Raw genomic sequence first — 57,671 nt, 5'->3', positions numbered from 1 at the left:
GCAGTGTGCGGCTCTGGAACCAAAATCTACGATCAGCAAGAAGCCTGCGTTAAAAGCTGGACCATTCCCCTTGCTGTGGCGAAGGAAATTCTGAATGTGGCTGAACGTAATGACATCATGATGATCTGCTCGTTGCCGGACAAAAATTTATTTAATCAGGTACGTCCTGACTGGGAAGACAAAATCCGACCTGGCATTGACATCCTCGTTCCCAATCTGGTTCAAGAATTGACGCAAGCTCCCACTCAGCTCTTTGTCAAAGGAGAACGAGAAGTTCACATTCTCCAGGAGGCCTTGTCCACCAGCCATCCAGATTACGCGGTGCATACCCTGTTGTATCAAGACGGTATTCCAGAGATGATGATCATTCACCCCAACGCCAACAAAGCGAGCGGAATTGCGTGGGTATGTGAGCAGCGCGGCATAGACCAAAGCGAAGTCATGGCGATTGGTGACAGCGCCAATGACCTATCGATGATCTCTTGGGCTGGGACAGGTGTCGCTATGGGATGGGCACCCGAACATGTAAAAGCCGCTGCCAACTTTAGTACCCACCCGGAAGATTTGGATGGAGTGGCAACGGCGATTCAACAATACATTTTGGATTAAATCAAACTAACCTGCAAGCGGCATCTGCTTATTGACCCTCTTCTGATGCTTCTTGAGAGGAACGCCACCCAAGAGATCAATAAGCGGCACATAACGCAATATATAAGTTGCCACGACAGTTATGATGGTCGTCACCAGATACATGGCGATCATCCCGAAGCTGCCTTGCCACATTGCAGAAAGCCCCAGCTTTTGGGTCGTGGCTAACATTAGGCTTAAGAGCAATGGATGAAGCAAGAAGATCATAAACGAGTTGGTGGCAAGCCAGTCCATCGCCTTGCCCACTCGGCTGGTCGTCTGTTTCATTTTGAGAGCAGCTACATAGAACAAAAAGTAACTACTGAAACAATACAGCATAACCGTTGGCTTAATGGACGAGGCATGCGTCTTGGTGATTTTGCTGTCGAGTAAGAGCAAACCAAAACTGACAAGCCACATCACGGTAAGCGGGAGTAGTTTGCCTTGCAGCTTCTCTTCCCAGTTTGCCTTTTTTTGTGCGGCTAACATCCCGAACGTAAAATAAAACAACCAAATAGGAAACAGACTGACGTATGGGATGGCCAGACTCGGCAGTACCAACACATGCAGCTGGTGCAAATAAATCATTGTCTGAGAAAACAGGGTGATGAGAAATGATACAGCCACTAAAGAGCCCGCATGTCGTTCAATCCAACGCTTCAATAACGGATAAACGAGATATAATTGCACGGTAATGAGTAGAAAATACAAATGCACATGACCTGTTCCGGTTATCAAATGCTTCAAGTAGATGATGAGTGGTTTGACTGGTTCATTTTGAATCCACCCACTCAGATGATGTCTTGAGTTATAGAGAAAATAAATGAGCGTCCAAAGCACGTAGGGGATGATCACCTTCTTGAAACGCACTCGAATGAAATGTCCGTACGTAACAGGCGCTCTTCCCTGATCGACATAGAATAGAAGAAACCCCGACAGCATGATGAATAACGGAACGGCATACCGCATGAGTTGATTCCACACATAACCAAACTGGTTGGTTGCGACGTATCCTGCCGTTACATGGATGGCGATCACCGACAGCGCGGCAAAAGCTCTGACTAAATCAAACTCTCGTAATCGATTTTCCATTGACCAATCTCCTATTATGAATTCCGGAACATCACCAATTCTTAATTATACCTCTCTTTTCTCTTCCGCAAAAGACAAATTAAAACCCCTTAAACCGCCGAAACGGTCAAGGGGAAAGTGTGTTAGAATGTGGGAGCTTCCATGCCATATTGGCCCCATTCTTCACGGGATGGACCAAATACACCTGGCACGGGCAGACCAGCTTGGCGCATCAACACCGTCATCTGTCCACGATGGTGAATCTCGTGCTCAATCAAAATGGTTAACGTCAAACCTTTTGGCCATTGTTCTCCATACATATCATCCGTTTCCTTCAAGGTTGCATCTGTCCAATTTGTCTCAATCGCTTTGAGCATTCCTTCGCTTGCCTGACGGTAGCCTTCAGCGATTTCTTTTGCGGTAGCGGGAACAGGCGCATCATGTTCAGGAGCTTCAAACGTAAGACCTGTTCGGCCCAACATCTCAGGAATTGATGCGACAATATGCCATGCCATTCTTCCAAGGGTTCTGTCTTGAGGGGTCACCGCTTGAGAAAGTGACTCATCGGTTAAGGTATCCAGGATGCGCTGAGTTCCTTTCGCATTGTTTTTCCAGGCTTCAACAAAATCTTGAATGGTAACAAACATGTGAGTTCCTCCCTAAAACTGGATTCAACCGCAACAATTGGTATTTCGCTTTTGTTCTTAAGATTTCCTACTGGAGATCTCCATGATACGCAAATTCAAACACTTTTTCCAATTCTATCTCGTCACGAATCGGAATTCCGTCATTTCCGACCAGTGGGATTTGTGGCTTAATCCGGCGTGCGGCCTCGACAGCGTTGCGATGAATGGATACCAGATGATAGCCCCGCTTTTGATAGAAGCGTAAGGCATGCAGGTTGTCGTTCGTGGTAATCAACCAGATTCGATTGCTTTGATTGGACAAGGCGGTTTCTTCAACAGCTTCTATGAGGGCAGTTCCGATTCCCTTCCCCTCTGCCAGACTATCGAGCGAAACGATCTCGCAGCCCTGTGCGCTCAATTGGTAGGTAATTAATCCAACAGGCTTGTTTTCCATAAAAGCCGCATAGGCGGGCAGTTCATCACATTGATGGATTCCTTGACTGTAAACCATCTGGGTGCTTCCCCAATGCTGGATCAAGAACACTCTCATCCATTCCCTTTCCTGCTCGGTGACTTCGCGAATCTCTACATTCATTTGAATAACTCCTTCGTTCAGAATCTTTACTCTTACTCAGTTGCCCATCCTGTGTTCACTGGTTGTTCTTCGAAGTTATTGATGTAGAAGCGTATGTTTTTTTGATCTACTTCGTTGGCGAATGAGATGGCCTCCCTGCATTGGGATGAGGTCTCTTGGCTTTGATCTTCGTCATAATATACGTGGACGATTCCCTGTTTCGCTATCACCCGTATGTTTTCACTCGGTTTGTATCCAACAAAGATGATCTGATGAACGTTTCCTCTTCGGTGAGTATCTGCGGTAAACACATTAATTCCGGGCTTTAATTCCATTCCTCCACCGGAAAAGAAAGTCTTGTATGGTGAGATTCTTTCAAAAGAAATGGATGAACTCGTCAGATACCAAATACAGGCTACTATACACAAAGCGCCAAACAATCCCCAAATGATTTTTTTCAAGCACATACCTCCCTTTTGAAATAATTATCCACCTAAATTTACCCATTTTTTTGTTATAATGAAACATGCAAAATACTTTATAAGCAGGTGATTTTCTTGTATTCCTTAGGCGGAAATGATACTAACTTTTTTATGATTCTACCTCTTCTCATCATCTTTTTTCTAAACCTGATCAACATTTTAATTAGTATTTGGGCCTATCGTGACTCACGCAGAAGAGGTAATAGCAAGGAATTCTCCATCATTGTACTAATCGCTTTATTGATCGTCCCCATTATAGGATTGATCGTCTATTTCGCAATTCGAAAGGATAAGTTTTAATCCTTCTAAATACAAAAAAGAGATGAAAGATCGGGCAGAACAAACCCGCTAAATTTGAATGTACTTGTAAATAACATCTCTTCTTTTGCGCTGCTGATAGGCTGATTTTTAAGGGCGGAGACCAACCGTCCTTTTTTTGTTTCTCGCAGCTTTTATAGCCCATAAAAAATTCTATAAGTTTTCTATATTGTTTTCTCAAGTTTTCCATCAGTTATTAATTGAAAAGGAGTATATTGAGAGCACTTCTTCAATAAAAGGTGGTTTGTATGTCTAGTAAAATCATTGCATTTGTCACAGCATTCACGATGTTGTTTTTGCCTATTACGGCATCCGCAAAAGGTTTTGGAGGCGGTCACTCTACCAGAAGTTCTGGAAGTACCTATTCAAGCCATTCTAGCGGTTTCAATAGTTACCATTCTGGAGTTTCCAACAGTCAGACTTACCATTCTGGCTATCGATCCCCCTCCTCTAATGTGAGTGGAAGTCGTTCCTACGGTTCAAATGCACCAAGCTATTCAACTCCAAAAAGCTCTGGCGGCTTCTTGTCCCACGCGGTTTCCTTTGGAGCTGGCGCGCTGTTAGGCAGCATGTTCCATCCTTTTGGCGGAGGGTATGGAGGTTACGGAGGCTACAATGGTTTTGGAACTCACTCCATTTCCATCTTTGGTCTACTCATGGACTTGCTGCTAATCTTTATCGCCTATAAAATCATCCGCCGTTTATTTTTCAGATAAAAAAGGAGAAACAAGATGAACATTCATTTTTGCGAACAAGACGTCGTTGATTCAGTCTGTGTTTATTTCGCTCATGAGAACCGCTGTGCTCCAGAGGATGTGGATGTTGATTTGCAATTCAATCCGTCCTTTGGATTTGCGGCCGAAGTAAAAAGAGGATTCCACCAATCACGGATCAGTGAACAACAAATCATTGACTCGATCGCGTTTTATTTAGCCGATTACCATTCCTTTATCCCTGACCGCTTAAAAATCGACTTGCAATTTCATGAACATGCAGGAATTGAAGCTGATATTATCGTCGAGTAATGGTTCTTGAAAGAGATGAATAAAGATATCCCCCCAAAAGCCAATAATTCTCTAAAAGTAGAATTATTGGCTTTTATTTTTAACCTTTACGTTGAGGAAAATCACTGCAAAGAAAGGAATTTATGAATGGAAACAAACCAAACGAAATTAAAAATCTTACTGAACAAGGTGCCGGAAGTTACGATTTTCTTCTGGATAATCAAGGTTTTATGTACCACTGTCGGTGAAACATTTGCTGATTTCCTAAACTTCAATCTTGGATTTGGTTTAACGCTCACTACAATTATTATGGGATTAGCGTTTTTCATCGTTTTGTTTTTTCAATTCAGAGCAACCAAATATGTTCCAAGCATATATTGGCTAACAGTTGTTCTTATTAGCGTCTTTGGAACGTTGGTAACTGATAATTTGACAGACAGTATGGGAGTGCCTCTTGAACTTAGTACAGTCGTTTTCTCCGTGCTGCTAGGACTCACTTTTCTTTTTTGGTATCTTAGTGAAAAAACACTCTCGATACACTCGATATATACAAGAAAAAGAGAAGTATTCTATTGGCTGACCATTCTTTTCACATTTGCGCTTGGAACAGCAGTCGGCGATTTATTTTCCGAACAACTCGGTCTTGGTTATCTTCACACAGGAATAACAGTCGTTATAATAATCGCTTGCGTATTTATGGCATGGAGACTTCTGAAACTTGATGGAGTATTAGCGTTTTGGATTGTGTATATTCTTACTCGTCCACTCGGAGCATCATTAGGAGATTACCTATCTCAACCGGTAAATAATGGTGGGTTAGGTTTGGGGACAACAGTTACTAGTGTAATTTTCCTTATCGCTATTTTTGCGATAATCGTTTTTCTTGCAGTTACAAAGATTGATATAACGGCAAAAAGTGAAACAGCAGAAACAAACCAAGCCAATGGAAGCAAAAAAAATGTTTTAACGCAAACCGTTGTGGTACTGTGTATTTTCTTAGTTGTTGGTATAGGTGGTTATTTTCAGTTAAGCAATAATATAGCAACGCAACCCGATTCTCCACAAACTACATTAGTTGGGCAATTAACAGATTTTATTAAAACCGAAAATGATATACTAAACAATGTAAATTCAAATGATTTTGCTTCAGCGAAAAATGCGGCAGACAATTTGGAGCATCAATGGGACACAGCTGAACCTAAGCTTCGAAAAATAGATAGCACTACATGGACCCAAATCGATGGAACAATTGACGTGGTATTGGCAGCCGTTCGTTCAGGAAAACCTGATGCCAGCCAGTGCAAATCTGCCCTTGACCATTCGCTTAGTGTCTTAAACGGAGCAAATAAATTAGCAACGCAACCCGATTCTCCTCAAACTACATTAGTTGGAAAATCGCAACCCGATTCTTCCAAAAATAAAATAGCTGGGCAATTAACAGATTTTATTAAAACCGAAAGTGATATGCTAAACAATGTAAACTCAAATGACTTTGCTTCAGCGAAAAATGCGGCAGACAATTTGGAGCATCAATGGGACACAGCTGAACCTAAGCTTCGAAAAATAGATAGCACTACATGGACCCAAATAGATGGAACGATTGACGTTGTATTGGCAGCCGTTCGTTCAGGAAAACCTGATGCCAGCCAGTGCAAATCTGCCCTTAACCAATCGCTTAGTGTCTTAATCGGAGCAAATCAATAGAAATTAGACGTAAAAACCGCCAATTTCTTGGCGGTTTTTAGATTAATTCATTAACTCGTCCATCAACTGAGCGAGCTGACGCGCCTGCTCCTTGCGTTCATATGGTTTAACCCGATCGGCAAACTCCGCTTCTTTTTGCGGCCCGGATTGCTCGTCTACTTGTTTGCCCGCTTTCCATTCTTGATACAGCTTCAGATAGGCTTGCTTGATCGCTTCTTTATCGAGTGGATTGGCTACCTGACCTAATCGGAATTCCTGGATGATCTCGGTCGCTTCACCTGGCATGTTCAACGCCAAAACAGGATTACCAATCCCCATGTACTCATACAATTTACCAGGGATGTACGCTCCGGCATCCGGTGTCACGTCTCCGATCAAAAGAAGTGCGTCTCCGCCTTTCATTAGACCGAGTGCTTCTTTATGTTTCAGATTGCCAAGGACATGCACAACATCGCCTAATCCTAACTCCCTGACGCAATCCGCGTTCTCCGTATAGCCTGGATAATCGAACACACCCGCAAAAGACAGAGCAATCTGTGAGCGATCCACCAATCCTTCGTCAATCAGTTCTTTGATCGCAGCCAACAGCAAGCGCGGGTTTCGTTTCTGATAGAGAATACCGGCATATACGGCGTGGAACTTATCGGGTTGTTCCAGATACGGCTCCAGATTCACGAAATCCTCTCGGTCAAAACCGTTGTAAATCAGTTCCAGTCTCTTAATCGTGTCACCGTATTTCTTGCGGAAGTTCTTGGCGAAAGTAGCGGTTACCGTCGTGACTGCATCCGCCGCCTTCATTACCTTGGCTTCCATTCTCTCTTCTAGACGATCCCGCCAGGCTATTCCCGAGCGGTGCATGTTTTGGGTCCAGGGATCACGGAAATCAATGACCCATTTGCAAGGGAATTCTTGCGCCAGCTTTTGCCCGATCAAGTGGTTGGTCACAGGACCTGATGTCGAGAAAATCACGTCGATTTGCTCGCGGTGCATAATCTCTCTGCCTTTTTTGACAGCCTCAGGGTACCAGAGGATTTGATCGTCCGGGATAAGCAGGTAAGGCTTTACTTTTTTCAAAAGATTAATAACGCCCCTCTTCACTTGCGAGACAGCGGAAGGCTTAGCTGGTACAGTCGAAGCTTCTCCTTGTGGCTTGCTTGTCTGCTGCACATTGGGACGGGGGAGAAAATTCTTTTCTTTCGCTCTATGAATCGTCACGCTCGCTGGTAATTGGGCAAGCAGTGACGGGTCTGATGTGACATGATATGTTGGGTCAACGGTCAAAATGTGCACCCGCCAGCCAAACTCTCCGAGATACTTGGCCATCTTCAGCGGTCGAGGCACACCTCCTCCACCAATCGGAGGGAAGTTATAGCATATGATGAGTACCGATTTTTTCTGAGACATTCTCTACCATCCTTCATACGTACCCACTTGACTTGGGACATCGTCAGTGTCTTATGGGTTCCAGTTGCCCTGAATTCTATAAAAAACTTCAAGTTTAACCATACCATAAGTCCGGGCTTATTGCGAATCCATTCGCCTTTTGATATAGTGAAAATGGTTTGTTTGGAAAGGTTCGGGTGGATTACATGAAAACGAAAATGAGAATCCTCCACGTCATCGGTGGAGGAGAATTCGGTGGAGCCGAACAGCATATCCTTCATCTTCTCAAATCCTTTCCGCAAGATGAAGTTGAAGCAACTGTCGTATGCTTTTATGACTCCCTGTTTGCCGAAAAACTACGTGAAGCGAATATACCGGTGATCCCGTTAACCAAGTTTGGGCGTTTTGATATACGAGTGATGCGCAGTTTACGCCAGATTATCAAGGATTGGAAGCCTGATGTGGTCCATTCCCATGGAATTAAGGCGAATTTTCTTGCCCGCTTGGCGGCCTACGGACTACCTCCATTCGTTTTAACGACCGTACATAGCAGTTTGCGCTACGATTACGAGAATCCGCTCGTTTACCGGATTGTTTCTCTAATGGAACGAAGCACCCGCGCTCTCAACCAACATTATATTGTCGTCAGTAAGGCAATTGGGGAGATTTTGCAACAGGATGGCGTAGCTTCGAACCAGATCAGCTTGATTTATAATGGGATTAATCTCGCTCCTTTTCAGCAGTCAGACAACCGTGAACAGGACCGTGCGCGATTGCTTCGTGAATGGGGCGTTCCAGAGCAAGCTTTTATTTTCGGATCGGTGGCTCGACTCGTACCTGTTAAGGGATTTCATTATCTGCTGGAAGGCTTTGCCCTGTTTTTGCAACAGCAAACCTCTCATGATTACCACTTGATTTTGGTGGGAGATGGAACTGAACGCTCTTCCTTGGAAAAATTAGCCGTACAATTACAGATCGACCAACATGTCCACTTTGCCGGATTTCGTCAAGATGTTCCGAACTGCCTTCATACCTTTGATGTGTTTGTCCATTCTTCCATCTATGAAGGATTGGGATATACGCTCATTGAAGCAATGGCAGCAGATGTTCCGGTGATTGCCTCAAGCGTGGGCGGTGTAACAGAATTCGTCTTCCCTGAGGAGACAGGGTTGTTGATTCCGCCCGAGAATCCGCAGAGCATCGCCAACGCCATGCAACGTCTGGCCGAAAGCTCATCTCTTAGAGAAGAACTTGTGAGCCGCGCTGATCAGCTCGTCCAATCTACGTTTACGATCGAGCAAATGGCGGCCCAAACACTTGAGTTGTATCGCTTAAACATCAAGAAGGTATAAGGATTGTCTTATACCTTCTTTTTTATGGGGCTCTGTTTCAAAAACAAAAGCAAATCAGAAATATTCAATTTATTGCACCCATTCTCTTGCAAGTTGATCGTTTTAAAGGATAACATTGAGTTTGAAAGACATTTTAGCCACTGGAAGAAATAAATGCTACATACAGAAAGGGTGCTTCAGAGTGAAATTATTTATCTCGTGTGACATGGAAGGCATCTCCGGCATTACGGACCCCTCGTACATCAATCCAGGGCACAACAATTACGAGCGCGGGCGACAATTTATGACTCAAGATGTGAATGCGGTTATCGAAGCGGCGGTAGAAGCTGGCGTCACTGAAATTCTCGTCGCAGACAGCCATAACACGTTCAACAACATTCTATTGGAGCAGCTTCATCCCAAAGCCAAGTTGTTATGCGGAACCCCTCGCAATGACTCGATGATGGAAGGATTGGACTCCAGCTACGATGCCGCTTTCTTCATTGGCTACCATGCTCGTCACGGAGTTCCGGGTGTGCTCAGCCATACCATGTCCGGTGTCATCAAGAACCTCTATGTGAACGATCTGGTAGTAGGAGAATTTGGCTTTAATGCGATTTACGCTGGTTTGTGCGGTGTACCGGTTACTTTCGTCTCTGGCGATGATCAGATTGCGCAGGAAGCTAAGTCTCTTATTCCTAATATTTCAACAGCGATTGTCAAAGAAGCGGTTTCCAGAACATCCGCTGTATGTCTCTCGCTTGCCCTAAGCCATAAAGAGCTTCAACAAAAAACAAAAGAAGCCCTAGCCAACGCAAAAAACATCTCTCCTCTGCTCGCACAGCTTCCGCTGCAATGCAAGATTGAGTTCGCCCATGCCGGACAAGCGGAGATGGCTTCCATTGTGCCAGGAACATCTTATGAGGTTGGCAGTACGGAGGTTGTTTATCAGGCGGCCAATCAATACGAGATGTATCGAACCATGCGCGCCATGATGAATCTGGCATCTAGCGTACCATTTTGTTAGGCGCTAAGCGTGAGCTCATTACAAGTATTCCAGAAATTCAAGACGATTTCCAAATGGGTCGTTTAGATAGAATCGTTTAACACCTTCATCAGCTCGTGCTTCATCATCAATCACTTGGATGTTTCTCTGAAGTAAATATTCACGTAATGACTCTATATTCTGAACCTGAAATGCGGGATGAGCTTTCGTGGCAGGGACAAAATCCTTTTGAACTCCGATGTGCACTTGATGAGTGCCACATTGAAACCATACGCCACCCCGCTTTTGAAGGCTTTCGGGCTTGGGGATTTCGCTCCAACCTAATACGTCAGCAAAAAAGCTTCTAGCCTCAGCTTCGCAACCTTCAGGAGCTGCCAGTTGAACATGGTCTATCCCAGAGAATTTGTATACCATAAAAAACCTCCCTCTCGTTTCACTAGACGAAACACTGTTTCATTTTACACTTTTTAGTGTATCGTGAAATAATTAGAATATCCAGCATTTTTTGATTCAGCTTACATAAATGAAAAGAAGCTTCAACTCCTTTACTCATTGAAAGGAATTGAAGCTTCTTCACTTTTATTTTATACGCGAACGACTTTCACTTGGGCATCCACGTCGCGCGGAATGCGGTTTTTGGTATCAAACAAAACAGGAGATTGGTTCATTAATGCTGCTACTTCATTCCAATTCACTTCGGCAAACTCTTGTTGAAGCGCAGTTAAGAATAGAGCATCCGCACCTTTAACCGCTGCCTCGAGGGAATCAACCTTGTGCGTGTATATGCTTGGCACGGCTGGATCGTAGGAGACAACCTCTACTCCGCGTCCTTGCAAGATCTTGATCAAATCATGCACAGGGCTTACGCGATCGTCGTTGGAGAAGTCTTTCATCGCCAAGCCAAGTACGGCTACACGGGAGCCAACCAGGCTTTTGCCAGATGCCTTCAACGCCTCTTCCAACATATCCGTCAGGACATTTGGCACATCATCATTGATACGACGCGCGGTTTGCAACAGGCTTAACGAAACACCCAGTTCGTTTGCTTTAGGCTGGAGGTAGTACAGCGCGTTTGGCAAACAGAAACCGCCTACACCAGGACCCGGAGTCAACAGATTCACACGTTTGTGAGTGTTGGCTACTTTGATCAATTCAAAGGTATCAATGCCAAACGTTTCGGCAAAACGAGCAAACTCCTGCACCATTGCAATGTTGACGTCACGCTGGATATTCTCGATCACCTTGGAGGTTTCCACCACGCGAATATCGGAGATGGTAATATCCGTTTCACTGATGAACGAGAGCAATTCTTTCCCTTTCATCGCGCTAGCTTCATTTACTCCACCCAATACAAGCGGCATGTGAATAAACTCTTCAAAAGCTCGTCCTTCCGCAATACGCTCAGAACAGTAGGTCAGATAGAAATCTTCTCCGGCTTTCAGTCCGCTTACTTCTTCCAAAATCGGTTGGATCACTTCCTGTGTTGTGCCAGGAACAACTGTGCTGCGAATCATCACAGTGTCGCCTTTTTTCAGTACTGAACCAAGTGTATGCGCGCAGTTTTTTAACGGCTGCAGAATCGGATCTCCATTAGACACAGGGAGTCCCACTGTCACGATGTAGTTGTTCACTACCTGTGCCGCTTCCTCGTAGGAGGTGGTTCCCTTGAAACGGCCTGCTTCGATCTGTTCTTTCAGAATTTGCGCAAGCATTTTGCCTTGGTAGCTTTCCAGGTGATGAGAATGAGCCGCGTTAATTTCATCTATAAGACTTGGCAATGCATCAATCCCGATAACTTGCGCACCCTTCATCGCATAGGTAAGCGCGAGAGGCAAGCCTACAAAGCCAAGACCGATAACAGCTACACGAACTGGTTGAGTCATATTTATCTCCTCTTTTCACAAGAACTAATCTATATCTTACTCATTGGCAGATAGCTCGTTGAATGTGGCGTTGTCGCTGGTGTTGATGGAGCCTGAGGCAAAAAGTACATTACATACACCAAACCGGCCGCAACAAACAAGATACCTGCTGCAAAAAGCACCTTGTAAAGTGTTTCCAAGGTACGTCCTCCTTACGGCAACACAATGGATTGTCCCCAAATGGACCAATTCAAAGCATTATTATACTCGTCTTTGTACAAAAAAGGTAGGGGAGAATCGTTCACAATTTTCATTTGCCTTTTAGCAGCTGAATCCCTTCCTTGCATACCCCTTGAGCTAGCCACGAACACCCTTGGCACAAGTGGTCGAGATCATCGGGAGCAACTTTTTGGCGGGTCAAGGATACCAGATAGGATTTGGGATATTCTTCTCCAGCTTGAAGCCCTAAGTGTGTGATGACATTCTGGTCCAAAAACTGAACGTGTTCCTCCGATTGAGGATCAGCCTCGCATCTTGTCTCTCCCTGATTAGGGCACACCCAACACGTATCATCAAAGCCGCGAACGACCTGAATGGTGAAATCCTTCTTGGGATTGCGAATGTTCTCGACAATTTCAGCCATTTTTACTACGAACTCGGGACTGTAGCCCATCCCTTTAAACCCGTGCACACAAAGTAAATGATGCCCTCGTAAAATGACTTTTTCCAACAGAATCACCCTTCTATGGTTTGTATATATCTGATTTTTCGTTAACCTGATTATATACTTAAGTTAACACATAATAAAATAAAAGCGCCATGAACCGGCGCTTCTTCCATTTATTAATTCATTCTTCAATACTGACCAACTATTTCCGATTGCTTCTTCTCATCAACTCTACTATTTCATCATCCAAAGAACGGGATAGTTCAGCTTGGGCTTCTGACAAAAATACCTCTTGCTTCACCTTTTCTACTGATTCACAATCTTGTTCTATCTTGCTTAACGCCTTATTCATGTCTCGTTGGATGATGGCGTTTTTCCCTCTTGTGATGAGGTCTTGTTGTCTCTCTTTCGCTAAATCCAGCTTGGCCTTCTTGAATTGAAATTCCTCTTTCAACTTCCTTAGCGTTTCTTCTTCTGTTGAAGAATTCCTTTTCTGTTCCTCGAGTTGTTGCGTGAATTCGGCAGCTTGCTCCAGCAGTTTTCTCGCCTTCTCTTGATCCTTCTGCATGGCAGCTTGCTCTGCATCCTGGCGTAAACGCTCGATTTGATACTGCATTCCATTCATTCGCTCTTTATTCGATAGACATTTGGATTCGCTTTGGTTCACGATGACCATAAATTCACGCAACCGTTCAGAAGCTTCCTCCATGTAAAGATTCAAAGCTCGTTCTGGATCCGTCACGTTATTTGAACTTCCTCCCAATAGATGCTTTAACATCTGGATTAGCCCCATCTTATAAACCTGCCTTTAGTCATCGCAGTATTTTCGCTCGTCGGCGGTTCCAAATTCCTTGTTGGTGATGAAGCGTGCAGGGGCACCATCGTCACCATACTCATACACAAAATAATGATGCAATGGAATCTCTTGACCCAAAATTACCACAGGAGTTTTGATCACCTGATAAACCGATGGAAAAGGACAACAATACCAATAAGAAGTTTCTTTTATTTTTCCTGCTTGGAGTAATTCTTCCACAGTCGTTTCGTATGTACGGTCATCTTCCCTCATGATGTACTGTTCCCAATGTTCGGTCAAGTCCTCCTCCGCCTGCTCCCATTCTCCTGCACGCTTAACTTCCGATTTAGCTATTTGCGAGGTTACTTTCCAGATATTCTTGGAATCCAGCTTACAGGTTTTTCGGTTTAGCGTATTCTCCTTCTTTAATATGTCAGACCCTTTTAACCCTTGTGCCACTAACATATAGCTGGAGAGCGCCTTCCAATATTGCTGTTCCGCATCCTCATGCGTCTCCTCCGAAACTCGTCGTCCTTCAGAGAGTATCCCTACGATCGCGTCACCGGATTGTTTCCGAGTTCTCGCTTCTTCATAAAGCAAAATGGCGGCCTTATATTCTTCACCTTTTGTTCGAGCGATTTGGATATCAACCTGAACCATTTCTTCCATCCCTGCCGCTGCACGTCGAAGTCCTGCCAAATGCTCTACAGGACAAGGACTCGGTCCCTCCATTTGGGTTCCCAGCTGAATGGGCAAAGCTAAATTGGATGATCCTTGAAAAGAAGCTTCTTGTCTTGCCGCAATGATTAAATCCGGAATGAGACCGTACCATACATCCGCTTGATCATGAGTGATGATGGGAACTGCATTCGGTTTTCCATCGATTCCGGAAAAAGCATCGCCAAGCAAGGCATCCGCCATGGTTTGAAGACTTTTGGCTGCTTGTAAAAAGGCTAAAGCTCGTGGATTCTCACATTCGGTAAGCTCCACGTGAAGCTCATACACCTGTTCTCCCAGACGCTTATAGCTTTGAAGGTGCTCGATCGGACAAATTTTCTGCCCTGTTACATTTTCCCGAAACCAATTGAATAATCCCAAAACTATACACCCCTTACTTTTTTTACTAATCATATATTACGTCATACAGAATGTTTAGTTTCGTTTTGGAAATTTTATTTGAGACATAAGAAAAAACCCTTCTCCACACTGGAAAAGGGTGTCTCTATACGAACGTCTCTCCTCTTACAAAGTCAAACTAGCTCCCACCACGTACGAAAACCCAATGGAAATCATCATGGCCGTAAGTCCAACCGCCCGATTATCTTTGGCGATCTCTTCATCTACGTTAATACTGGGCGTCAAGAATTCAAATATAAAATAGCTGGTGAGAAGCAAGGCAAACCCAAGCGTCCCCCAGATCAGCGCTTGACCGATCTTGTCGTGCTGCTCAATGGAGAAGCGAAAGATGTTGGCAATCCCAAAGATTTTACCACCAGTCGCCATCGCCACTGCCATATTGCCGCGCTTTACTTCTTCCCACACACGATATCTGGTCACCAGTTCAAAAATGGTCAGAAATAAAAGCATCGCCAGACCCGTTACGGCAAAATAAGCCGTTGTGGCAAAATAGGGGTTACTTAATAATTGTTCCATGCTAACTCCCCTCCTCTATCGCAGTTCGACAATGGTCGCTCCGACGCCACCTTCTCCTTGTCCGCCCAGTCGGAATGACTTGACGTTTCGATGCCCACGCAAAAATTCATGAACCCCTTTGCGCAGCACTCCCGTCCCGTGTCCGTGGATAATGGAGACAGAATGGAATCCCGCGAGCAGCACTTCATCCAGATAACGGTCGATCTCGGCAATCCCGTCCTCTACGTTGTAGCCTCGCAAATCAAGCTCCAGCTTGACGTTGTTCTGTCTCGTTTTGACCGCTGTGTATTGGACAGCAGGTTTTGGGGGCGCGGAAGCCTTCACGACATTCATATCGTCGCGTTTGACCTTCATCTTCATAATTCCGATTTGGACCAGGAATTCTTTGTCTGTGATCATCTCCAGAACTGTTCCCTTCTGCCCGAAGCTGTTGACCATCACTTCGTCTCCCACTTTGATCTGTGTCGCGCGAACGGCTTTGGCTGGCTTCTTCACTTTTTCCTTATCCAGTTCCAGTACGGCGTCTCCCAGGCGCTTTTTGGCGTCGATCAAACGGTGTTCCTTGATTTCGACTCCTTCGGCGCGCATCTTGCGCAACTCGCGAATAATTGTGTCCGCTTCTTCCTTCGCTAACTGGACTGCAATCCGCGCTTCTTCTTCTGCCTTTTCAATCAGACTGTTCTTCTCCAAGGCAAACTGGTTGCGCTCTTCTTCCAGCAGACGGCGAAGTTCATCCGCTTCCTTGCGCAATTGCTCCGCCTCTTGACGCGCGTTCTCGGCGGATTTGGTATTGCGTTCCAACGAAGCAATCATGGTCTCCACCTGGTTTTCTTCCTCAGAGATTGAGCCTTTGGCCACCTGAATAATCTCTTGCGGCAAACCAAGACGAGCGGCAATCGCAAACGCGTTGGAGCGTCCCGGTACGCCAATTAACAAGCGATAGGTCGGTCTCAAGGTTTGCACGTCAAACTCTACGCTGGCGTTGATGACATCTGGACGATCATAAGCATATGCCTTTAATTCACTGTAGTGGGTGGTTGCGACCAATCGCGCTCCACGGGAGATGACATGATCAAGAATCGACATCGCCAGTGCGGCGCCTTCCGTCGGGTCAGTACCCGCTCCGAGCTCGTCGAACAGAACGAGACTTTGCTCATCCATGCTTTTCAAAATGCCGATGATATTGGTTAAATGGCTGGAGAAAGTGGATAGGCTTTGCTCAATGGATTGCTCGTCGCCGATATCGGCAAAGACGCTGGAGAATACTGCAAGTTCGCTCTCCTCTTCAGCGGGAACGTGCAATCCCGACATCGCCATGAGCGAGAGCAATCCAATTGTCTTGATGGTTACGGTTTTACCACCTGTGTTCGGGCCTGTAATCACAATCGCCGTATAATTGGCGCCTAGCTCTACATCAATTGGTACAACGACATCGAGAGAAATTAATGGATGACGGGCTTTCTTCATCCGAATATATCCACGGTCGTTGAGGATCGGTCGGGTTGCTTTCATACTATAGGCCAATTGCGCTTTGGCAAAAAGAAAATCTAGCTCAGCCAGCTGTTCTACGTTCAAAAGCAGCGGCTCCACATTCTGGGCGACACCCTCCGTCAGCTGATACAGGATTTTCTCTACTTCCCGCTCTTCCTTCAAGCGGACTTCACGCAGCTTATTGTTCATGGAGACGATCACTTCCGGTTCAATAAACAGCGTCGCTCCAGACGCGGATTGATCGTGGACAATCCCTCCAAATACGTGACGATACTCCTGCTTCACCGGAATGACGTACCGATCAGAGCGAATGGTGATAATGTTTTCCATCAGCATCTTTTGGTAGGAGCTTGAGCGAGTCATCTGCTCCAGTTTCTCACGGATTCGGGATTCCAGACTTCGGATTTCCTGACGAATTTGTCGAAGCTCCAGACTAGCGCTATCCATGATCTCCCCATTCTCATCAATACAGCGCTTGATTTCGCTTTCTAAATCACGCAAACCTTCTATTTGATCACAGTGGCTCTGAAGAATCGTCAAGCCGTGCTCTTCTGTTAGCTCCGATAAAAATGTCTTTAGTCGTCTCCCAGCAAAGGTCGTGCTCGCAATATCCAGTAATTCCATCGGACCCAGCATCGAGCCTAATCGGGCCCGTTGAATTGCGCTTTGGATATCACGAATTCCGCCTAGAGGAGCGCTTCCTTTTAAACGAAGGACTGTACTGGCTTCTTCTGTACCACGTTGCGCATAGCGTACCTCTTCCAAGGTAGTGTGCGGGGTAAGCTCACGAGCCTTTATCTTGCCAGCGGTTGAAGTTGCTTTATCCGTTAAGAGATCAATGATCTTGTAGTACTCTAATGTTTTCAAAACCCGTTGCTCCACTAAAAGAAGCCTCCTTCTGAAGTTCATTTCCTTATTATAACACGATGTATACTCTCATGCAGAGTTAGGCACAATGAAACCAAGCTACCTCAATGAAAGGAGAATTTCAACATGACAATTGTAAGACACGTCATTCGCTTTGTTGTAGCTGCGATTGTATTAATGGTAGTTGGGTGGTTAGTTCCCGGCTTTTCGGTAAGCAGTTTCTGGACGGCCTTATTCGCGGCTGTTGTAATCGCGGTGATTGGATGGGCAATTGAAGCCATGCTTGGACACCGCCTCTCTCCTTATAACCGCGGAATTGTCGGATTCCTGGTTAGTGCCTTGGTCATCTACCTAACACAATTTATTGTCTCCGGGTTCCGCGTAACCGTTCTTGGCGCCTTGCTCGCTTCTTTAGTGATTGGGATCGTTGACTTGTTCATTCCAATCAAAACTCATATGGACATCCGTAATGGAGATGCTGGAAACAGACAGGAAACTTAATGACTAAATTGAACAAAAACCAGTCTATAACACTTAAGAGATCTGAAGTGACCTCGAAAGTGTTCGACTGGTTTTTGTTTAGGCTTGTGATTCAATTTGGCGGTGAATGAGGCCTGCCATATAGCCGGCTCCAAATCCGTTATCAATATTTACAACGGCAATTCCATTTGCGCAAGAGTTCAGCATGGTTAAAAGGGCGGATACTCCCTTGAAATTGGCTCCATAACCGACACTGGTTGGAACTGCAATGACAGGTTTATCAACCAAGCCGGCGACCACACTCGCAAGCGCACCCTCCATACCGGCAACCGTAATGATGACGGCGGCAGCCCTGATCTCCTCCAGTCGGCTAAACAATCGATGAATTCCCGCTACCCCCACATCCACAATGACGCGAGCTTCACTTCCCATGCAACGAACAGTCCAGGCAGCTTCCTGAGCCACCTGCCAATCAGAAGTACCAGCTGCTACAATTGCCACGTAGCCTTGGCGCACAGGTTGGAGCGGCTCCTTGCTCCATATGGCGACTCTCGCGTCTTCATGATACGTAAAATCGATCCCCTCTTGGAGTAAAGCCTCTGCTTGTTCCTTGGACACTCTGGTGGCGAGTACAGTGGTTTGCCGCATTTGCAGGGCGCGAAATATGCCAAGCAACTGTTCCGTTGACTTGCCCTCTGCATAGATCACTTCAGGAAAACCTGTTCGCCTCTCCCGATCAAAATCTAGATGTGCATAATCCAGACACGCCGAAGAGCCCAATATTCTTTGTGCCTGTTCTACGCTGATCGTTCCAGCTTGCACTTGTTCAAGAATGGTCTTAAGCTCCACCGTATGTCTCCTTCTCAGCAGCACCCAGCACCGCATTCATACTGCCTGTTTGATATCCGCCGAGGTCAAGCGTGACATAGGTAAAGCCAATCTCTTGCAAGGCCTGGGCAATCTTGCTGTGATTCTCCAAAACCCGAGAGAAGTCATCCGGCATGACCTCGATTCGGGCGATCTGATCATGATGACGGACGCGAATTTGATAGAAGCCTAAACTCATCAGGAAGCCTTCCGCTTTGTCGACTTGATCAATTTTCTCCAAGGTAATCGGTGATCCATACGGGATTCTGGAAGAGAGACAGGCAAAGGAAGGCTTATTCCACGTTGGCAGCCCAAGTTCTTTGGACAGCTGGCGAAGCTCCTCCTTAAAGAGCCCCGCTTCTTGCAAAGGACTGCGTACACCACGCTCCTGAGCAGCCATACGTCCCGGGCGATAATCTCCTAAATCATCCATGTTAGCTCCATCACAGAGGACAGCATTCCAGTCATTATGCAGAGCCATTTCTCCTAAGTGTTCATATAATCCGTCTTTACAGTAAAAGCATCGGTTCGTCGGATTGGAAACAAAGTTGGGGTTCTCCATCTCGCGAATCTCTGTCGCAAACCATTTCGCCTTGATCTGCTTCGCCAGATGCTTCGCTGCTTCAAATTCCCGCGTTGGGAACGTCTCTGATGCCGCCGTTACGGCAATCGCCCGATCTCCCAGCTCTTGAACCGCTCTCGCCAAGAGAAACGTACTATCCACACCGCCTGAAAAGGCAATCAAAACTCTATCCATTTCGCGTAAAATCCGCCCTAATTTTTGATCCTTTTCAGGTAGCGTTAAGCTTCTGGCCGCTTCTATTTGTTGATCTCTGGTTGTTGCAGTCATACCCTCACGTCCCCCTTTATGTGCACGATGATCTCATATCTTCCCATTATACTGACTTCGGGTTGAAGACGCACGCTTCAAACCTGTAATGAGAAAATAAAAAAGCCTTCACATCCGTTACGATGGAAGACTTTTGTATGTCGTATCAATTCACGCTTTGGTTTTGGCATCCTCTTGTAAAATCTTCAGTAATTCCTCATATTCTTGACGCAGTCGAAAATACTCGTCGGTAATGTTCACCGCAGCAAGTACGGCAATCTTGGCTGTATCCAATCGAGTGTTTCCTTGACCGATCTCATTCATTTTATCGTCTACGTAACCTGCCACCATGCGCATGTGGTTGACGCTTGCTTTACCACTAAGCCGATACTGTTGGCCGTATATATCAACTACGAGGCGATTCTTCCCGTCACCTTGCACTATGGCTTCCTCCTTGATACTTTGTTGCTTAAGTATTCTTTTTTAGGTTACTTAAAATGACATCATACGTCAAGAATTTCCTATTCAAAACTTTGACGAAACTAAGAAAAGACTTCGTCCCTTTCACTCTGTTTAAGCTCGCTTGTAGCATCTGCTGTCCGCTTAAAATGAGATTCAAGCGGACGAAATCTTTTCTTTAGGGGGCTTACGCAAACGAAAGGAAAATTTAATCACTTTACAATGGTAAAGTAATTAAACTTTCCTAGATGTAAACAAAGACCCCCAGAAACTCGGAGGCCTTTGTTGTGTTAAGTCTTTATTTCAAGCGAAATCTTACATCGAACGAAGCCTTATCCGCGCAGCTCAGCGCCTGTCTGTTCAGCAAGTGCTTGCACCACACGAGCCGTAGCTTGCTGCACTTCTTCGTCTTGCAAGGTGCGCTCCTGGTTGCGGAACACGAGGGAGAAGGCCATGCTCTTCTTGTCGGAAGCAATTCGCTCACCCATATACACATCGAACAAGGTCAGGGATTCCAATAACTCTCCAGCTTGCTCGCGGATCAAGGTGGTCAAGGTAGAAGCCGGTACAGAGCGGTCTACCACGAACGCCAGGTCACGCGTGATCGCTGGGAACTTCGGCAATGGGGAGTACAATTCGAGATCAGCCGCGTACGCGTAGAGCTTGGATGCATCCAACTGGAATACAAAGGTTTCATCCAGATCATAGCTGCTCTCAACGGTTGGATGTAATTGACCGATGTAGCCAATCACTTCGCCATTCACAAGCACATTGGCGGTACGCCCTGGGTGCATTCCTACGCGCTCCGTTGTTGCCTCAAACGATCCGGCACCCACTCCCAAGCGGTTCAGCAGCGCTTCAAGAATTCCCTTCAAAAGATAGAAATCAACTGGTTGTTTCACGCCCATCCAGTTCTGATGCGCCCAGTTTCCGCTGATCAACGCAGCCAGATAGTATTTCTCTTCCGGCAGCTTAGTCAGCTTCTCTTCTTCGCTCAGGAATACATTCCCTACTTCGAACAGAGCCAGGTCATGGTTTTGGCGATTTTTGTTATAAGTCGCCACATTCAACAGACTTGGCAGCAGGTTGGTTCTAAGCACGCTGTGTTCTTCACTCATCGGCATGGCGAGAGCAATCTCACGCATATTCCCTTGGTGCAGTCCAGCTACATCGTTGGTGTGAGCAGGATCAACCAGTGAGTAAGAAACCGCTTCTTGCAATCCCAAACCAATCAAGAAGTGACGAATCGAACGACGGATGGATTGATCACGGGTAAGGCTGCCTTGTGTGGTTTCCCCACCTGGGAGAGTCGTTGGAATATTATCATAGCCATACAAGCGGGCCACTTCTTCAATCAAATCTTCTGGCAACGTAATATCTCCACGACGAGTCGGAACGGTTACATGCCATGTGTTGTTATCCAACTGATACGCAAAACCCAAACGGTCAAAGATTGAAGAAATTTCCTGAACAGTAAGCGCGGTACCCAGATGCAAGTTGCATTTCTCTATGCTTAAATTGACGGTCACAGGTTGTTTTTCCTGAACTTTGGCGCTGGCAATTCCTTTGGATACAGTCGCCCCTGCTAATTGTTGGATCAGTGCGGCCGCGCGTTCACCTGCCGGCGTAACACGGGATTGGTCCACACCTTTTTCCCAACGAGCGCAGCCTTCCGTACGCATTTGCAGATTACGAGCAGAACGACGAATGGATTGAGGAGTGAAATAAGCGGACTCCAGAATGATTTCAGAAGTGCCATCTGTAATCTCGGAATTAGCGCCTCCCATGATCCCAGCAATCGCTAGACCTTTGGCTGGGTCAGCAATCACAAGCGTTTGAGCATCCAATTCACGTTCCTGATCATCAAGCGTAACCAGCTTCTCACCGTCAGAAGCCAAACGAACGACAATCGAACGATCTTGAACCTTCGTCGCATCAAAAGCGTGCAACGGTTGACCATACTCAAGCATCACGTAGTTGGTGATGTCCACCACATTGTTAATCGGACGTACGCCAGCAGCCATCAGTCGGTTCTTCAGCCATTGCGGAGAAGTGCCGATTTTCACATTGGTAAAATGACGACCCGCATACTGATAGCAGTGTTCTGGCGCTTCGATGGTGACTTGAACCGGATTTGCTTCCCCGTTCTCTACAAGCTCCACTTTTGGAAAAATGACTTCTCGGCCAAGAATCGCCGCAACTTCATACGCCACACCCAACATGCTCAAGCAATCCGAACGGTTCGGGGTAAGACCCAGTTCCAGCACATAGTCATCCATACCCAGATACGCTACGGCGTCCATACCAATTTCAGCGTCTTCCGGCAAAACGAGAATGCCTTCCTGTTGGTCTTTGCCGAGCAGCTTATCATTAAGACCCAATTCCTTTGCTGAGCAAATCATCCCTTGGGACTCTACGCCACGAAGCTTGGAGCGCTTGATGTTGAAATCGCCTGGAAGCTTCGCTCCGATCATCGCGACTGGCACCTTTTGGCCTTGAGCCACGTTTTGCGCGCCACAGACGATTTGCAGGTCTTCTTCTTGACCTGCGTCAATGATACATACGCTAAGACGATCCGCGTCAGGGTGTTTGGAACGTTCCTTGACATATCCCACCACTATTTTGGAGACACCCGCATTGCGAGATTCAACGGTCTCCACTTCAATTCCTGATCGGGTCAACTTCTCCGCTAACTCATGCGGGGTAATCCCTGTTAAATCAACGTACTCCGAAAGCCAATGATATGAAACCTTCATCTGTATGACTCCTCCTTATCTCCGATTGAATTGGCGTAAGAAACGCACATCGTTGGTGTAGAAATGACGAATATCTTCAATTCCGTACTTCAGCATGGCAATCCGCTCGACTCCCATACCAAAAGCGAATCCGCTCACTTCATTTGGATCATAGCCGGCCATCTCCAGTACGCGAGGGTGAACCATTCCGGAACCCAGAATCTCGATCCAGCCTGTTTGCTTACAGGTACGGCAGCCTTCTCCATGACACATGACACACTGAATATCTACCTCTGCGCTTGGCTCGGTGAATGGGAAGAAGCTTGGGCGCAGACGAATTTGTTGGTTTTCGCCGAACATTTGACGGGCAAATGTAAGCAAAGTCCCTTTCAGATCGCTCATGCCGATGCCTTTGCCGATGACAAGACCCTCAATTTGGGTGAACTGGTGGGAGTGAGTCGCATCGTCATCATCGCGACGGTACACTTTTCCAGGGCAGATGATTTTAACTGGGGTTTCGCCTTGTTTAGCCAGCATGGTACGCGCTTGCACAGGAGATGTATGGGTACGCATCAGAATTTCATCGGTTACGTAAAAGGAATCCTGCATGTCGCGGGCAGGGTGATCCTTCGGCAGGTTCAGCATTTCGAAGTTGAAGTAATCCATCTCCACTTCTGGTCCCTCGGCAACCTCGAAGCCCATTCCGATAAAAATATCTTCCAGTTCTTCAATAATGCGAGTCAACGGGTGCATGGTTCCAGTTGGCACATGACGTCCTGGCAGGGTCACATCAATTTGTTGAGACGCCAGTTTACGCGCTACTTCCGCTTTCTCGAATTCCCCTTGCTTCGCGCCAAACGCTTCTTCAATCGCAGCGCGCACTTCATTGACGATTTGACCCACAACTGGTCGCTCTTCCGGTGTAAGGCTGCCCATTCCGCGGAGAATCTCGGTCAATTCCCCTTTTTTCCCGAGGTATTTTACTTTGAGATCTTGAAGCTGCTGCGCGTCGTTTACATCTGTAAGCTGCGAAAGTGCCGCTTCTTTCATTTCTTGTAGCCTTTTTTGCACATGAATCGCTCCTTTTTTTAGATTGGAAACCTGTTAACTGTAAGCTTCACTCTCATGAAGACAAATAAAAAAACCCGTCCACAAAGGGACGAGTTATTCTCGCGGTACCACCCTGATTAGGCAAAAGACAGACGTCTAGCCTCACTTGTATCATCTGTAACGGGATGAACCGGCACTCTCCTACTTCATTCCTAAAAAAAGGTTTCAGAGGTCTGCTCAAGAGGGAATTCCATAAGTGTACGGCTAGAATTGCTTTCAGTCGGTGGCAATTCCTCCCTGCAAGCTTACGCGCTTATGTACTGGTCTCTATCATCGCATTCACGCAATATTGATCTATTCAAAAATTATACCGCAAACCGCAAATTGTTGCAAATTTGTTCCGTACAATTGGACTATTTTCTGGTATTCTAGGACTGGAGGCTGATACATACATGATACATTTAGACTACTTATATGATAAAAACTGCGAGTGCCAATTCTGCCATGCCACCTTCACTAGTAAAAAAGTTCGTCGAAATTCGCAAAGCACCGTCAAGCGCGACAGTGATTTCTGTACATATTATAAACAAACCTTAAGCAACCCTATCCTGTATACCGTCCAAGTTTGCCCGTCTTGCGGGTATGCCTTCACTGACCAATTCTTGCCGGTATTCTCACAACTGACGAGTAAACGTATCAAAGAAAATATCCACGATAAATGGACCGCCAAAGAGTTTGGTCATCCCCGCAACATGATCGAGGCCATCGCTTGTTACAAGCTTGCCATCTATACGGCCGAGTTGAAACAGGAAGCCCATAGCGTCAAAGCGGGTCTATACCTGCGTCTGGCCTGGCTGTACCGTTTTCAGGAACGCCATGACGAGGAATTGCGGTTTATGCGCATTGCTGCGAAAGAGTACGAAGAATCCTTTATTCACAGCGATTATGTAAAAGGCGAAAAAGAAATGACCGAAACCCGCATTCTGTACTTGATTGGAGAGCTGAATCGCCGCATTGGCGAGTTTGATACGGCAGTCCGTTACTTTGGCAAGTGCGTCGACACCAAGAATCGAACCATTGAACAAGGAACGATTCAAATGGCCCGTGAACAATGGCAGCTGTCTCGTGAAGAGTATAAGCAACAGCAAAATACGGAACATGAAGCTGTAGAAATCGGAACCATCTAAAGCGAAAAGGCTCTCGTCCACTCATGACGAAAGCCTTTTTTTCATTTCCGCTGTCTTCTCGCTTCGTACAACATAATCCCCGTTGCGACCGCAGCATTGAGCGATTCGGCCTGTCCATACAACGGAATATGTACGGTTTCGGTTGCTTGACGCAAAATTTCTGGAGATACGCCTCGACCTTCATTGCCGATGACGATCGCAGTCCGTCCCTGATAAATGGGCTCATCGTATGCTTTGCTGGATTCGCCAAGAGAGGTGACCAGCAATCTCCCGTTGGATCTCTTCACCTGCTCCATCAGACTGGATCGTTCCACCGAGAAAACAGGAACTCGGAACAAAGAACCCATTGTGGAACGAACTACTTTGCCATTGTATAGATCGACATTGCCTCCGCACAATATGACTCCATCTGCACCAGCGGCGTCCGCGGTACGCAGGATTGTCCCTAGATTGCCCGGATCTTGGATCTCGTCCAGAACGACCACCAGATATTCTTGACGAGACACATCTGACCACCATGCGTTCCAGTCGTGTGATGGTTTCTTTAGCTCAGCCACAATTCCCTGGGGGGATTTCGTCTCGGACAATTTCTCGATGATTGCAGAAGAAGTCGCAATCATCCGAGGCTCATGCCCGTTCAAAGCGCTGTATTGTTCAAGAAGCGATGTCACCTGACGATCGAGACCTGCTTCACCGTCAAACAGTAGGGTTTCCACCTTTTGAGAAGATTTGCACGCCTCTTCGACAAGATGGATTCCCTCCACGAGATAGGAACCTTGTTCATCACGCGATTTTTTCGAATGAAGCTGATGCAGTCGTTTGATCAACGGATTTTGTACAGAAGTGATTGTTTCCCAAAGCATTATTTAGTCCTCATCTTCGAATTCTTTTAAGCCCATATTATGTCCAATAACCACGAGAATATCTTTTTCCTTGATCAATTCATCCGGGCCTGGTGCGATGTTGAATTTCTCATTGCTTTTAATCGCGATGACGTTCACGCCGTATTTGGCTCGGACGTCAATTTGACGAAGTGTTTTGCCAATCATCCGCTTTGATGCAAAGACCTCAGCGACACTATAATCTTCCGCCAACTCAATAAAATCGAGGACGTTGGACGAAATCAGGTTATGCGCTACACGTATCGCCATGTCGCGTTCTGGGAAGATAACACGGTCCGCTCCCACTTTTATCAATACTTGACCATGGCGTTCGTTTTGCGCTTTGGCCACAATCTTCTTGACTCCCATTTCTTTCAGGATCAAGACGGTTAAGATACTGGCTTGGATGTCGGCGCCAATGGCTACAACCACTACATCAAAATTGCGTATGCCGATCTCCCTAAGCGCACTCTCTTCCGTTGAATCCGCTACAACCGCGTGTGTTACATATTGAATAATTTCGTTAATGCGATCCTCATTTTCATCAATTCCCATGACCTCATGGCCCATCTCATACAAAGTACGCGCCACGCTGGATCCAAATCGGCCTAATCCAATTACCGCGAATTGTTTCGCCATATCTTTCCACCCCTCTTGAATTCAACGGAAATTATAACATAACTGTTTCCTCTACTCAAAAAGTATTACAGAAACGTAAAGGACAAATACTAAGACATATTCAATGCATGCAGCTTCAATTCGAAAGGAGACGTCTCATGAATATTAACATGTTAAACCTCCGACAAGCGATTATGTACAAAATGCAGGGCTCCGACGCACACGCCGTTGAAGATACGATTTCTGACGCCATCACCAGCGGGCAGGAAAAAACCCTTCCAGGTCTTGGAGTATTATTCGAAGTGTTGTGGCAAAACAGCAACGAAGCAAGCCGCCAGCAAATGGTTAGCACGATCGCATCGCATATTCCTAAGGATGTTGGTTCTCCAGTGTGAGAATAGACCTCGTCCCTCTATGCTCTGTTTAAGCTCGCGTGTAGCATCAACTGTACGCTCCGTTCACTACGGAAGGGAGTCGACAAGAAAATCACTACGCTTCTCACACTGGTGTAAAGAATGCCGACTCTTTTCCTTCCTTCGTTCTCTACGCTTAGTTTCGCTTAAAATGAGCTACGAGCGGACGAAGTCTATTCTTTAGTTGGCTTGCGCAGATGGAAGGAATGTTTAATAACTTTACATCTGTAAAGCAATTGAACATTCCAATATTACTAGGAAAAGATAGCCGGGCCGAGTGGAAACACGGCAAATGCTCAGACCATATCAAACAAAAAAGAAGGCACGGATGTTATTCGTGCCCTCTTGCTTTCCTCTTACAAATACGTTCTCAACGCATCCACTTGCTTCTGATCCAAACGTTCCATCAACGCCACAATCAGCTTCACCAGATTCTCAAAATCATCGTAATGCAGAATGGAAGCGTGACTGTGAATATAGCGAGTAGGGACACTCAAGCAAACGGATGGGATTCCACTTCCCACGGTATGCATCGGACCAGCGTCCGTACCGCCGCCTGGCACAATGCTCAGCTGATACGGGATTTTCTCTTCTTCCGCAACCGAGATGATGAATTCACGCAGGCCTACGTGCCCGATCATCGTCGCATCGTACAGGCAAATCTCTGGACCCGCACCCATTTTGGAAAGGGCCTGGCTTCGATTGATTCCTGGTGTGTCACCGGCGATTCCCACGTCCACAGCGATCCCAATGTCTGGTTGAAGCTTTTGGGCAACCGTCCGTCCGCCACGAGAGCCAACTTCTTCTTGCACGGTTCCTACCGCATACAGCGTATTCGGGTGGTTCCGTTCTTTTAGACGCTTCGCTACTTCAATCGCAACCGCGCAGCCCAAACGATTGTCCCACGCTTTGGCTACCATCAGCTTTGGATTTTTCATAACAGAGAATGGACAGATCGGGATGATCGCATCCCCAGGTCGAACTCCGAATTCTTCCGCTTCTTTCTTGCCGGAAGCGCCGATATCGATGAACATGTCCTTGATTTCAACAACTTTTTTGCGAGACTCAGCCGTCATCAAGTGTGGCGGAACAGAACCCACAATCCCTTCAATCAGACCTTGAGCAGTCTGGATATGTACTCGTTGGGCAAGCATGACCTGAGACCACCAACCACCCAGTGTTTGAAACTTCAGAAAGCCGTCCTCGGTGATTTGAGTGACCATAAAGCCAACCTCATCCAGATGACCAGCCAACATGATTTTGGGACCGTTGGCATCTCCCACCTTTGTTCCAATCAAACTGCCCAAACCATCATAACTAACTTCATCCACATGTGGTTCTAAGTACTTTTTCATTACATTACGGGCTTCCTTCTCATTTCCTGGAACACCCGGTGCTTCTGTCAATTCACGAAACATCTCTAACAGAGTCTCTTGCATGAGCTTCACTCCCTTTAATTACAAGATGCGCTACTCTTAATCATACTAAGTTCAAGCTGTTTAGAAAACCATGAATTGCTAAATTGAGAAAAGACTTCGTCCCTTTTCCCCTCTCATCGGGGGACTGAAACGTCGTTCTGTGGAAGTTTACAATGAAGTAGGAAAGTCCGCTCTTTCACTACGAAAGGGAGTCGCCAAACGCTTCGCGCCCCTAAAGGGGTTGGGTGGCGACTCTTATCCCTTTCTCCGTTCTTCCCCCTCTCACCGGGGGGCTGAAACGTCGCTTGGTATCACTTCCAAGGAGTCTTCAAGTGGACGAAATCTTTTCTTGGTGGGCTTACGCGAATGGATAAGTTCAATTACTTTACCACTGTAAAGTAATTGAACTTTCCGATACAACAGCGGAAAGCGCCAACCTTTATTATTCCAATAGTTCCTTCCGATAGCCGGTAATCCCCTTGGAGTCCATCCAGCGTCTCTTATTCTCCATTAACTCACGAAGATCGGAATCGACGGAGCCATTTAGTTGAATCAAGTAAAGTTGCGTCTGCCATAAATCGTTGTAGGTAAGGTACGGATAATCAGGCAATCCCATTTGCCCGCTTGGCAGGTAAGCGTAATGCAGATCACCGTTTGGTTTACACCAGAGGTCCCCGATATTTTTTATTCCCAATAACATCTTGTTTGCCAAATCCAGAAAACGCTTGTCTTTGGTAGAGAAATACATCTCATACAGATAATTTATTTCCTGTAATTGATGATTTAAACTTGTATGACTTTCTAGATGCTGTGGCTTCTCATAATTAGCATAATCCGCAACTAACCACCCTTCTTGTTTCCCTTCAACGACTGTATGATGTTTCTGACTATGCATGAGAAGGAATTCGGCGTAGCGTTGATTGGCTTGCTGGAAACTAGAGTCTTGATACAGGAGGGTCGCCTTTAACAGAATCGATCCCATATCCGTATTGAACCGCGTATCATAAAACCCCGCTTCAATCCCATAATCCTCCTTCAGCCATTGAGATTCCGGCAGACTGGGCCAGAACCCGTATTGATTCTGCTCAGGCAGGATGGTTTTGAGCATGACCCATCCCAAGTCATATGCGGCTCGTGAGCCTCCCGTCATGACAAACGAACGGGCGATATAGTTCTCAGGAATACGCCAAAACAACCGCTGTCCCGTCGGATAATAATTGGATGGACTTAACACATAAAAACCGTCCCATGACCATTTCTGATCATCGTGCAGGTCCAGCAGCAACCAAATTTTCTCCAAATCTTGATGTTGCCACTCCACTAAATGTTCGGATGATTGAAGCGCCCATATTTCCCCGATTGTCCCTGCCTCCTGAGAGAATTCAACGGTGAACTTATAACCGCCCGGCACCGTTTTTACCGAAATCGGATGTGCCAGGTGGGCTGTCTCTTGCAACGTATTGTGGAGAGATTGTTTGTAAACGTCCGGAAAACTGATTAACATTTGTTTCTGATCGGTCTCAATAAACCCGTAGGTACGTGGCAGCTCGCCTGTAAGCGGAACCTGTTTCCATACGCGATCGACATTTCCGTTCGGTAAGGCAATGGGCTCCACATAGCGAAAATGTCCATCCTTCCCTGGAAGCGTGAAGGAGAAAGAGTAGTTGAGAGGATTGCTTTTTTGAAATTCAAATCGTTTCATCCAATACAGATCCCCATTAGCAAACTGAACCGTCTTATTCCAAAAAACTCCGCCATTAAAGGTATTCTGTTGGACTTTTTCTTGTGGCAGCGGCAGGCTGTTGGGTTTGGTTTGTTCTGCAAAAACCAAGGTGTTAGAGGTAACGAATACTAATAGGGTCAAAATGATCATTCGTATCCATCTGCTTTTCATACGGTTAGCCTCCAATCCTAAGACCACTTAAAAAACCACAACAAAAACAAGTGAACGGCCAAAAATAAAGGAATCAGCACGACAAACCGCGGATGCTTGGTCTTATGATGAAAGCAAACCATTCCCACGGCAGCGCCTAACGAACCTCCCAATCCGGCTGTGACAAGCAGGCTGTTCTCCGGGATACGAAAAGCATGCTCTCTGGCCGCATGTTTGTCATGCGCCATTAGATAGCAGGCATATGCGTTGATTAGCGCAAGACCACCCCAAAAGATTGTCGTTCCTCCGCTGTATACACCATAAAAAACAAGTACCCATGCAACAACAAGCAAAGTATTACGATTTCGTTTATGACGACTAAGCTTCTTACCCAAGTGTTTCACTCGCTCCTCTATCGGTTACTTTCTTTTCGATAAACTGGTCGGTTAACTAATCTCTAAATAAGACGGAAGCATTCGGAAAAAGGTTTCACGAGATGTAAAACATTCAAAATCTTCAGAGTACTTATACCTTACGATAAACAGTTTCAATTAAATAATTTAGCTTCCATTATACCAAAAAAGCAAGTGATCTTTCTAAAAAGAAGGATCACCTGCTTATCTGTTTGACTCCATTTATTTTATTCAATCCACTTAGATAATCGGATGCTCCGCGATCTCTTTTTTCACTACCGTGAAGGCATTCTCTTGCCCCTCCTGATAAGGGTAATAGACAACGAGCGCGTATTCCCCTTCGATCACTTCGCCAGTTTCGTAATAACGCTTAAGATCAAAGGATACATCCGTCATCATGGTATGCTTGTAATATTCCTTCTCGACAGCGGCATGACGGGCGAAGTCTTCACGCAGCGAGCTCAACTGGTCTTGCAATTGGAGAAAGACCTGATGCGCTTGTGTTTTATCCAGCTTGTCCTCCCACCAGATTTTACGTGGGCGGTGCTTTTGATTTTGCAGATAATCAAACTTCATCAGGCTGATGACATGCTCTAAGCCGTCGATTTGTTGATTTCCTAGGAAATTTTTTAACCGGGTAAACAGATCCTCCAATTGGTGACCGATACGATTCCAGCCTCTCTCTTCCCAGTAGTCTCCGAATGCCTGGAAGAAGTCGAACGGTGTCTCAAAAAGACGCGAAATCACCCATTCCATCGTATGATCCATCCGATGGGAATTCCAGAATTTCTCAAGAATATCCTCGGTTCGTTTGATCCGCTGGATGTCAGAGAATGGAAGGACGTTATTCCCAAGGATTTCGTAAGGCGGTTCATCCATAAAAGTATAGCCGTGGTTGGCCGCTCGCGCTCTAACACCAGTACCACGAAGCATTTTCAGGAAGCCTAGCTGAAGCTCTTCCGGACGAAGGGCAAATACATCATTAAACGTTTGTCGGAACGAATGATAATCTTCTTCGGGAAGTCCCGCAATTAAATCAAGGTGCTGGTCAATTTTTCCGGAATCTTTGATTTTTCTTACCGTATAGCTGAGCTTCTCAAAGTCCTGCCTGCGTTGAACCAGACGATTGGTTTCATCATTGGTAGATTGAACACCGATCTCAAAACGAAAAGTTCCCGGTGGAGCATTCTCCGCTAAGAAGTCCACCACGTCCGGCTTCAAAATATCTGCCGTAATCTCGAATTGGAAAACTGTACCATTGTGATTATCAATCAAGAACTGAAACACATCCATGGCATATCTCTTATGAATGTTAAAGGTACGGTCCACGAATTTCACTGTCTTGATCCCGTAATCAATCAATCGCTTCAAATCGCGCTTGGTCCGTTCCACATCGAAGTACCTTACGCCGCTCTCAATGGAGGAGAGACAATATTGGCAGCTGAACGGACAGCCTCTGGAGGCTTCGAAATAGACCACGCGGTTCTTCAGTTCATCCAAATGGTTTTCAAACGGCGAAGGTATGGTATTGAGATCCTCCAACTGCTTCCGTGGAAAAGTAAACCGAACCCGGTCTCCTTCGCTGTAGGCAATCCCCGCAACATCGGACAGCTTAACAGGCTCTCCTGTTTGATGCGCCACCTCGTATGCCTGACAAAGCTCAAGGAAGGTTACCTCACCCTCCCCAATTACGATGGCGTCCACATAGGGATGCTCTTTTAGCCACATATCTGTGTCGTAGGAAACCTCAGGCCCGCCCAGAATAATCGGCACGTTGGGCAGCACTTTTTTCAGATTGCGGACAACAGCGAGTGTCTCCGTAATGTTCCAGATATAACAGGAGAAAGCGATGAGATCCGGCTTACGCTTGTGCAAATCTCCCACAATATTCAACAGCACGTCATTAATCGTATATTCAACCAGCTCGATATCCGGAAAGGTCGGTTCCGCATAGCTTCTCAGATAACGAAGAGCCAGAGAGGAATGAATGAATTTCGCATTTAATGTAGATAAAACAATCTTCACAAATCCACCTACTTTCTTAGTTCCCTTACAACATGCCCAATTTCAGGCAGAATTAACTTGGTCATCGCAAGCCGTACGGCACCCGTGGAACCAGGTGTGGAGAAAATCGCTTTGTCCTTATAGGTTCCGGCAATGGCTCGACTCAGAATGGCTGCCGATCCTATGTCTTCGGTATAGCTCAGGAATCGAAAAATCTCTCCAAACCCTGGCATCTCCTTCTCCAACAAGCCACTCACGGCCTCGTAGGTCGTATCCCTCTTGGCAATGCCTGTCCCACCGTTAATGAGGATGACGTCTACCCCTGTAGTCGCAACACCTTCTTCTATAGCAGCACAAATCTCTGACGGCTCGTCCTTCACAATACGATACAATGCTACTTCATGCCCAGCCTCTGTCAAAAGAGATTTCATGAGTTGTCCGCTCTTGTCCGTTTCCTCGTTTCTTGTATCTGAAACAGTAATCACCATCAAGCCTACAGCTCGTGGCGCTTCCGCTTTATGTTCTTGTGTACTCATCTCTTTTCCTCCCTAATTCTTCCTTGATCACTCTTTTCATTTTACTACATCCGCTATCATGATCCTATGTGAACTGTCAATGGAGGAGATTATGGCACGTCCTTTTTTCACATTTCACCTGCAAAAACGTAAAGGGCTAAATCAGCGACCTGTCCCATATACTTCCTTGAGGTGATTTTCTGTGATCACGAATATTTGGGACACAATCGTGCTGACCACCAGCCAATTAGGGTATCTGGGCGTTTTTTTGACACTTGTCATCGAAGGGGCAGGGCTTCCATTTCCCGGTGACGGTGTTTTGGCTTTTTACGGCTTTCTCGCCAGCGACCATCGTTTTACACTAACACATGTCATTTTTTTTGCAACATTGGGAAGCGGCGTCGGTTCCATCATTGCCTATCTGTTTGGCAAAATATACGGGTTACCCCTTCTCTACAAGTACGGCAAGTTTCTCTTCATCTCGGAGCGCTCCATTCAAATCACCACCAACTTCTCCAAGCGCTACGGGGCGTTGGTTCTGTTGCTGGGAAGGATGCTTCCTGGTGTACGAACACTCTCTTCCTATGTAGCCGGGCTGGGGAATCTAAGCTGGCCCGCATTTCTTCTTTATAGTTTTGCGGGTTTTTTGTTATTCTGTACATTCTGGATCAGTGTTGGTTATGTTTTGGGAGAAAACTGGAATACTTTTGTAGAAATTATTAAAGACTACTTGGTAAGAATTCTATTAGGCGTTATACTACTGGGTGGATGCCTCCTATTCTGGAGAAATTACGTACACAATAGAGGACGTTGATAACGAATGTCACTTCATTTTATTCGCGATATCCGGCATGATCCTCCCAAAATGCTGGTCATCGGATTTGCCCTCATAATTTTTATCGGGGCTGCCCTTCTACATTTGCCTTTAGCTACACGGAGTGGTGTACCGCTACCTTGGATCGATGCGATCTTTACCGCCACTTCGGCTACTTGTGTAACGGGGCTTGTCGTTGTGGATACCGGCACCACCTTTAGTCTGTTTGGACAAATTGTGCTTTTGTCCCTCATCCAGATTGGCGGATTGGGCTTCATGACTTTTGCGACGCTCTTTGCTTTAATCATGCGCAAAAGAATTTCCCTACGTGAACGACTCCTTCTTCAAGAATCATTGAATCAAGTCTCTATCGAAGGAATTGTACGTCTGGCACGGACCTTATTGATTTTTACGGTTATTACAGAAGTGATTGGCGGAATTCTTCTTTCCCTTCGTTTTTCCTATGATATGCCGATCGGAAGAGCATTCTATTACGGTTTTTTTCATAGTATCTCTAACTTTAACAATGCTGGCTTTGATTTGATGGGTGGTTTTCGCAGTTTAACAGGCTACGTGGAGGATCCGTTGGTGAATCTTGTTATCTGCTCCCTAATTATTCTAGGCGGGATCGGATTTATCGTCGTAGCCGAACTGTATGAATTCCGTCGTTATCAACGCAGATTGTCCTTACATACCAAAGTGGTTCTCGCCACGACCGGTTTATTGCTTCTCGTGGGTACGGTATTAATTTTCCTGATTGAGTACCAGAATCCCAAGACAATTCAACCATTATCCATGACGGGTAAGGTTCTTGGCTCGTTCTATCAATCGGTCACCGCTCGCACCGCTGGATCCAACACACTAAGTATCTCGGATATGCGTCAGTCTTCGCTGTTCTTGATTATTTTTCTCATGTTTATCGGGGCATCCCCTGGTTCGACTGGTGGCGGTATCAAAACAACCACTTTTGCCACCTTGTTAGGAGCAGTTTGGGCACAGATTAAAGGCAAGGAAGACGTTATCTTCTTCCGCCAACGGATTGACCCGAGCATGATTTATAAATCGCTTACCGTTACCATCAGCGGTTTGTTTCTGGTTACAGCAGTCACGATGATTCTTACCTTTACGGAGCACACGGATAACTTCCTGATGATTTTGTTTGAATCAACCTCTGCTTTTGGTACAGTTGGCCTGTCGATGGGCCTTACGCCGCATCTGACGCCAATTGGCCGATTACTCATCACCATGACGATGTTCGCCGGAAGGGTTGGACCGCTTACCATCGCCTTCGCACTGGCACAGCGCAAAGAAAAAGAATACTTCCGTTATCCAAAAGGAAAAATCATGATCGGATAGCAAAAAAGAGCAAGCGCCTTGTACTTAAGGCCGCTTGCTTTTTTTGTTAACAACCTCATGAATCATGTAATGTTTCCTACATCATTAGGGCAATACGAATTAGACAAGAAGTTTTACATTTAGACAAACTTGTCTAAAATCAGGTCTTTAGGACCATTTTTATACATTCCACAAACAGGTATAATGCACCTTATGTTAAAACTATCCAGAGATTGACACCCTTCTTTTCAGCCACTGTCTAACAAGAACGAAATTGGTTCTTGTCGGAAAGGCTTTTTTTATGTTTCACAAGTCTATTGAACAGAGAGGGAAATCAAATGAGGCTATCTATTCGCTTGAAATTAGTTTTGATCAATCTTGTGATTTTGTTGCTTTTCGGTTCGGCTACCATGTTTGTTACGTATGAAAAAATAAAGGCTAGTAATTTATCAAGTATGGAAAATCAACTGAGATCCAGCAGCTATATGCTCGGGAATAGTTTGGATATGCAAAAAGTAAAATCTGTGCTGGAAAAACCAGACAAATCCAATCCAGACGTTATCGAAATGAACAAAAGCTTGGATACTATCATCCGAGAGTCCAATTCTGGCATAGCAAACCTGTATCTCTTTACCTACAAAGACGACAAATTTTATTTTGACACGATGAGCAGTTCATTATTGGTTGGCAATTTTACGTTTGGTTCCGAGTACAAGAACGGCATTGTGTTTTCAGATCCAGCCAAGCGGGCGATTCAGGAAAAACGCATTCAGACGACAGACATTATTACGGATCAATTCGGTCAGTGGAAGAGCGGATTTTTCCCAGTGGAAGACGAAAATGGAAACGTCATTGCGCTATTTGGCGTTGACTTCAATGTATCCCAGACAAATGCGAAGGCTTGGCAAGAGACAATCAGTTTATTTGGCATTGTTGTGATTTCCATGATAGTATCAGCCCTTCTCATTTTTTATGTGGCAACGAGAATCTCTAAGCCGATCTCTTATATTTCCGATGTATCTCGACAGATTGCGAATGGTGACCTGACCATCGAGAATATTGATGTATCATCAAAGGATGAAATCGGAGATCTGGCAGCCAATTTTCAAACCATGTCTTCTAATCTGCGCGGTCTGATTCAACACGTTACACTCAGCGCGGAACAGGTAGCTGCCTCAGCTGAAGAACTGACTGCCAGTGCGGAACAGACTAGCAAAGCTACTGAGCAAATATCTTTTTCCGTCCAAGAGATGGCCGTGAGTGCTGAAAAGCAAGTCCACAGTGTCGATCAGGGAGCCAAAGCCATAAACGAGATGTCCGTCAGCGCACAGCAAATTGCGTCTAGCGCTCAGCAAGCCACATCGATGGCCGCTCAGGCATCGCAGTCGGCGTCCGAGGGGAATATGGCAATTCAGCGTGCGGTGCAACAAATGAACGGGCTTAACGAGACGTTTAACGGATTGGCAACAGTAGTTAAGGGCTTAGGAGAGCGTTCTGAACAGATTGGGCAATTCGTTGAAATCATTTCGGCCATTTCTTCTCAAACCAACCTCCTTGCTTTAAATGCGGCTATCGAGGCTGCTCGCGCTGGTGAAAACGGACGTGGCTTTGCCGTTGTTGCCGATGAAATCCGCAAGCTATCTGAACAATCGAGTTCGTCCACTCATCAGATTGCCGAATTGGTAACAGTCATTCAGAGTGAAATGAACTCTGCTGTCCAGACGATGAATTCAGCGACGAAGGAAATGGAAGAAGGAATTGAAATGGTGTCGGCAGCAGGGATATCATTCGAAGGCATTCAAGGTGCGATCGCCGTGGTTGCTGACCAAATCAATGAAGTGTCTTCTGAGTCTATTGAGATGTCTGCCGGGGCTGAACAGGTAGTAAATTCGATCAACGTTGTTGTAGAGGCTACGGAAACGGCATCAGCTGCTACAGAGGAGGTTTCATCTTCTTCCGAGGAACAACTGGCCTCCATGGAGGAGATTGCGGCTTCTGCTGAAGCGCTATCCGAAATGGCAGAAAAACTGCAGGAAGAAGTTGCGAAATTTAAGGTGTAGAAGGTTTAAAACAGATAATTCCAGCACCAATCTGGTCAAGACCCCATTTAGTGGACACAAAAAAAAGAGCTAAGCAGCAAGCTGGCGCCGGTACTTAATCGGCGTCAGCTTGTTTAATTTTCTTTGTGTCAGTTAGTAACCCACTTTTGATTCGGTAGGTTAGCATTATAGAAGAAGCATAGTTGAAAATTAGGCGATCTCTCCCCAGTAATTATCGGGAATTGATCGCCGCTTAAGAACTTTTCTTATCTTACTATCCACTTGACTGGACTATGACCAACCACTCATTAAACCAATGATAATAATTCTTTGTTGTGACAAAAGTAATTCAGAAATTCTTTAATAAATGGATGTTTCACCCGATTCTCTGCATATTTTTGCATTGGCGCAAGAATTGGATAAAGAATTCCCCCTAATAGTTCTCTTTTTAAAGCGCCTAACTCCTTTGATAATTCTTTATCTAAACTTTGAGCCGCTTTAATTTCTTCCTGTAATAAAGAACTGATAAACGCCAGCAAACATCCAACATGATCTGGATAGCGATTAGTCTCTAACGGGTAATAAAATCCCATTTTTTCATAGTGTCCGATTAAACAAAGTAAGTTTTTCTTGCTTTCCTCCACCGCCGCCCCATTTTGGCTGCTATACGAGGAAATATACGGGGGAATGAAAAAAGCTCCAGGGATGCAAAAGTGATTGTCATACCAGATTTCTACTTCTTTCCGATTGTAAAATGGATGAAAAGGAAACTCACTTTGTAATGCTTCAGGCATTTCTTTAAATATCGTTTCATAACGTTCCCAATCGCCGAGCCAAATAGCCGACAAAATATTGGTCAGTGCCAAGCTGCCTTGAACTTCCTCTAATGCCTGCACTTGCATTTCCTCCCTTGGACTACACTTTCTTCACGTCAACATAGGTATTTTGTTGGGCAGGACCACCGATAATCAAATCTGCGAGAAAGCCTTCAAAATAGCTTGGGTCTTTATCCGCTAAAGCATTGACTGAGAACCCTCTTCCCCGTTCCTTGGCATAGCCGCTTTCCTCATGGAGCGGAACATTTGTGTCAAACGGAAGATGCCCGTATTTTTCAGTCTTCTTCACGATATATCCATCAATATTTACGTCTTCCGCCCCATTTGCGAAATGGCCAAAGTTGTAGTTCGCACCAAGCACCCCAGGCTTAATTCCCGGCGTCACAAGGGCAATTCCTTTTACTTGTGCACTTGTTGATGTAATCATGACGGTATCACCCGTTTTAATGCCTTTCTTTTGTGCATCGACCGGGTTTATCCATAAATAATTTTCCAGACGAATCTCTCTTAGCCATGCATTGCTTTCTGTGCGATGAGTTGCCACATTCCTCGATTTCCAATTAATAAATTGAAACTGTTTGGAAGGATTATAAACCTCGCCGTTATAGAGTCTGATTTCATCAGCAATTGGAACTCCTTCGAAGAACTTGCCGGTGTAGGCGCTCTTAAAACCTGCTGCCTTTTCATCATAAAAATGAACTAGATTTTTAAATTGATATTTAATATGGTTGCCAACATATTCATCTCCCAGAGGCTCATATCTTCCACCTCGGTTGAGGACATAAACGACTTTTTTCCATTCCTCAGGTTTCACAGCATTTTTTAAAACATTGAGATCAAAATACTTACCTAACGCTTTCTTTCTCGCCCTCTCAAAAATAGCCAGTTCTTCTGCATTTGCATCCTTCACCGGTTTTTTGCCATCAAAAGCGATATTGGCCACGCGCTTCAGATAAAAATCCTCTGGACAATGAAGACTTGAACCATCGACAAATGCATGATCCCCGACTCCCGGCAGCCCCATTCCTTTCAGTAAATCGATATAAACCTGCTCGGTCGGTCGGGCATCAGGAACAATACGGGTTACTGGCTGAATTAGACCGGCAAATTTATGTTTTAAGATCGGGAAGATTTCTTCTGAATTCCAACTTTCCAGATAGGATAGATCAGGTAAAATAAAATCTGCGTGCTTTGAAGTTTCACCAATCGCGATATCCGATGATACGACGAGCTCGACTACTTTTGGGTCGCGAATGAATTTTTGCTGCATATCCGATCGCGGGCCTGACATAATCGGTGACGTACGGTTTATGATCATGGCACGAATTTTATAAGGATATCCTTCTGCTGCGCTTGGGAGTACATCATGAATTAATTGATTCCCAAGTGGATACCATGGACGCTTGGCAGGATAGCCGTCCCGGGCAAAAAGGGAAGTCTTTTCATATGGGACTTTATGCCTTGTAAGTGGAATCCCCCATGCCTTATTAGCCTTTGGTACAGTATCCAAGTCATAGCGCCCTTCTGTTGCCTTAAACTTCGCACCCGTTGAGGTATCCCCGCCCTTCCAGTCATGGTTTCCGACTAAATGGTTTAACATGTTGATAGCACGAACGCTGTAATAACCATTCGCATGCATGGCTGGACCGCGATAGGAATGAATCCCGACTTTTTTTCCATGTGAAGTGAATTCTTTAGCGATTGCACTAATTTGTTCAATTGGAACCTGACATTGGCTAGAATATTCTTTCAGTGATTTTTCGAATACTTTTTCTTTAAAAATACGAAAAACAGATTTTACTTTGATTCCATTAATGGTGGTATCAACCTCAAGATCGCCTTGACTAGCTTTGGTGTTCAAGACAGGCTTTCCATTTTCTAATACAATAAATTCTTCTTCACCCAGACCTAGATCTTTAGCCCGCAAGAATGGCCGTTTCTTATCACTAATATTTACGAGATAGGTGGCATCGCTCCAAGTTGGTTCATCATCCAGCTCCGCTTCTTTGCCGTTGGGATTTCGCAAGAATTGTTCATCATAGCGATGATTTTCAATAATCCATCGGCACATGGCAAGTGCCAGTGCACCATCTCCACCCGGTTTAACCGGAACCCACATATGCGCTTTCTCCGCTGTTTTACTAAAGCGCGGGTCAATCACAACCATTTTCATACCACGGTCGATGGCATTTGTTATTTGCGGAGCAAAGGTTGTCGGACCGCGGTTAGCGGTTAATGGGTTCGTTCCCCAGATAATAACGAATTCAGCATTCTCATAATCGGGGATCATCCTTTTCTTTTGCTTGGTCGTATCATGTGAGCGGACATTTCCCACCACACTTTGAATTCCGCAATAACCGCCATGATCATAATAGTTTATTGTTCCAATACTTCCATTGGCCAATCTCTCAATAAATTCTCGACGATGTCCAGCCATAACGACAATCTGGTTTGATTTTGGTCCAAAATCAGGGTGATTCGTATCAATAAGGAGTTCTTTATATTTTGAAGCGAACTCTGCTTTTGTCATTTCTTGTTTCTTTACTTTTTCCCGATCAGCCTTCACTTGATCTTCCGGTGCATAGGCCCACATTTCCTTTAATCCCGGGGTGCCAAGATCTTTACTTCCTTCGAGGATTTCTTTATAGGCTTCTTCCCAGGTGATTGATTTCCAAACGCCGCTTCCCCGTTCGCCTACTCGTTTTAAAGGCTTTTGGATCCGATAGGTATCATAGGCAGTTTGAATCCCGGCCTGCCCTTTCAGACAAGTTTTTGCGCCTCGGAAGGTGTGTCCTGTTCTTGCCAAATCACCGGTTCCTTTAATCGCATCTGTGATTGGGGTATTATATTGGATATGTCCAAACGGTACCATGCCAATCGGGCTGTATTGGTTTCCGGCAATTTTTCGAACGATAGATGAATACGGGCTATTCACATTTCCCGCAACAACATAAGCTTTTATGGTACAACTGGCATTACACTGTTGACAGGAAGTGAAGATAATATCATCCGCTGAATAATCTTGGTAATCTGTACCAACCCCATGAATTTCATCGGTCCATACCCCATTAAACACCTGCTTTACTGGACCAATAAACGCAGGACTAACAAGCGCAGCCACACCGAATGTACCGAGTGCTTTTAGAAACCCTCTGCGATTCATTTTATCCTTACTCATATTTACTCACTCCACTTTCATGAGAGTCTAGTTGCTCTATCGGGAACAATTTTTCACCAATTGTATAGATGATCAGACACATCGCCATAAGTCCAAATGTTGTCAGCCACTCCGACAAGTTTGGATAATAGTTTCCAACTGGCATCCCATCCAATTTAGGCATGATCAAGGTTGGGACAACCATATTAAACCTGACCCCTACAACACCGATAATCGTCATAATCGATGCTGCTAAGATCCAATTGACGGATAGCCTTGTCTTTTTCATAAATAAAATGATGAGTGGGAAAAACATGGCTAGTCCCATTTGAAAAATCCAGAAGCTCCACCACCATTTGCTTCCCGTTAATAATTGGATCGTTCCAAGTTCTTCATGTCCCAATCCATAAATTCCAATGAGAAATTCATACCAAACCATAATAAATTCAATTCCTAAAAATAAGGCTAGCATGCTGCCAAGCGAACGAACCATTGGAACATCTACTTCTAGTTTTTGTACTTTAGACTTGATGACATAAATCGCAATCGATAACGCGGTACCCGATACTAGCGCAGAAAGAATAAAAATGAGTGGAAATAAACCAGAATTTAGATAAGGTTGAGCTTTTACCACTGCGAAGATCGACCCTGTTCCCCCATGCACCCCAAATACGGCGAGAGGAATTCCGATAATTCCCATTACCTTCAACCGTTTTTTGTCGCTATCTTGATCGACTGCTGTGTATTCTTGCTTGTTAAAAGTAAGGAACCGATACACTTTGCCTTTCAAGTCATTATTTTTTGCTAAAGTAATCAGATCTTCTCGCATTGAAAAATACAGTTCTGTCACTAATAACACGATATAAACAATATAAAAATGAATTTCCCATGACATTGTACTCATGACGTTCCAATAGATAACGGAATTCATAATATGGTCAGGTCGGCCAATATCTAAGAAAATAAAGGTAATCGCTGTAATCATACAGACAATGGCTGATAATAGCGCTGATCGCCCGATTTTCTCGTACTTATCCATGCCAAATCCATAAATCATCGTGGAGAGTAAAAAAGAACCCGCACTCATTCCAATAAAATAAATATAAAACGCAACCCATCCTCCCCACGGGACGATGTTCGATAAATACGTGGAAGACATTCCTCGTAAAAAATATCCGCTAATTATGGAGTATAAACCTACCCCGAAAACGACGAGTAAACATGTCCACCAGATTTTTTCAATCTTTCTGATACGCTTTAATTGCTTTGAATCTGGCATGTTTTTACCTAAACTTGCTTCTGTTATCATGTTTATCACTCCCATTTTAAAAACTGCTGCAAGTGACTGAGATTTATTTCAGATAAATCACTCGTGGCTGTGTACCTAATTCTTCCTTCAGACGAAACGCTCTCGGGCTAGAGGCAAGCTTGGAAACGATACTATTCGGATCGTTCAAATCGCCAAAATAACGCGCGTCGCCAATACATGTTTCCACACACGCTGGCTCTTCCCCGCGCTGTAGGCGATGATAGCAAAAACTACATTTACGTACGGTTTCTTGCGGGATCTTTCCTTTTTTCCTTTCCCCGCGCTCCACCCCATATTCCGGACTGGTCACATCGTTATAGCCCATCATTTCCTGCTCATAACCATCACCAAAATCATAGGACCTTGCTCCATATGGACAGGCAACCATACAGTAGCGGCAGCCAATGCATCGATCATTATCAATCGTCACAATACCATCATCAAGCTTATAAGTTGCTCTCGTTGGGCAAACCTGTACACATGGTGGTTTATCACATTGCATACACGGCCTTGGCAGATTCACTAGCGAGATGTTAGGATAATCACCTACAAGGGTTTCAAGAACAACATTGTAGGACATTCCCGGCGGTGTTCTATTTTCCGATTTACAGGAAACGGTACATGTATCACATCCAACACATTTTCTTAAATCAATGACCATGCCCCATTTAGGGCCAGTCCCTTTCTTTTTCGTCGTTCTTGTATGGGTGTCGCTGCTGGCATATTGAGCACCAAATTCCTTCAATAACGAAGCTGAATAAAGCTGATGAAAAGCTTCTATTTTTAAGGTTCCATTTACGACCTTCCTTGCATCATTAGCCATATTTAAACCTAATTTGGTATCATATTTGCTTTTTGAAAGCTCTTTTTGGGCATCGGGCACGAAATGATCAGCAAGTTTGGCATATTCGTTTGGTTCTAAACCTTTTTTTGTTTTCAGCGCCATGATGAAACTCCTCTCCTATTTTGCGAATGGTTCGGAAACTTAACTTCTTAAAGTCTTTTTTAGGTATGGCCAACCGTTCGACTAATCATTGATAGCATTTTGCCACTTCCTTTTCTTTTTTGATTTCACTTATAAAAATGCAACTACTGTGCCAATTCTTTTCTCTCTCCACTTCCGGGAAGTTCCTTTGGTTCATGATGGTCAAGTCTTGATGTATCAAGCAATTTTATTCATTTCAAAAAAAAAAGTGACAAAAGGGCTTTTTCCCTCTTGTCGCTTTTTTGGACAATTTGTCTAGAATTGTTTTTTTATATGTCATTTTGTCAAATCAAACCAAACTATCACTCATTTAACCCGTATTGTTCAATTTTCCGATATAGATTCCGTAAACTAATACCAAGGATCTCAGCTGCTCTCCTTTTATTCCATTTCATTCGCATCAACACATGACCGATATGATCCTTTTCTACTTCCTCCAATGTGCAAAGTTCCCCTTCTTTCATTTGTACTTCCGATGGCTTTTGTGTTGGCAATAGCAAATCAGCTGCTTCAATAGTACCGCCGCTCGATAATAACATCCCTCTTTTAATTAAATGGTCGAGTTCCCGCACATTCCCTGGAAAATTATATTGTTGCAATGCTGTCAAAGCATTCTCTGATAGGGCTTTTACAGAAGACTTCCTTTGCTCCATAAAGTATTGGATTAATAGTGGAATATCCTCTTTTCGTTTACGGAGAGGCGGAATGGTTAATTTAACGACATTTAATCGGTAAAACAAATCCTCACGAAAATTTCCTTTACCCACTTCTTCTTCCATAATTCGATTTGTGGCTGCAACTACACGGACTTTTACTTTTCTTTCTCTTACATCCCCTACACGACGAAATTCACCAAGTTCAAGGAAACGCAGCAACTTAATTTGTAAGGCTAAAGGCATTTCTCCCAATTCATCCAAAAATAATGTTCCGCCATCAGCTGCCTCTACAAGCCCCTTCTTATCTTGGTTTGCTCCGGTAAAGGCACCTCTTGCATGCCCAAATAATTCACTTTCAAGAAGCTGCTCCGATAGGGCTCCTGAGTTCACAGCTACAAATGGCTCTTCTCGGCGACAGCTCCAATAGTGCAACGCTTTAGCAAACAGTTCCTTTCCTGTTCCACTTTCTCCCTCAATTAGAACAGGTATATCACTATCCGCAATGCTGTGGGTTAAATGAATAACTTCCGTAAAAATAGAGCTTTCACCAATAATCCTGAAATGATTCTGTTGCTGGATAATTTTTTTCATACTGTCGTTTTTTGCTTTAAGTAGCTTATTTTCCTCAGCCTTTTTAATGATTAATTCTAACTCTGACAAATTGTAGGGCTTTGTTAAATAATCGAATGCACCTAATTTCATCGCTTCAATCGCGGTTTCAATTGTCCCATGTCCCGTAAGCATAATAATTTCCGTCTCAGGGGCTATTTTTTTTGTTTCCTTTAACAACGAAATTCCGTCCATCTTAGGGAGACGAATATCATAAATAGCAATATCAAACAGTTGCTGTTTTAATAACGCTAGTGCATCTTCAGCAGTATCGGCTGAAGATACCTCGTAACCATTCCGTGAAAGTCTTTTCACTAGAAGACTTACCAAATCTTTTTCATCATCAACAATTAAAAGTCTTGTTCCACTCATGGGAATCTCCTTCCGTTACCTTTTATTAATGGGTATTCGGACTTTTACAGTAGTTCCCGCTCCTACTTTACTCTCCACTTGGATCGTTCCGCCGAATTCTTCTATAATGCCATAACATACAGATAGCCCCAGGCCCGTCCCTTTTCCAACGGGCTTGGTCGTATAAAAGGGGTCAAAGATTTTCCCCAGTACCTCAGGCTCGATTCCACAACCGTTATCCACTACCTGAATGCACAACAGATTTTGTTCTACTCTAACAGAAATCGTAAGCTGTCCATCATCTTCCATTGCATCCATTGCATTATTGATTAAATTGACAATCACTTGCATTAATTTTAAGCTATCTCCGAACAGAGCTGGCAAGTCATGCGGAAGATCTGTAGTTAGCTTAATTTGCTTTTTTTTCAATGTGGATTCGACTAGATGAATACTGTTAGCAATTGTTTCATTTATATCTAGATGAGTCATAGTCCAATTTGATTTTCTAGAAAAGTTTAATAAATTACTAGTGATCCGTTTACATCTTTCGGTATTTTCTTTAATTTTCGTTAAGTATAATGCCATTTCTTCTTCATCTAACTCTGCATCTTTTTGTTCCAATCGGTCAATCAAATCCTCCGCGAATACATTAATCGTCGTTAGTGGATTGTTTACTTCGTGAGCAAAGTTCGATGCCATTAATCCAAGCGCACTTAGTTTATCTGTTTGGATCATTTTTTCTTCCATTTGCTTTTGCTCGGTTATATCTTCAATAACAATTAAGTACTCTCCCTCCCCTTCCATAGCATGATTCAGTGGAAAAACACGATGGTTAAAAATTCTTTCTTCTCCATTTTCTCCTTTGGTCTTCATAATGGAATTCCCGTTCGTATCAATTTCAGGGGAAGTGATGGGACATTTCTCACAAACTTCCTTTTTCCCCCCTAACAATGTGAAACATGGTAATTGTACACCTTGATGATGTATCCATTTTTGCAGTAAAGGGTTCATCCAAGTTACCTGATAGTCTTTCCTGACAAGCGCTAAGCCTGATTCGATGCCATTGACAACAACACTTAGCCTTTCTTTTTCTTGCTCCAGCTTAAGTGACTTTTCTTGAAGTTCGTTGCTCATTTCATTGAAAGATTCTGCAAGTTTTCCTAATTCATCCTGACGATTTAATTGGATTGGACCTGGGTTCCTTCCAGTTTTTAAATAATTCATCCCTTTTTCCAAATAGATGATCGGTGTTGTGAAATAGAGCCCGGCGTAGACACTGATGAGACTGACAATAATCGTGACGATTGCCACGGCATATAACCCATTTCTGAACAGATGATTGATCGGCTCGTACGCCGTAGATGCAGGCTGCTCCATCACTAGTGTCCAGCCTAAGCTGCCAATTTTAGTTTGAACACCAAGTACATCCCGGTTATTTAAATTGGGAATTTTCTTCCATAATTGACTGTAATCTTGATGAGCAATCACTTTTCCATCATGGTCCAACAGATATAAATAGCTTGAATACTCCTGCCTAAGTGATGAAATTTTACCAATTATTTTTTGCAGTTGAATGATTGCCCCTATCCCTTTTTGTTTTCCATCCTCGCCAAATGGGATCATTACCCTCATAATCGGTTGTCCGAATTGATTAAATTCAACCTTGCCATAGGCTTTACTCTTGGATTGAAAATCAGTCCAGAGGGCATCCGAAAACCATTTTTCACCTTGTAAAGGAATATTTAAGTTATAGCGCGATACCTTTTTTTGAACGTAACCTAAATGATCCATTATGACAATTTCCTCTATTGACTCATTTTGCTGTAAGAGATCATAAAAGAGGCTTTGCTGCTTCCCCTGTTGCTTAAAGGCAATAGCCATTTGTAATTGCCGGAATGTCTGGTTAAACTCCAATTCAATTTCACTTGATAGGTTCTGAAGAATTAATTTCTGGTTTACTAGGATCTTATTTTCAAGTTCCGCTTTCACATTCGAATAATAATAGTAACTAATGAACAAAAGTGGCAGTATCGACATCATCATTCCAAATACCAACACTTTTATACGGATCGGTTGGGAAGAGAGCCAATTCCCAATTTTCCCTTCCATTATTTTGCCCCCTTCCGATCTGGAGTGGTAAATTCAGCTAGGTTTACCATCTCATTATTTATCTTAATGCCTAGTTCATCTTTGACTTTTGTATTAATAAAAAAATGTATCGTATCGGGAAGCTCTACCGGAAGGTCTGAAGGAGAATTCCCTTGGATAATTCGACTAACATACCTTGCAGCTTGATATCCTTGTTCTTCAAAACTTGCCCCATAGCTTGCAAGAATTCCTTCTTCTACTTCATTTCCGGATATCCCCATTACGGGAATTTTGTATTCTTTGATTATTTCTGCTAATTGATCTGTAAGTGATTCCATGCGAAAGCCAGGCAGAATTAGCAGCGCATCATTTTTTTGTACATTTCGACTTAAAAAATAGTTAAATTCCCGATCACTTACATTGACAGGGATTAACGGTAAAGATAGCCTCCTGGCAGAATCCATCGTATTTTCTAAGCTCAGCACACTAACTTTCATTTCCTTGTCATAGAGAACAAAGAACCTTTTGGCGGAAGGTACTAATTGATGCAAAAGTTCCAATCTTTTTCCTGATAGACTCGTATGATAGTTATTAATGCCTGTAAAAATTCCGCCAGGGGAACGGTAATCTTTAATGAAGCCAATCTCTTTTGGAGCTGCAACCCCAGCAAAAACGACGGGGATTTTTAGATTCTGTTCTTCCATCTTCTTTTTTAAGGTTAAGGTTTCAACTCCTCCAAGCGTAACAATAAGATCGGGCTTTTCTTTTATTAGTTCATCGATTATCTCTTTTAAAGTATTTTCGTTATCCATGGCATTTTTCACATCAAATTGAATTGTATCTGTCTTATACCCAAGTTCATCCAAGCCTTTCTTCAGACCAGTAAGCTTTTCTATTCTACTCTTTCCCATCATGATTACTCCTACTTTAGTCGGAGGATTTTCACGATAACTACTATAATTATTTAATAGGACTGAAATAATCACCACGATGAGAATAAGAAAATACCATTTCGTTTTCATCTGTTCTAACCCCTAACCTCGTCTTCCTTACGTCTTCCCTTTAACCATACTGAATAATAGACCGATCTTACCGATGTAAAATGGATAATTATATGAATTTTCATGAACATAAAAATAGGGTCGTCCCTAAAAGCTTACGCCTTTGGGGACTGACCCTTCTAACCAGATAGGTTTTCAGTAACTATCATTTAGTGAAACTTTCATCCTCTTTGCCCACTTGCCGATAAGTAAACCTAACAAACTAACCGCTCCCCCGATATAAAATGGGTCAATTCCCGTAACAGGAAACAGCGTCCACGCCCACACGAGGGAACAGATTGGGGCTCCCCAGACACTAAAAGCCGCCCACTTCGGATGAACCGCTCCGAACTTCAACAAGTAGGCCATAACCGGAAAGAATAGGGTAACCCCACGTAAGGTCATCGACAAAAACGCCCATTCCAGGATCAATGAATTCTCGCTCGAACAAACCACCAAATAAGCGAGAAGAATGGAGAGAAAGATAAACAATCGAGAAACTCCCAGCTTGACCCTGTCTCGTTGAAAACGTACCGTGTATCGCTGGATCACATCCTGGTTGATAATCGTGCCAATGCTTAAAGCTAGGGCCGCCCCTGTCATGACAACCGACAGCAAGATGACGCCATAGGCTGTTCCCCCTACCCAGGCTGGGGTATAGGCTAAGAAAAACTGCGTAATGGCCTCACGTGGCGCAAGCTCAGGATTATGCTCATGCATAAACATGCCGATCCACGCACTCAACAAACCGATGATGATAATGATGATTCCAGCCATAAATGAGCCGTTTCGCGCATCTTTGGTACTCTTCGCGGCAAAAACTGGTTGCAAATACGCTTGTGTAGAAAAAACGCCAATCAACATGGCTCCACCTTGCGCCCAAACAGAACCCGCTCCACTCGACACCAACGAGAGTTTACCCCCCACGTACCACTTCTGATAAATGGAGAACGGCAAAATGTCCGCAAAATAAATTCCTGTTCCCACCAGAAGAGTTAGCAGCAGAACAGTTTTCAGTGATCCAACCTGACTGGCCCCGATGAATCCTCCAAGCAGAACATACGCTAGAATTAACACGGCAGGAACAATCGCTAGAATCGCTGTACTCGCTTGTCCAAACGTATTGAGCACAGGCAGAGCAGCCAGAATTTGCGCAATTAATTGAATAAACATCCCGAGTGACAAAAATATGCTGGCTCCCAGCTGAGCCGTCTGACCATGCAGCTTGCCAACCAGTGCTGGAAGCGTCTCTACTTGCATCGCCCGCAGTTGTCCAGCAAACACCCCAAGCAGGATGATCGCCAAACCGCCCCCTAAGGTAAACCAGACCGCCGTCAAGCCATGGCGAAAGGCCATTTCCCCTGTCCCAATTATCGATGTTCCTCCAACAAACCCACCAACCAGCGCCCCCATTACGGTACCCACTCGAAGTGTTCCACTTGCATTGGTGAAATCGCTTGCTTTATGTATTTGACGTTTGGCCGCGATTCCTGTCCAAACCGTCAGGAGCAACACCAGACAAAAACCAATCAAAAAACCGCTTGAGACCATACCTACCCCACTCTCTGCCCATCGTTGGTGACCTACGAAAAAAGATATACCCTCTCCAATAATAGAGAGGGTACATCAATGCAACATCACTATAAACCTATTGACCAAGCTCCGTCAAGACAAGTTTCCCCATTTCCACCGTTCCGATCGCGGTACTGCGATCAACGGCAATGTCTCCTGTTCGATGACCCGCGTCCAGCACGGACCATACCGCTTTCTCCACGCGATCCGCGGCTGCGTCAAGTCCTAGGGAATGTCGCAGCAGCATGGCGGTGGAGAGAATGGTTGCGAGTGGATTGGCGATTCCTTTGCCCGCAATATCTGGAGCGGAACCGTGAACGGGCTCATACAATCCAAAGCTTCCATCGCCCAAGCTTGCTGAGGCAAGCATTCCGATGGAGCCTGTCAGCATGGCGGCTTCATCGCTTAAAATATCTCCGAACATGTTCTCGGTGACGATCACGTCAAATTGCTTTGGAGCGCGTACCAGCTGCATGGCGCAAGAGTCTACCAGCATATGAGACAACTCGACATCCGGGTAGTCTTGAGCAATTCGGTCGGCAATTTTTCGCCACAGACGGGAGCTTTCCAGCACGTTCGCCTTATCGACAGAGACCAATTGTTTTTTACGTTTTCTGGCAATCTCGAATGAGACTCGCAAAATACGCTCGATTTCTTCTTCATCATAAATCAATTCGTCCGAAGCGACTTCGCGTCCCTTTGCATTCGTGAAGCGTTTCTTTTCTCCGAAGTAGATTCCCCCGGTAAGCTCACGCACGACGATCAGATCAACCCCTGCTACAACCTCTGGTTTCAATGAAGAGGCGTCGACCAAGCTTTCATGCATGTTGGCAGGACGGAGATTGGCAAACAAGTTCAATGCCTTGCGAATTCCGAGAAGACCGGTCTCAGGGCGCAGATGACCAGGGTTCTGATCCCATTTGGGTCCGCCTACCGCTCCAAGCAGTACGGCATCCGCTTCCTTGCAGATCCGAACGGTTTCTTCAGGAAGTGGAGTTCCTTCTTCATCAATGGCAATTCCACCGATCTTCCCGTAGGTGAACGTGAACTCAACATTCGCTTGCTCGGCAATAAGTTGGAGAACCTTAACTGCTTCACTCGTGATTTCAGGTCCGATTCCGTCACCAGGTAGAACTGCTATGGTATATGATTTTGTCATTTGCATCCCGCTCTTCTTTCCTTGATTTTTCTGTTTTCTCTATTTTCCGTTTCACCCGTTCTGATCGGCTTCTTTCTTCCTATCCTCTTTATCTCATCTCAAACGGTCATTTACTCGACGGTACTTGCGACGAGCGTCTCTCCCCGACGTTCCAAGATTTTATTAATAGCCCTTACATAGGCGATAGCGCTTGCTTCCAATACATCCGTGCTGACCCCACGCCCTTGTACGGAGATATCGTTCTGTTGCAGACGAACATACACTTCACCTAAAGCATCCTGCCCATGTGTTACCGAGACAATCTTGTAATCCGCTAAAGTAACTTCTTCTCCTGTGGCTCGATCAATCGCCTTATAAATCGAATCCACGGAACCATTACCGCATGCGGCTTCCTCAAATACGCTGCCGTCTGGCTTGCTTAAACGGACACTAGCTGTTGGCATGGAGAGATTTCCGTATGAAAGCTGAAGTGACTCCAGCTTAAAGCTATCGCCTGTTTCATCCTGCTTGGCGTCCACAATCGCCAGAATATCGCTGTCGCTGACTTCCTTTTTCTTATCGCACAGTTCCTTAAAGGCGGCAAAAGCGGCATCCAGCTCTTCAGCTTCAAGGTTAATTCCCAAATCCACCAGCTTATCCTTAAACGCGTGGCGACCCGAGTGTTTACCAAGAACCAGCAGATTGGATTTGAATCCGACGCTCTCTGGACGAATAATCTCGTAAGTCGTGACGTTTTTGAGTACCCCATCCTGGTGGATACCGGATTCATGGGCATACGCATTCGCACCGACAATGGCTTTATTCCCTGGAACAATCATCCCCGTATGACGACTAACCAGTTGGCTGGTGCGAGCAAACTCTTTTAAATGTAAGGCTGTCGTTGCTTGATAGAAATCTTTTCGCGTCTCCAGCGCAAGCGCTACTTCTTCGATCGCCGCGTTTCCCGCGCGTTCACCAATTCCGTTAATCGTTCCTTCTACTTGTGTCGCGCCCGCTTCGATAGCAGCGAGACTGTTCGCTACCGCCATCCCTAAATCGTCATGGCAGTGACAGCTTAGCTTGACTTTATCGACATCAGGAACCAGGCGTTTCATTTCACGGAAGATGTTGCCGTATTCCATCGGGGTAAGATAGCCGACTGTATCAGGCAGGTTCACAATCGTTGCTCCTGCTTGAATCACAGCCTGCACAACCTCCGCAAGGAAATCAATCTCCGTACGACCCGCATCTTCACAAGAAAATTCAACCTCTCCGAAAAACTTTTTCCCATATTGAACGGTTGCCACCGCGCGTTCCAGCACTTGTTCCTTGGACATGCGCAGCTTGAATTCACGATGAATCGGGGATGTGGCCAAGAATACGTGCAGACAAGCATTTTGGGCATTTCGAAGAGCCTCATACGCTTTATCGATGTCATTCTGAGTTGACCTGGCCAAACTTACAATCGTCGCATTCTTGACTCGACGAGCTACTTCTGCCACGGAACGCAAATCGCCCGGGGAGGCAGCAGCAAAACCGGCTTCAATTCGAGAGACGCCTAGTTTTTCCAGTTGGAGGGCAATCTCCACCTTCTCATTCATGCTCAGGTTTACGCCAGGCGATTGCTCACCATCCCGCAGCGTCGTATCAAAAATCTCAATCGTCCGCATTGCTCTCCTCCTCCGTTTCGATCCTATTTTTCATGCTTTCTCTCCACTCTCGCTCTTGAGTTCTTTTCTCTATTTGGATGCTTTACTTAGCTTTGTTGACCAACACCTGCTGGCTTCTTCACTTCTTTTTTAATCCACGCCATCATATCGCGCAGCTTCGAACCTACTTGCTCAATACCATGCTCAGATTCAATACGGCGGCGAGCGTTAAAGGCTGGGCGGTTTGCCTGATTCTCCAGTATCCAGTTGCGAGCGAACGTACCATCTTGGATTTCAGCCAATACTTTTTTCATTTCTTGGCGGGTTTCGTCTGTAATGATGCGACGACCTGTGCTGTAATCACCGAATTCAGCTGTATCACTGATGGAGTAGCGCATGCGGGCAAGGCCGCCTTCGTACATCAAATCGACGATCAACTTCAATTCGTGCAGGCATTCGAAGTATGCGATCTCTGGGCGGTAGCCCGCTTCCACCAAAGTATCAAAGCCTGCTTTTACCAGCTCGCTTGCACCGCCGCACAGAACCGCTTGCTCACCGAACAGGTCTGTTTCGGTTTCTTCACGGAACGTCGTTTCAATGACACCCGCGCGCGTACATCCAATGCCGCTTGCGTAGGCCAAACCCACTTCATACGCTTTGCCGGTCACATCCTGATGAACCGCGAGCAATCCGGGAACCCCGAAGCCTTCTGTGTACACGCGGCGAACCAAGTGACCCGGGCTTTTGGGAGCAACCATCAATACGTCTACATCAGCTGGCGGTACGATTTGACCGTAGTGGATATTGAATCCGTGGGAGAACACCAACGCTGAGCCTGGACGCAGGTTTTGCGCGATTTCCTCACGATACACTTGGGCTTGTTTCTCATCTGGAATCAGGATTTGAACTACATCAGCCTGTTTGGTTGCTTCGGCCACAGAATATACTTCAAAACCGTCTTTTACCGCTTGTTCCCATGACTTGCCTTGACGAAGACCTACAACGACACGAATTCCGCTGTCACGCAGGTTTTGCGCTTGCGCGTGCCCTTGGCTCCCGTAACCGATAATTGCAACTGTTTTTCCATAAAGAGCCTGTTTGTTTACGTCTGTTTCATAAAACATTTTTACCATTGTGTATATCCTCCTTAAATGTATCTGTTTGGTTTATTAGGAACTGCCATTTAGGCATGAACTTCATGTGAGACAATACTTCTGGCCATCGCCATAGAGCCTGTGCGGGTCAATTCGCGAATGCCGTACGGCTGAAGGAGAACAAGCAAAGCATCAATCTTATCGGTATCCCCTGTGGCCTGGATAATCAAGGATGTAGGTCCAATGTCGACAATGGTGGCCCGAAACGGTTCTACAATGCCGTTGATTTCGGCGCGTTGACTAGGCGTCGCGTCTACTTTAATCAGCGCCAATTCCCTTGAGACCATCGGATTATCACTTAAATTCGTCACAGAGATGATGTCAATCAGCTTGATCAGTTGTTTCATGACTTGATCGAGTCGTCTTTCATCTCCGGCTGTTGTGATGATCATGCGGGACAACCCAGCTTCTTCTGAGCTGCCAACCGTAATGCTGTCAATGTTGCAGCCTCGTTGACCAAACAGATTGGCCACTCGGGTAAGTACTCCAGGATGATCATTTACCAGTAAGGCAAGCGTATGTCTTTGCATCATTCATCCCCCATTACCATTTGATCCAGCGTGTGACCAGGGGCTACCATCGGGTACACATTCTCTCCACTGTTCACGCGAAAATCGATGACGACAGGTCCATCATGTTCAAGCGCTTCGGCCCAAACCGCCTTCGCTTCTTCCAAGGTGCTGGCCCGAAGTCCCTTTACCCCAAAAGCTTCTGACAGCTTCACGAAGTCCGGACTGTAGGAAAGATCGATCTGGCTATAGCGGTTGTCGTAGAAGATCTCCTGCCACTGGCGAACCATTCCAAGCACCTGGTTGTTGATGATGACAATTTTGACTGGAAGATTGTATTGTCCGACAATCGCTAACTCCTGATTGGTCATTTGGAAGCCGCCATCACCGACAACCGCAATCACTGTGCGTTCTGGATAGGCAAACTGCGCTCCAATCGCCGCTGGAAAACCAAATCCCATCGTTCCAAGCCCACCGGAGGAGATCAGCGAGCGCGGATGCTTGAACTTGTAAAACTGCGCCGTCCACATTTGATGCTGACCAACGTCTGTTGTAATGATCGCCTCTCCATTGGTCGTTTCGAACAGAAGCTCAATGACTTCCTGCGGCTTCAGAACGTCGCTCTTCTCATACGAGTAAGGATGTTGCTGTTGCCATTCTTTAATCTGCTTGATCCAATCCGCAGAATCACAGGCTTTTGCTTGCGGCAGCAGCTTTTGAAGCGTACTTTTTACATCGCCGGCAATTTTGACGTAGGTGTTGACGTTCTTGCCAAGCTCGGCGGGATCAATGTCGACATGGATGATGCGAGCCTTCGGAGCAAACTCCTCGGTTCTTCCCATCGTGATCCGATCGTCAAATCGCGCCCCCAGACAGATTACTGTATCTGCGTTCAGCAAGGCGTAGTTAGCGGCGTAACTTCCGTGCATCCCTGGCATGCCGAGAGCCAGTTCATGCGTACCTGGAAAGCCTCCTAAGCCCATAAAGGAGTTAATGACCGGGATTTTGGTTTTTTCAGCAAATTCTTGCAATTCAGGGTCTGCCTGTGCCGTAATGATTCCGCCGCCTGCAAGAATCACTGGACGCTTCGAATCCCTGATGGTTTGAATAAACTGTTTGATCTCTTCATCGGACGGTTCCAACGTTGCCTGGTAGCCGCGAACGGAAACGGACTCAGGATACTCGAAGATACACTTGGCGTTTGCCACGTCTTTGGGGATATCCACCAGCACCGGACCCGGTCTGCCTGTCGTCGCGATATAGAAGGCTTCCTTAATGGTTCTCGCCAAATCGCGGACATCTCGGACGAAGTAGTTGTGCTTCGTGATCGGCAAGGTGATTCCGGTGATATTCGCTTCCTGGAAGGCATCCGTACCAATCAGACTCTGAGGTACGTTACCCGTGATACAGACTAGCGGCACGGAATCCATCTGGGCCGTCGCGATTCCTGTTACCAGGTTGGTTGCCCCTGGGCCTGAAGTAGCGATCACGACTCCGGGTTTACCTGATGCGCGGGCATATCCATCAGCTGCGTGAATGGCTCCTTGTTCATGGCGGGCTAGCACGTGATTGAGGTAGCTGCTGTACAGTGAATCATAGATCGGCAGAACCGCTCCCCCCGGGTAACCAAACACGAATTTCACTTGCTCCAAAATCAGGCAACGCAGCAGGATTTCTGCTCCTGTCATCTCCTCGCCCAGTCCAATATCAGGCAGGTTCTTCCTTCCAGTTAATTCGGCGGCTTCAACACTCATTTTCTCTCCTCCTCTTCCTCTGTTCCCTTCTCTGCATTCCTTTGTTTGTGTGTGAAGAAAAGACTTCGTCCCTTCCCCCGTTGCGCGAATGGAAAGATCTATCACTTTACCGCTGTATAGCAATAAAACTTTTCGATATGATAAAAAACCTTCCATCCCCAAGACAAATTGTTCATGTCATTTGGGGCGAAAGGTTTCGCGGTACCACCCAAGTTCATCAGCGCCTCACAGCAAGCCGACCTTTTCCAGTCGAATCATCAACTGAAACACGGTAACGAGTGTCAAACGGCCTTACCTACTCTCCACCCGAGGGCAGATTTCAGCAGACGGCTCCGAGGCGAGCAATCGAACGCATTCTTACCCGTTTCTCATCATCCCGGGCTCTCTGTGGAAGAAGGGGCGAACGATGTTATCCTCTTCAATGCCTGCAAATATATGAAAGATTTAAATTTTTTGTTTTGTCTGAAAATAAATGTTACGACTGATTATAGACAGGTAAATGTGGGGTGTCAACGGAATAAAAATCTTTTTATTTGACAAAATTCCGAACGATTGTTCAGTAAAAAACCGCATAACAGCGCCACTTTTACTATGTAAGCGGATTCATACATTCAAAAAAATTTCCCCTCTGATCACAAAGGGGAGTCCATTAGTCGATTAAATTGTTCACTGAATTGTCATTTTATTCTGCATGCCTTTTATTAACACACGGGCAACCTCTGGGCGGGAGAATTGCGGCGGTGGTGTCTGACCGTTGCGCAGCAGCTCACGAACTTTTGTCCCGGAGAGAGTCAGGTGGGCGGAAGGTTCATGCGGACATGTCTTTGTCGTCGCCATGCTGTCACATTGGGTGCAATAGAAACTATGTTCAAAAAATAACAAGGTGATCCCCAGCTCTTCTTCCGTAAAATTCGAAAAAATATGCTGGGCATCGTACGTGCCGTAGTAATCCCCGACTCCAGCGTGGTCTCTCCCTACAATAAAGTGCGTGCAGCCGTAATTTTTACGGACCATCGCATGAAAAACGGCTTCACGTGGTCCGGCATAGCGCATGGCCGCCGGGAACGCTCCGAGAAATACACGCTGTTTGGGATAGTAGTTCTTAAGAAGCACCAGATAGCTTTCCATTCGGACCTGTGCCGGCACGTCATCCGACTTGGTTTCTCCCACAAGTGGGTTCAAAAACAGACCATCTACTATCTCCATGGCGGTCTTTTGAATATACTCATGGGCTCGGTGAACTGGATTGCGGGTTTGAAAGCCTACGACTGTCTCCCAGCCTTTTTCCTTAAAAGTTGCCCGGGTCTCGGCTGGCGTGTAGTGATACTCGGGAAAAAGTTCAGGATCTGGCTGTCTCAGCACATCAATCGGCCCGCCAAGGTAAAGGGAAGGCCGTTCGTACAGCTTTTTGACACCAGGATGATTCTCATCGGTCGTACGGTATACGTGCAAGGCTTCCTTTTGTTTGTCCG

52 protein-coding genes and 1 other annotated feature (2 of these 53 only partly in view) are annotated in these 57,671 nt (G+C 45.3%); of the genes, 13 read left to right on the top strand and 39 right to left on the bottom strand.

Translation table 11 applies throughout. The features are described from left to right. Positions 1-609 carry the 3' portion of an HAD family hydrolase gene (locus ACQCN2_RS01810; RefSeq protein ID WP_426927172.1) on the top strand. Its footprint begins 183 nt before the window's first position, so only the last 609 of its 792 coding nucleotides appear in the window; the start codon falls outside the window, past its left edge; its stop codon occupies positions 607-609. Positions 610-615: 6 nt separating this feature from the next. Here the strand turns inward: ACQCN2_RS01810 and ACQCN2_RS01805 are convergent, their stop codons facing one another. The 4 genes from ACQCN2_RS01805 to ACQCN2_RS01790 form a co-directional block, all read right to left on the bottom strand. Continuing rightward, entirely contained in the window at positions 616-1,719 is a 1,104-nt protein-coding gene (locus ACQCN2_RS01805) for an acyltransferase (protein WP_426927171.1), read from the bottom strand. 122 nt (positions 1,720-1,841) lie between these two features. Beyond that, positions 1,842-2,345: a DinB family protein gene (locus ACQCN2_RS01800; protein WP_426927170.1), complete on the bottom strand. Its 504-nt coding sequence runs from the start codon at positions 2,343-2,345 to the stop codon at positions 1,842-1,844. A gap of 67 nt (positions 2,346-2,412) precedes the next feature. Then, positions 2,413-2,919, bottom strand: coding sequence for a GNAT family N-acetyltransferase (locus tag ACQCN2_RS01795; protein ID WP_426927169.1), 507 nt, complete (start codon positions 2,917-2,919; stop codon positions 2,413-2,415). A 32-nt stretch (positions 2,920-2,951) separates the two neighbouring features. Continuing rightward, positions 2,952-3,359, bottom strand: coding sequence for a hypothetical protein (locus ACQCN2_RS01790; protein WP_426927168.1), 408 nt, complete (start codon positions 3,357-3,359; stop codon positions 2,952-2,954). Between the two features lie 132 nt (positions 3,360-3,491). On the opposite strand from ACQCN2_RS01790, the gene ACQCN2_RS01785 reads away from it, so the two are divergent. The 4 genes from ACQCN2_RS01785 (at position 3,492) to ACQCN2_RS01770 (ending at position 6,406) form a co-directional block, all read left to right on the top strand. Then, positions 3,492-3,680: a M48 family metalloprotease gene (locus tag ACQCN2_RS01785; RefSeq protein WP_426927507.1), complete on the top strand. Its 189-nt coding sequence runs from the start codon at positions 3,492-3,494 to the stop codon at positions 3,678-3,680. 266 nt (positions 3,681-3,946) lie between these two features. Further along, on the top strand, positions 3,947-4,414 hold the full coding sequence (locus tag ACQCN2_RS01780) for a hypothetical protein (RefSeq protein ID WP_426927167.1): 468 nt from the start codon (positions 3,947-3,949) through the stop codon (positions 4,412-4,414). A gap of 15 nt (positions 4,415-4,429) precedes the next feature. Beyond that, a complete protein-coding gene (locus tag ACQCN2_RS01775; RefSeq protein ID WP_426927166.1) occupies positions 4,430-4,723 on the top strand; it encodes a DUF2653 family protein in 294 nt (97 codons plus the stop codon). Between the two features lie 126 nt (positions 4,724-4,849). Continuing rightward, a complete protein-coding gene (locus ACQCN2_RS01770; protein ID WP_426927165.1) occupies positions 4,850-6,406 on the top strand; it encodes a COG4705 family protein in 1,557 nt (518 codons plus the stop codon). A 42-nt stretch (positions 6,407-6,448) separates the two neighbouring features. Here the strand turns inward: ACQCN2_RS01770 and ACQCN2_RS01765 are convergent, their stop codons facing one another. Further along, positions 6,449-7,810, bottom strand: a complete 1,362-nt coding sequence (locus ACQCN2_RS01765; protein WP_426927164.1) for a glycosyltransferase family 4 protein — start codon at positions 7,808-7,810, stop codon at positions 6,449-6,451. A gap of 185 nt (positions 7,811-7,995) precedes the next feature. Here ACQCN2_RS01765 and ACQCN2_RS01760 point away from each other — a divergent pair, with 185 nt between their 5' ends. Together ACQCN2_RS01760 and ACQCN2_RS01755 are read left to right on the top strand one after the other, a co-directional pair. After that, positions 7,996-9,141 (top strand): glycosyltransferase, encoded by a 1,146-nt coding sequence (locus tag ACQCN2_RS01760; RefSeq protein ID WP_426927163.1) that lies wholly within the window; start codon positions 7,996-7,998, stop codon positions 9,139-9,141. Between the two features lie 181 nt (positions 9,142-9,322). Then, a complete protein-coding gene (locus ACQCN2_RS01755; protein WP_426927162.1) occupies positions 9,323-10,147 on the top strand; it encodes a M55 family metallopeptidase in 825 nt (274 codons plus the stop codon). 18 nt (positions 10,148-10,165) lie between these two features. On the opposite strand, the gene ACQCN2_RS01750 is transcribed toward ACQCN2_RS01755, so the two are convergent. From ACQCN2_RS01750 to ACQCN2_RS01715, 8 genes are all read right to left on the bottom strand, one after another. After that, positions 10,166-10,540, bottom strand: a complete 375-nt coding sequence (locus ACQCN2_RS01750) for a VOC family protein (protein WP_426927161.1) — start codon at positions 10,538-10,540, stop codon at positions 10,166-10,168. 170 nt (positions 10,541-10,710) lie between these two features. Further along, positions 10,711-12,009: a nucleotide sugar dehydrogenase gene (locus tag ACQCN2_RS01745; RefSeq protein WP_426927160.1), complete on the bottom strand. Its 1,299-nt coding sequence runs from the start codon at positions 12,007-12,009 to the stop codon at positions 10,711-10,713. Between the two features lie 29 nt (positions 12,010-12,038). After that, entirely contained in the window at positions 12,039-12,188 is a 150-nt protein-coding gene (locus tag ACQCN2_RS01740; RefSeq protein ID WP_426927159.1) for a hypothetical protein, read from the bottom strand. 110 nt (positions 12,189-12,298) lie between these two features. Beyond that, positions 12,299-12,718 carry a DUF1284 domain-containing protein gene (locus ACQCN2_RS01735; RefSeq protein WP_426927158.1) on the bottom strand — a complete coding sequence of 140 codons (420 nt, stop codon included), beginning with the start codon at positions 12,716-12,718 and terminating at the stop codon, positions 12,299-12,301. Between the two features lie 139 nt (positions 12,719-12,857). Continuing rightward, positions 12,858-13,433 carry a PspA/IM30 family protein gene (locus tag ACQCN2_RS01730; RefSeq protein WP_426927157.1) on the bottom strand — a complete coding sequence of 192 codons (576 nt, stop codon included), beginning with the start codon at positions 13,431-13,433 and terminating at the stop codon, positions 12,858-12,860. Between the two features lie 30 nt (positions 13,434-13,463). Continuing rightward, positions 13,464-14,549, bottom strand: a complete 1,086-nt coding sequence (locus ACQCN2_RS01725) for a hypothetical protein (RefSeq protein ID WP_426927156.1) — start codon at positions 14,547-14,549, stop codon at positions 13,464-13,466. A gap of 144 nt (positions 14,550-14,693) precedes the next feature. After that, positions 14,694-15,104, bottom strand: a complete 411-nt coding sequence (locus ACQCN2_RS01720; RefSeq protein WP_426927155.1) for a DUF350 domain-containing protein — start codon at positions 15,102-15,104, stop codon at positions 14,694-14,696. A 15-nt stretch (positions 15,105-15,119) separates the two neighbouring features. After that, positions 15,120-17,477, bottom strand: coding sequence for an endonuclease MutS2 (locus ACQCN2_RS01715; RefSeq protein ID WP_426927154.1), 2,358 nt, complete (start codon positions 17,475-17,477; stop codon positions 15,120-15,122). A 111-nt stretch (positions 17,478-17,588) separates the two neighbouring features. Between ACQCN2_RS01715 and ACQCN2_RS01710 the strand changes: the two genes are divergently transcribed. Next, positions 17,589-17,963: a phage holin family protein gene (locus ACQCN2_RS01710; RefSeq protein WP_426927153.1), complete on the top strand. Its 375-nt coding sequence runs from the start codon at positions 17,589-17,591 to the stop codon at positions 17,961-17,963. A 78-nt stretch (positions 17,964-18,041) separates the two neighbouring features. On the opposite strand, the gene larB is transcribed toward ACQCN2_RS01710, so the two are convergent. From larB to pheS, 5 genes are all read right to left on the bottom strand, one after another. Continuing rightward, entirely contained in the window at positions 18,042-18,827 is a 786-nt protein-coding gene (gene larB, locus ACQCN2_RS01705) for a nickel pincer cofactor biosynthesis protein LarB (protein ID WP_426927152.1), read from the bottom strand. Further along, complete coding sequence (gene larE, locus ACQCN2_RS01700; RefSeq protein WP_426927151.1) at positions 18,781-19,659, bottom strand: ATP-dependent sacrificial sulfur transferase LarE; 879 nt, start codon at positions 19,657-19,659, stop codon at positions 18,781-18,783. Before larE ends, larB begins: the two co-directional genes overlap by 47 nt. 150 nt (positions 19,660-19,809) lie before the next feature. Beyond that, positions 19,810-20,079 carry a cell division protein ZapA gene (zapA, locus tag ACQCN2_RS01695; protein ID WP_426927150.1) on the bottom strand — a complete coding sequence of 90 codons (270 nt, stop codon included), beginning with the start codon at positions 20,077-20,079 and terminating at the stop codon, positions 19,810-19,812. Positions 20,080-20,429: 350 nt separating this feature from the next. Continuing rightward, complete coding sequence (pheT, locus tag ACQCN2_RS01690) at positions 20,430-22,853, bottom strand: phenylalanine--tRNA ligase subunit beta (RefSeq protein WP_426927149.1); 2,424 nt, start codon at positions 22,851-22,853, stop codon at positions 20,430-20,432. Between the two features lie 15 nt (positions 22,854-22,868). Beyond that, a complete protein-coding gene (gene pheS, locus ACQCN2_RS01685) occupies positions 22,869-23,903 on the bottom strand; it encodes a phenylalanine--tRNA ligase subunit alpha (protein ID WP_426927148.1) in 1,035 nt (344 codons plus the stop codon). 81 nt (positions 23,904-23,984) lie between these two features. After that, positions 23,985-24,225, bottom strand: a binding site (T-box leader). 109 nt (positions 24,226-24,334) lie between these two features. Here pheS and ACQCN2_RS01680 point away from each other — a divergent pair. After that, positions 24,335-25,069 carry a DUF2225 domain-containing protein gene (locus tag ACQCN2_RS01680; protein WP_426927147.1) on the top strand — a complete coding sequence of 245 codons (735 nt, stop codon included), beginning with the start codon at positions 24,335-24,337 and terminating at the stop codon, positions 25,067-25,069. Positions 25,070-25,110: 41 nt separating this feature from the next. Here the strand turns inward: ACQCN2_RS01680 and ACQCN2_RS01675 are convergent, their stop codons facing one another. Next, on the bottom strand, positions 25,111-25,932 hold the full coding sequence (locus ACQCN2_RS01675; RefSeq protein WP_426927146.1) for a TrmH family RNA methyltransferase: 822 nt from the start codon (positions 25,930-25,932) through the stop codon (positions 25,111-25,113). Positions 25,933-25,935: 3 nt separating this feature from the next. Then, positions 25,936-26,589 carry a potassium channel family protein gene (locus ACQCN2_RS01670; RefSeq protein WP_426927145.1) on the bottom strand — a complete coding sequence of 218 codons (654 nt, stop codon included), beginning with the start codon at positions 26,587-26,589 and terminating at the stop codon, positions 25,936-25,938. Between the two features lie 137 nt (positions 26,590-26,726). Between ACQCN2_RS01670 and sspI the strand changes: the two genes are divergently transcribed. After that, positions 26,727-26,963, top strand: coding sequence for a small acid-soluble spore protein SspI (gene sspI, locus ACQCN2_RS01665; RefSeq protein ID WP_426927144.1), 237 nt, complete (start codon positions 26,727-26,729; stop codon positions 26,961-26,963). Between the two features lie 374 nt (positions 26,964-27,337). Here the strand turns inward: sspI and ACQCN2_RS01660 are convergent, their stop codons facing one another. The 5 genes from ACQCN2_RS01660 to ACQCN2_RS01640 all read right to left on the bottom strand — a co-directional run bounded on the left by ACQCN2_RS01660 (position 27,338) and on the right by ACQCN2_RS01640 (position 33,225). Then, positions 27,338-28,420, bottom strand: coding sequence for a M42 family metallopeptidase (locus ACQCN2_RS01660; protein ID WP_426927143.1), 1,083 nt, complete (start codon positions 28,418-28,420; stop codon positions 27,338-27,340). A gap of 421 nt (positions 28,421-28,841) precedes the next feature. Further along, positions 28,842-30,293 (bottom strand): hypothetical protein, encoded by a 1,452-nt coding sequence (locus ACQCN2_RS01655; RefSeq protein ID WP_426927142.1) that lies wholly within the window; start codon positions 30,291-30,293, stop codon positions 28,842-28,844. Between the two features lie 17 nt (positions 30,294-30,310). Further along, positions 30,311-30,667, bottom strand: a complete 357-nt coding sequence (locus tag ACQCN2_RS01650; RefSeq protein ID WP_426927141.1) for a DUF1294 domain-containing protein — start codon at positions 30,665-30,667, stop codon at positions 30,311-30,313. A gap of 258 nt (positions 30,668-30,925) precedes the next feature. After that, complete coding sequence (locus tag ACQCN2_RS01645) at positions 30,926-32,710, bottom strand: B12-binding domain-containing radical SAM protein (protein ID WP_426927140.1); 1,785 nt, start codon at positions 32,708-32,710, stop codon at positions 30,926-30,928. Between the two features lie 8 nt (positions 32,711-32,718). After that, positions 32,719-33,225, bottom strand: coding sequence for a MogA/MoaB family molybdenum cofactor biosynthesis protein (locus tag ACQCN2_RS01640; protein ID WP_426927139.1), 507 nt, complete (start codon positions 33,223-33,225; stop codon positions 32,719-32,721). A 181-nt stretch (positions 33,226-33,406) separates the two neighbouring features. Between ACQCN2_RS01640 and ACQCN2_RS01635 the strand changes: the two genes are divergently transcribed. The 3 genes from ACQCN2_RS01635 (at position 33,407) to ACQCN2_RS01625 (ending at position 37,413) form a co-directional block, all read left to right on the top strand. Further along, the gene (locus ACQCN2_RS01635) at positions 33,407-34,018 is read left to right on the top strand and encodes a DedA family protein (RefSeq protein WP_426927138.1); all 612 of its coding nucleotides are present in this window, start codon (positions 33,407-33,409) and stop codon (positions 34,016-34,018) included. A gap of 6 nt (positions 34,019-34,024) precedes the next feature. Then, a complete protein-coding gene (locus tag ACQCN2_RS01630) occupies positions 34,025-35,374 on the top strand; it encodes a TrkH family potassium uptake protein (protein WP_426927137.1) in 1,350 nt (449 codons plus the stop codon). 317 nt (positions 35,375-35,691) lie between these two features. After that, positions 35,692-37,413 (top strand): methyl-accepting chemotaxis protein, encoded by a 1,722-nt coding sequence (locus tag ACQCN2_RS01625; RefSeq protein ID WP_426927136.1) that lies wholly within the window; start codon positions 35,692-35,694, stop codon positions 37,411-37,413. Positions 37,414-37,700: 287 nt separating this feature from the next. Here the strand turns inward: ACQCN2_RS01625 and ACQCN2_RS01620 are convergent, their stop codons facing one another. From ACQCN2_RS01620 to sat, 14 genes are all read right to left on the bottom strand, one after another. Continuing rightward, a complete protein-coding gene (locus ACQCN2_RS01620) occupies positions 37,701-38,288 on the bottom strand; it encodes a molecular chaperone TorD family protein (protein ID WP_426927135.1) in 588 nt (195 codons plus the stop codon). A 19-nt stretch (positions 38,289-38,307) separates the two neighbouring features. Beyond that, entirely contained in the window at positions 38,308-41,406 is a 3,099-nt protein-coding gene (locus tag ACQCN2_RS01615; RefSeq protein WP_426927134.1) for a molybdopterin-dependent oxidoreductase, read from the bottom strand. Next, the gene (gene nrfD, locus ACQCN2_RS01610; RefSeq protein WP_426927133.1) at positions 41,399-42,694 is read right to left on the bottom strand and encodes an NrfD/PsrC family molybdoenzyme membrane anchor subunit; all 1,296 of its coding nucleotides are present in this window, start codon (positions 42,692-42,694) and stop codon (positions 41,399-41,401) included. The genes ACQCN2_RS01615 and nrfD overlap by 8 nt, the downstream gene beginning before the upstream one ends. Before the next feature lie 43 nt (positions 42,695-42,737). Then, positions 42,738-43,640: a 4Fe-4S dicluster domain-containing protein gene (locus ACQCN2_RS01605; RefSeq protein ID WP_426927132.1), complete on the bottom strand. Its 903-nt coding sequence runs from the start codon at positions 43,638-43,640 to the stop codon at positions 42,738-42,740. 341 nt (positions 43,641-43,981) lie between these two features. Continuing rightward, positions 43,982-45,316, bottom strand: a complete 1,335-nt coding sequence (locus ACQCN2_RS01600) for a sigma-54-dependent transcriptional regulator (protein WP_426927131.1) — start codon at positions 45,314-45,316, stop codon at positions 43,982-43,984. 15 nt (positions 45,317-45,331) lie between these two features. After that, the gene (locus ACQCN2_RS01595; protein WP_426927130.1) at positions 45,332-47,404 is read right to left on the bottom strand and encodes an ATP-binding protein; all 2,073 of its coding nucleotides are present in this window, start codon (positions 47,402-47,404) and stop codon (positions 45,332-45,334) included. Continuing rightward, the gene (locus tag ACQCN2_RS01590; protein ID WP_426927129.1) at positions 47,404-48,405 is read right to left on the bottom strand and encodes an ABC transporter substrate-binding protein; all 1,002 of its coding nucleotides are present in this window, start codon (positions 48,403-48,405) and stop codon (positions 47,404-47,406) included. The genes ACQCN2_RS01595 and ACQCN2_RS01590 overlap by 1 nt, the downstream gene beginning before the upstream one ends. A 174-nt stretch (positions 48,406-48,579) precedes the next feature. Next, positions 48,580-49,974, bottom strand: a complete 1,395-nt coding sequence (locus tag ACQCN2_RS01585; RefSeq protein ID WP_426927128.1) for a sodium:solute symporter family protein — start codon at positions 49,972-49,974, stop codon at positions 48,580-48,582. A 97-nt stretch (positions 49,975-50,071) separates the two neighbouring features. After that, positions 50,072-51,154 carry a 3-isopropylmalate dehydrogenase gene (leuB, locus tag ACQCN2_RS01580; protein ID WP_426927127.1) on the bottom strand — a complete coding sequence of 361 codons (1,083 nt, stop codon included), beginning with the start codon at positions 51,152-51,154 and terminating at the stop codon, positions 50,072-50,074. A 110-nt stretch (positions 51,155-51,264) separates the two neighbouring features. Continuing rightward, on the bottom strand, positions 51,265-52,803 hold the full coding sequence (locus ACQCN2_RS01575) for a 2-isopropylmalate synthase (protein WP_426927126.1): 1,539 nt from the start codon (positions 52,801-52,803) through the stop codon (positions 51,265-51,267). An 86-nt stretch (positions 52,804-52,889) separates the two neighbouring features. After that, a complete protein-coding gene (locus tag ACQCN2_RS01570; protein ID WP_426927125.1) occupies positions 52,890-53,915 on the bottom strand; it encodes a ketol-acid reductoisomerase in 1,026 nt (341 codons plus the stop codon). A gap of 50 nt (positions 53,916-53,965) precedes the next feature. Continuing rightward, complete coding sequence (gene ilvN, locus ACQCN2_RS01565; protein WP_426927506.1) at positions 53,966-54,466, bottom strand: acetolactate synthase small subunit; 501 nt, start codon at positions 54,464-54,466, stop codon at positions 53,966-53,968. Further along, complete coding sequence (gene ilvB / locus ACQCN2_RS01560; protein WP_426927124.1) at positions 54,466-56,199, bottom strand: biosynthetic-type acetolactate synthase large subunit; 1,734 nt, start codon at positions 56,197-56,199, stop codon at positions 54,466-54,468. The genes ilvN and ilvB overlap by 1 nt, the downstream gene beginning before the upstream one ends. A gap of 666 nt (positions 56,200-56,865) precedes the next feature. Next, a protein-coding gene (sat, locus tag ACQCN2_RS01555) for a sulfate adenylyltransferase (RefSeq protein WP_426927123.1) crosses the window boundary here: on the bottom strand, positions 56,866-57,671 show its 3' portion. It continues 364 nt past the right edge of the window; 806 of the gene's 1,170 nt are visible here — the last part of the coding sequence; the start codon falls outside the window, past its right edge — the gene reads right to left on this strand; its stop codon occupies positions 56,866-56,868.

The sequence above is a fragment of the Brevibacillus ginsengisoli genome (assembly GCF_050113715.1).
GTDB lineage: Bacteria > Bacillota > Bacilli > Brevibacillales > Brevibacillaceae > Brevibacillus_H > Brevibacillus_H ginsengisoli.
This window is presented reverse-complemented; position numbering and strand designations above follow the sequence as displayed.

Excerpts from the sequence above, each read along its gene's own strand:
- ACQCN2_RS01745 (WP_426927160.1), bottom strand. The coding sequence starts at position 12,009 with ATGACTCAACCAGTTCGTGTAGCTGTTATCGGTCTTGGCTTTGTAGGC.
- ACQCN2_RS01615 (WP_426927134.1), bottom strand. The coding sequence starts at position 41,406 with ATGAGTAAGGATAAAATGAATCGCAGAGGGTTTCTAAAAGCACTCGGT.
- pheT (WP_426927149.1), bottom strand. The coding sequence starts at position 22,853 with ATGAAGGTTTCATATCATTGGCTTTCGGAGTACGTTGATTTAACAGGG.
- ACQCN2_RS01630 (WP_426927137.1), top strand. The coding sequence starts at position 34,025 with ATGTCACTTCATTTTATTCGCGATATCCGGCATGATCCTCCCAAAATG.
- ACQCN2_RS01585 (WP_426927128.1), bottom strand. The coding sequence starts at position 49,974 with ATGGTCTCAAGCGGTTTTTTGATTGGTTTTTGTCTGGTGTTGCTCCTG.
- ACQCN2_RS01595 (WP_426927130.1), bottom strand. The coding sequence starts at position 47,404 with ATGGAAGGGAAAATTGGGAATTGGCTCTCTTCCCAACCGATCCGTATA.
- ACQCN2_RS01805 (WP_426927171.1), bottom strand. The coding sequence starts at position 1,719 with ATGGAAAATCGATTACGAGAGTTTGATTTAGTCAGAGCTTTTGCCGCG.
- leuB (WP_426927127.1), bottom strand. The coding sequence starts at position 51,154 with ATGACAAAATCATATACCATAGCAGTTCTACCTGGTGACGGAATCGGA.
- ACQCN2_RS01675 (WP_426927146.1), bottom strand. The coding sequence starts at position 25,932 with ATGCTTTGGGAAACAATCACTTCTGTACAAAATCCGTTGATCAAACGA.
- ACQCN2_RS01590 (WP_426927129.1), bottom strand. The coding sequence starts at position 48,405 with ATGAAAACGAAATGGTATTTTCTTATTCTCATCGTGGTGATTATTTCA.
- ACQCN2_RS01605 (WP_426927132.1), bottom strand. The coding sequence starts at position 43,640 with ATGGCGCTGAAAACAAAAAAAGGTTTAGAACCAAACGAATATGCCAAA.
- ACQCN2_RS01800 (WP_426927170.1), bottom strand. The coding sequence starts at position 2,345 with ATGTTTGTTACCATTCAAGATTTTGTTGAAGCCTGGAAAAACAATGCG.
- ACQCN2_RS01660 (WP_426927143.1), bottom strand. The coding sequence starts at position 28,420 with ATGCAAGAGACTCTGTTAGAGATGTTTCGTGAATTGACAGAAGCACCG.
- ACQCN2_RS01730 (WP_426927157.1), bottom strand. The coding sequence starts at position 13,433 with ATGTTAAAGCATCTATTGGGAGGAAGTTCAAATAACGTGACGGATCCA.
- ACQCN2_RS01750 (WP_426927161.1), bottom strand. The coding sequence starts at position 10,540 with ATGGTATACAAATTCTCTGGGATAGACCATGTTCAACTGGCAGCTCCT.
- nrfD (WP_426927133.1), bottom strand. The coding sequence starts at position 42,694 with ATGATAACAGAAGCAAGTTTAGGTAAAAACATGCCAGATTCAAAGCAA.
- ACQCN2_RS01680 (WP_426927147.1), top strand. The coding sequence starts at position 24,335 with ATGATACATTTAGACTACTTATATGATAAAAACTGCGAGTGCCAATTC.
- ACQCN2_RS01765 (WP_426927164.1), bottom strand. The coding sequence starts at position 7,810 with ATGTCTCAGAAAAAATCGGTACTCATCATATGCTATAACTTCCCTCCG.
- ACQCN2_RS01655 (WP_426927142.1), bottom strand. The coding sequence starts at position 30,293 with ATGAAAAGCAGATGGATACGAATGATCATTTTGACCCTATTAGTATTC.
- ACQCN2_RS01625 (WP_426927136.1), top strand. The coding sequence starts at position 35,692 with ATGAGGCTATCTATTCGCTTGAAATTAGTTTTGATCAATCTTGTGATT.
- ilvN (WP_426927506.1), bottom strand. The coding sequence starts at position 54,466 with ATGCAAAGACATACGCTTGCCTTACTGGTAAATGATCATCCTGGAGTA.
- ACQCN2_RS01670 (WP_426927145.1), bottom strand. The coding sequence starts at position 26,589 with ATGGCGAAACAATTCGCGGTAATTGGATTAGGCCGATTTGGATCCAGC.
- ACQCN2_RS01760 (WP_426927163.1), top strand. The coding sequence starts at position 7,996 with ATGAAAACGAAAATGAGAATCCTCCACGTCATCGGTGGAGGAGAATTC.
- ACQCN2_RS01720 (WP_426927155.1), bottom strand. The coding sequence starts at position 15,104 with ATGGAACAATTATTAAGTAACCCCTATTTTGCCACAACGGCTTATTTT.
- ACQCN2_RS01570 (WP_426927125.1), bottom strand. The coding sequence starts at position 53,915 with ATGGTAAAAATGTTTTATGAAACAGACGTAAACAAACAGGCTCTTTAT.
- ACQCN2_RS01780 (WP_426927167.1), top strand. The coding sequence starts at position 3,947 with ATGTCTAGTAAAATCATTGCATTTGTCACAGCATTCACGATGTTGTTT.
- larB (WP_426927152.1), bottom strand. The coding sequence starts at position 18,827 with ATGCGGTGCTGGGTGCTGCTGAGAAGGAGACATACGGTGGAGCTTAAG.
- larE (WP_426927151.1), bottom strand. The coding sequence starts at position 19,659 with ATGACTGCAACAACCAGAGATCAACAAATAGAAGCGGCCAGAAGCTTA.
- ACQCN2_RS01575 (WP_426927126.1), bottom strand. The coding sequence starts at position 52,803 with ATGCGGACGATTGAGATTTTTGATACGACGCTGCGGGATGGTGAGCAA.
- ACQCN2_RS01710 (WP_426927153.1), top strand. The coding sequence starts at position 17,589 with ATGACAATTGTAAGACACGTCATTCGCTTTGTTGTAGCTGCGATTGTA.
- ACQCN2_RS01600 (WP_426927131.1), bottom strand. The coding sequence starts at position 45,316 with ATGAGTGGAACAAGACTTTTAATTGTTGATGATGAAAAAGATTTGGTA.
- ACQCN2_RS01795 (WP_426927169.1), bottom strand. The coding sequence starts at position 2,919 with ATGAATGTAGAGATTCGCGAAGTCACCGAGCAGGAAAGGGAATGGATG.
- ACQCN2_RS01770 (WP_426927165.1), top strand. The coding sequence starts at position 4,850 with ATGGAAACAAACCAAACGAAATTAAAAATCTTACTGAACAAGGTGCCG.
- ACQCN2_RS01785 (WP_426927507.1), top strand. The coding sequence starts at position 3,492 with ATGATTCTACCTCTTCTCATCATCTTTTTTCTAAACCTGATCAACATT.
- ACQCN2_RS01640 (WP_426927139.1), bottom strand. The coding sequence starts at position 33,225 with ATGAGTACACAAGAACATAAAGCGGAAGCGCCACGAGCTGTAGGCTTG.
- ilvB (WP_426927124.1), bottom strand. The coding sequence starts at position 56,199 with ATGAGTGTTGAAGCCGCCGAATTAACTGGAAGGAAGAACCTGCCTGAT.
- sspI (WP_426927144.1), top strand. The coding sequence starts at position 26,727 with ATGAATATTAACATGTTAAACCTCCGACAAGCGATTATGTACAAAATG.
- ACQCN2_RS01775 (WP_426927166.1), top strand. The coding sequence starts at position 4,430 with ATGAACATTCATTTTTGCGAACAAGACGTCGTTGATTCAGTCTGTGTT.